The organism is Streptomyces sp. NBC_01750, assembly GCF_035918095.1.
In the GTDB taxonomy this organism is placed as follows: domain Bacteria; phylum Actinomycetota; class Actinomycetes; order Streptomycetales; family Streptomycetaceae; genus Streptomyces.
In genome coordinates this window covers 5,710,953-5,767,507 of the sequence record NZ_CP109137.1, presented here as the reverse complement: position 1 = coordinate 5,767,507, position 56,555 = coordinate 5,710,953, and the positions used below count along the sequence as shown (strand labels likewise).

Annotated in this window: 51 protein-coding genes and 2 pseudogenes (1 of these 53 only partly in view); 26 read left to right on the top strand and 27 right to left on the bottom strand. The window is 69.4% G+C overall.

What is annotated here, in order from left to right; all coding sequences use genetic code 11:
- Nucleotides 1-726: the 5' portion of a GntR family transcriptional regulator gene (locus OG966_RS26325; protein ID WP_326652340.1), read on the bottom strand. Its footprint begins 27 nt before the window's first position; only the first 726 of its 753 coding nucleotides appear in the window; its start codon is at nt 724-726; its stop codon lies off the left edge, out of view.
- Nucleotides 727-911: 185 nt separating this feature from the next.
- Here OG966_RS26325 and OG966_RS26320 point away from each other — a divergent pair, with 185 nt between their 5' ends.
- A complete protein-coding gene (locus OG966_RS26320) occupies nt 912-2,300 on the top strand; it encodes a glycoside hydrolase family 18 protein (RefSeq protein ID WP_326655379.1) in 1,389 nt (462 codons plus the stop codon).
- A gap of 59 nt (nt 2,301-2,359) precedes the next feature.
- Here the strand turns inward: OG966_RS26320 and OG966_RS26315 are convergent, their stop codons facing one another.
- Nucleotides 2,360-3,046: a DUF4190 domain-containing protein gene (locus OG966_RS26315; RefSeq protein WP_326652339.1), complete on the bottom strand. Its 687-nt coding sequence runs from the start codon at nt 3,044-3,046 to the stop codon at nt 2,360-2,362.
- A gap of 260 nt (nt 3,047-3,306) precedes the next feature.
- Nucleotides 3,307-4,881, bottom strand: coding sequence for a S8 family peptidase (locus OG966_RS26310; protein ID WP_326652338.1), 1,575 nt, complete (start codon nt 4,879-4,881; stop codon nt 3,307-3,309).
- Between the two features lie 191 nt (nt 4,882-5,072).
- Here OG966_RS26310 and OG966_RS26305 point away from each other — a divergent pair, with 191 nt between their 5' ends.
- Complete coding sequence (locus OG966_RS26305) at nt 5,073-6,182, top strand: threonine synthase (RefSeq protein WP_326652337.1); 1,110 nt, start codon at nt 5,073-5,075, stop codon at nt 6,180-6,182.
- Here OG966_RS26305 and OG966_RS26300 read toward each other — a convergent pair.
- The 4 genes from OG966_RS26300 to OG966_RS26285 all read right to left on the bottom strand — a co-directional run bounded on the left by OG966_RS26300 (nt 6,167) and on the right by OG966_RS26285 (nt 9,558).
- A complete protein-coding gene (locus tag OG966_RS26300; RefSeq protein WP_326652336.1) occupies nt 6,167-6,652 on the bottom strand; it encodes a cupin domain-containing protein in 486 nt (161 codons plus the stop codon). The genes OG966_RS26305 and OG966_RS26300 overlap by 16 nt on opposite strands.
- Nucleotides 6,653-6,771: 119 nt before the next feature.
- Nucleotides 6,772-7,221, bottom strand: a complete 450-nt coding sequence (locus OG966_RS26295) for a winged helix-turn-helix transcriptional regulator (RefSeq protein WP_326652335.1) — start codon at nt 7,219-7,221, stop codon at nt 6,772-6,774.
- A 74-nt stretch (nt 7,222-7,295) separates the two neighbouring features.
- The gene (locus OG966_RS26290; RefSeq protein ID WP_326655378.1) at nt 7,296-8,459 is read right to left on the bottom strand and encodes a thiolase family protein; all 1,164 of its coding nucleotides are present in this window, start codon (nt 8,457-8,459) and stop codon (nt 7,296-7,298) included.
- Between the two features lie 139 nt (nt 8,460-8,598).
- Nucleotides 8,599-9,558 (bottom strand): GlxA family transcriptional regulator, encoded by a 960-nt coding sequence (locus tag OG966_RS26285; protein ID WP_326652334.1) that lies wholly within the window; start codon nt 9,556-9,558, stop codon nt 8,599-8,601.
- A 117-nt stretch (nt 9,559-9,675) separates the two neighbouring features.
- Here OG966_RS26285 and OG966_RS26280 point away from each other — a divergent pair, with 117 nt between their 5' ends.
- The 3 genes from OG966_RS26280 (at nt 9,676) to OG966_RS26270 (ending at nt 10,912) form a co-directional block, all read left to right on the top strand.
- Complete coding sequence (locus OG966_RS26280; protein ID WP_326652333.1) at nt 9,676-9,972, top strand: putative quinol monooxygenase; 297 nt, start codon at nt 9,676-9,678, stop codon at nt 9,970-9,972.
- Nucleotides 9,973-10,042: 70 nt separating this feature from the next.
- Nucleotides 10,043-10,582, top strand: a complete 540-nt coding sequence (locus tag OG966_RS26275; protein ID WP_326652332.1) for a PaaI family thioesterase — start codon at nt 10,043-10,045, stop codon at nt 10,580-10,582.
- 18 nt (nt 10,583-10,600) lie between these two features.
- Nucleotides 10,601-10,912, top strand: coding sequence for a DUF4326 domain-containing protein (locus OG966_RS26270; protein WP_326652331.1), 312 nt, complete (start codon nt 10,601-10,603; stop codon nt 10,910-10,912).
- 38 nt (nt 10,913-10,950) lie between these two features.
- Here OG966_RS26270 and ychF read toward each other — a convergent pair whose 3' ends face one another.
- Complete coding sequence (ychF, locus tag OG966_RS26265; protein WP_326652330.1) at nt 10,951-12,039, bottom strand: redox-regulated ATPase YchF; 1,089 nt, start codon at nt 12,037-12,039, stop codon at nt 10,951-10,953.
- A 185-nt stretch (nt 12,040-12,224) separates the two neighbouring features.
- On the opposite strand from ychF, the gene OG966_RS26260 reads away from it, so the two are divergent.
- Nucleotides 12,225-12,809 (top strand): DUF6542 domain-containing protein, encoded by a 585-nt coding sequence (locus tag OG966_RS26260; RefSeq protein WP_326652329.1) that lies wholly within the window; start codon nt 12,225-12,227, stop codon nt 12,807-12,809.
- 161 nt (nt 12,810-12,970) lie between these two features.
- Here OG966_RS26260 and ppgK read toward each other — a convergent pair whose 3' ends face one another.
- Nucleotides 12,971-13,711 carry a polyphosphate--glucose phosphotransferase gene (ppgK, locus tag OG966_RS26255; protein ID WP_326652328.1) on the bottom strand — a complete coding sequence of 247 codons (741 nt, stop codon included), beginning with the start codon at nt 13,709-13,711 and terminating at the stop codon, nt 12,971-12,973.
- Nucleotides 13,712-13,777: 66 nt separating this feature from the next.
- Nucleotides 13,778-14,770: a 4-hydroxy-3-methylbut-2-enyl diphosphate reductase gene (locus tag OG966_RS26250; RefSeq protein WP_326652327.1), complete on the bottom strand. Its 993-nt coding sequence runs from the start codon at nt 14,768-14,770 to the stop codon at nt 13,778-13,780.
- A gap of 77 nt (nt 14,771-14,847) precedes the next feature.
- On the opposite strand from OG966_RS26250, the gene OG966_RS26245 reads away from it, so the two are divergent.
- The 4 genes from OG966_RS26245 (at nt 14,848) to OG966_RS26230 (ending at nt 18,550) form a co-directional block, all read left to right on the top strand.
- Nucleotides 14,848-16,209 carry an APC family permease gene (locus OG966_RS26245; RefSeq protein WP_326652326.1) on the top strand — a complete coding sequence of 454 codons (1,362 nt, stop codon included), beginning with the start codon at nt 14,848-14,850 and terminating at the stop codon, nt 16,207-16,209.
- Between the two features lie 85 nt (nt 16,210-16,294).
- Nucleotides 16,295-17,503 (top strand): exodeoxyribonuclease VII large subunit, encoded by a 1,209-nt coding sequence (gene xseA / locus OG966_RS26240; RefSeq protein ID WP_326652325.1) that lies wholly within the window; start codon nt 16,295-16,297, stop codon nt 17,501-17,503.
- A gap of 65 nt (nt 17,504-17,568) precedes the next feature.
- Nucleotides 17,569-17,835: an exodeoxyribonuclease VII small subunit gene (locus tag OG966_RS26235; RefSeq protein ID WP_326652324.1), complete on the top strand. Its 267-nt coding sequence runs from the start codon at nt 17,569-17,571 to the stop codon at nt 17,833-17,835.
- A gap of 124 nt (nt 17,836-17,959) precedes the next feature.
- A complete protein-coding gene (locus OG966_RS26230) occupies nt 17,960-18,550 on the top strand; it encodes a malonic semialdehyde reductase (protein ID WP_326652323.1) in 591 nt (196 codons plus the stop codon).
- An 81-nt stretch (nt 18,551-18,631) separates the two neighbouring features.
- Here OG966_RS26230 and OG966_RS26225 read toward each other — a convergent pair whose 3' ends face one another.
- Nucleotides 18,632-19,147 carry a DUF4245 domain-containing protein gene (locus OG966_RS26225; RefSeq protein ID WP_406733763.1) on the bottom strand — a complete coding sequence of 172 codons (516 nt, stop codon included), beginning with the start codon at nt 19,145-19,147 and terminating at the stop codon, nt 18,632-18,634.
- 132 nt (nt 19,148-19,279) lie between these two features.
- Between OG966_RS26225 and glpX the strand changes: the two genes are divergently transcribed.
- The gene (glpX, locus tag OG966_RS26220; RefSeq protein ID WP_326652321.1) at nt 19,280-20,311 is read left to right on the top strand and encodes a class II fructose-bisphosphatase; all 1,032 of its coding nucleotides are present in this window, start codon (nt 19,280-19,282) and stop codon (nt 20,309-20,311) included.
- A 94-nt stretch (nt 20,312-20,405) separates the two neighbouring features.
- Here the strand turns inward: glpX and OG966_RS26215 are convergent, their stop codons facing one another.
- Both OG966_RS26215 and OG966_RS26210 read right to left on the bottom strand, forming a co-directional pair.
- Entirely contained in the window at nt 20,406-20,756 is a 351-nt protein-coding gene (locus tag OG966_RS26215; RefSeq protein WP_326652320.1) for a WhiB family transcriptional regulator, read from the bottom strand.
- A 151-nt stretch (nt 20,757-20,907) separates the two neighbouring features.
- Nucleotides 20,908-21,573 carry a DUF1707 SHOCT-like domain-containing protein gene (locus OG966_RS26210; protein WP_326652317.1) on the bottom strand — a complete coding sequence of 222 codons (666 nt, stop codon included), beginning with the start codon at nt 21,571-21,573 and terminating at the stop codon, nt 20,908-20,910.
- 270 nt (nt 21,574-21,843) lie between these two features.
- Here OG966_RS26210 and OG966_RS26205 point away from each other — a divergent pair, with 270 nt between their 5' ends.
- Entirely contained in the window at nt 21,844-23,520 is a 1,677-nt protein-coding gene (locus OG966_RS26205) for a fumarate hydratase (RefSeq protein WP_326652315.1), read from the top strand.
- Nucleotides 23,521-23,661: 141 nt separating this feature from the next.
- Here the strand turns inward: OG966_RS26205 and OG966_RS26200 are convergent, their stop codons facing one another.
- Nucleotides 23,662-25,194: a ricin-type beta-trefoil lectin domain protein gene (locus OG966_RS26200; RefSeq protein ID WP_326652314.1), complete on the bottom strand. Its 1,533-nt coding sequence runs from the start codon at nt 25,192-25,194 to the stop codon at nt 23,662-23,664.
- Between the two features lie 107 nt (nt 25,195-25,301).
- Between OG966_RS26200 and OG966_RS26195 the strand changes: the two genes are divergently transcribed.
- From OG966_RS26195 to OG966_RS26180, 4 genes are all read left to right on the top strand, one after another.
- Nucleotides 25,302-26,705: a class II fumarate hydratase gene (locus OG966_RS26195; RefSeq protein ID WP_406731097.1), complete on the top strand. Its 1,404-nt coding sequence runs from the start codon at nt 25,302-25,304 to the stop codon at nt 26,703-26,705.
- A 58-nt stretch (nt 26,706-26,763) separates the two neighbouring features.
- On the top strand, nt 26,764-27,441 hold the full coding sequence (gene fomD / locus OG966_RS26190; protein ID WP_326652313.1) for a cytidylyl-2-hydroxypropylphosphonate hydrolase: 678 nt from the start codon (nt 26,764-26,766) through the stop codon (nt 27,439-27,441).
- Nucleotides 27,442-27,761: 320 nt separating this feature from the next.
- Complete coding sequence (locus OG966_RS26185) at nt 27,762-29,609, top strand: SpoIIE family protein phosphatase (RefSeq protein ID WP_326652312.1); 1,848 nt, start codon at nt 27,762-27,764, stop codon at nt 29,607-29,609.
- A 126-nt stretch (nt 29,610-29,735) separates the two neighbouring features.
- Nucleotides 29,736-31,199 (top strand): catalase, encoded by a 1,464-nt coding sequence (locus OG966_RS26180; protein WP_326652311.1) that lies wholly within the window; start codon nt 29,736-29,738, stop codon nt 31,197-31,199.
- A gap of 113 nt (nt 31,200-31,312) precedes the next feature.
- On the opposite strand, the gene OG966_RS26175 is transcribed toward OG966_RS26180, so the two are convergent.
- Nucleotides 31,313-33,535 carry a transglycosylase domain-containing protein gene (locus tag OG966_RS26175; RefSeq protein WP_326652309.1) on the bottom strand — a complete coding sequence of 741 codons (2,223 nt, stop codon included), beginning with the start codon at nt 33,533-33,535 and terminating at the stop codon, nt 31,313-31,315.
- Between the two features lie 267 nt (nt 33,536-33,802).
- On the opposite strand from OG966_RS26175, the gene OG966_RS26170 reads away from it, so the two are divergent.
- The 5 genes and pseudogenes from OG966_RS26170 to OG966_RS26150 all read left to right on the top strand — a co-directional run bounded on the left by OG966_RS26170 (nt 33,803) and on the right by OG966_RS26150 (nt 38,714).
- Nucleotides 33,803-34,738: an SPFH domain-containing protein gene (locus tag OG966_RS26170; protein ID WP_326652307.1), complete on the top strand. Its 936-nt coding sequence runs from the start codon at nt 33,803-33,805 to the stop codon at nt 34,736-34,738.
- A complete protein-coding gene (locus OG966_RS26165; RefSeq protein ID WP_326652305.1) occupies nt 34,735-34,974 on the top strand; it encodes a hypothetical protein in 240 nt (79 codons plus the stop codon). The genes OG966_RS26170 and OG966_RS26165 overlap by 4 nt, the downstream gene beginning before the upstream one ends.
- A 170-nt stretch (nt 34,975-35,144) precedes the next feature.
- The gene (locus OG966_RS26160; RefSeq protein WP_326652304.1) at nt 35,145-35,669 is read left to right on the top strand and encodes a PadR family transcriptional regulator; all 525 of its coding nucleotides are present in this window, start codon (nt 35,145-35,147) and stop codon (nt 35,667-35,669) included.
- On the top strand, nt 35,666-36,352 hold the full coding sequence (locus OG966_RS26155; protein WP_326652303.1) for an ABC transporter ATP-binding protein: 687 nt from the start codon (nt 35,666-35,668) through the stop codon (nt 36,350-36,352). Before OG966_RS26160 ends, OG966_RS26155 begins: the two co-directional genes overlap by 4 nt.
- A pseudogene (locus tag OG966_RS26150) lies at nt 36,349-38,714 on the top strand (FtsX-like permease family protein). The gene OG966_RS26155 and the pseudogene OG966_RS26150 overlap by 4 nt, the downstream one beginning before the upstream one ends.
- Nucleotides 38,715-38,769: 55 nt before the next feature.
- On the opposite strand, the gene OG966_RS26140 reads toward OG966_RS26150, so the two are convergent.
- Nucleotides 38,770-39,738 carry a hydrogen peroxide-inducible genes activator gene (locus tag OG966_RS26140; protein ID WP_326655376.1) on the bottom strand — a complete coding sequence of 323 codons (969 nt, stop codon included), beginning with the start codon at nt 39,736-39,738 and terminating at the stop codon, nt 38,770-38,772.
- 136 nt (nt 39,739-39,874) lie between these two features.
- Between OG966_RS26140 and OG966_RS26135 the strand changes: the two genes are divergently transcribed.
- On the top strand, nt 39,875-40,429 hold the full coding sequence (locus tag OG966_RS26135; RefSeq protein WP_326652300.1) for a peroxiredoxin: 555 nt from the start codon (nt 39,875-39,877) through the stop codon (nt 40,427-40,429).
- Between the two features lie 5 nt (nt 40,430-40,434).
- Nucleotides 40,435-40,986 carry an alkyl hydroperoxide reductase gene (locus tag OG966_RS26130; RefSeq protein WP_326652299.1) on the top strand — a complete coding sequence of 184 codons (552 nt, stop codon included), beginning with the start codon at nt 40,435-40,437 and terminating at the stop codon, nt 40,984-40,986.
- Nucleotides 40,987-41,138: 152 nt separating this feature from the next.
- Here OG966_RS26130 and OG966_RS26125 read toward each other — a convergent pair whose 3' ends face one another.
- The 4 genes from OG966_RS26125 to OG966_RS26110 form a co-directional block, all read right to left on the bottom strand.
- Entirely contained in the window at nt 41,139-42,497 is a 1,359-nt protein-coding gene (locus tag OG966_RS26125) for an AI-2E family transporter (protein WP_326652298.1), read from the bottom strand.
- A gap of 116 nt (nt 42,498-42,613) precedes the next feature.
- The gene (locus tag OG966_RS26120) at nt 42,614-43,306 is read right to left on the bottom strand and encodes a transglycosylase SLT domain-containing protein (RefSeq protein ID WP_326652297.1); all 693 of its coding nucleotides are present in this window, start codon (nt 43,304-43,306) and stop codon (nt 42,614-42,616) included.
- Nucleotides 43,307-43,696: 390 nt separating this feature from the next.
- Nucleotides 43,697-45,019: a PhoH family protein gene (locus OG966_RS26115; RefSeq protein ID WP_326655375.1), complete on the bottom strand. Its 1,323-nt coding sequence runs from the start codon at nt 45,017-45,019 to the stop codon at nt 43,697-43,699.
- A gap of 332 nt (nt 45,020-45,351) precedes the next feature.
- Nucleotides 45,352-46,113, bottom strand: a complete 762-nt coding sequence (locus tag OG966_RS26110; RefSeq protein ID WP_326652296.1) for an isoprenyl transferase — start codon at nt 46,111-46,113, stop codon at nt 45,352-45,354.
- 105 nt (nt 46,114-46,218) lie between these two features.
- Here OG966_RS26110 and mgrA point away from each other — a divergent pair, with 105 nt between their 5' ends.
- Both mgrA and OG966_RS26100 read left to right on the top strand, forming a co-directional pair.
- Entirely contained in the window at nt 46,219-47,256 is a 1,038-nt protein-coding gene (mgrA, locus tag OG966_RS26105) for an L-glyceraldehyde 3-phosphate reductase (RefSeq protein ID WP_326652295.1), read from the top strand.
- A 484-nt stretch (nt 47,257-47,740) separates the two neighbouring features.
- Nucleotides 47,741-48,892 carry a winged helix DNA-binding domain-containing protein gene (locus OG966_RS26100; protein ID WP_326652294.1) on the top strand — a complete coding sequence of 384 codons (1,152 nt, stop codon included), beginning with the start codon at nt 47,741-47,743 and terminating at the stop codon, nt 48,890-48,892.
- Here the strand turns inward: OG966_RS26100 and OG966_RS26095 are convergent.
- The 3 genes from OG966_RS26095 to OG966_RS26085 form a co-directional block, all read right to left on the bottom strand.
- Nucleotides 48,870-50,423 (bottom strand): DUF2079 domain-containing protein, encoded by a 1,554-nt coding sequence (locus OG966_RS26095; protein ID WP_326652293.1) that lies wholly within the window; start codon nt 50,421-50,423, stop codon nt 48,870-48,872. The two genes, OG966_RS26100 and OG966_RS26095, sit on opposite strands and share 23 nt — an antisense overlap.
- Before the next feature lie 92 nt (nt 50,424-50,515).
- Nucleotides 50,516-50,920 (bottom strand): cupin domain-containing protein, encoded by a 405-nt coding sequence (locus OG966_RS26090; protein WP_406731099.1) that lies wholly within the window; start codon nt 50,918-50,920, stop codon nt 50,516-50,518.
- 71 nt (nt 50,921-50,991) lie between these two features.
- Complete coding sequence (locus OG966_RS26085; protein ID WP_326652292.1) at nt 50,992-51,735, bottom strand: A24 family peptidase; 744 nt, start codon at nt 51,733-51,735, stop codon at nt 50,992-50,994.
- Between the two features lie 104 nt (nt 51,736-51,839).
- Here OG966_RS26085 and OG966_RS26080 point away from each other — a divergent pair, with 104 nt between their 5' ends.
- Nucleotides 51,840-52,247 (top strand): DUF192 domain-containing protein, encoded by a 408-nt coding sequence (locus OG966_RS26080; protein WP_326652291.1) that lies wholly within the window; start codon nt 51,840-51,842, stop codon nt 52,245-52,247.
- A gap of 73 nt (nt 52,248-52,320) precedes the next feature.
- On the opposite strand, the gene OG966_RS40915 is transcribed toward OG966_RS26080, so the two are convergent.
- The 4 genes and pseudogenes from OG966_RS40915 to OG966_RS26065 all read right to left on the bottom strand — a co-directional run bounded on the left by OG966_RS40915 (nt 52,321) and on the right by OG966_RS26065 (nt 56,332).
- Complete coding sequence (locus tag OG966_RS40915) at nt 52,321-53,076, bottom strand: hypothetical protein (RefSeq protein WP_406731100.1); 756 nt, start codon at nt 53,074-53,076, stop codon at nt 52,321-52,323.
- 98 nt (nt 53,077-53,174) lie between these two features.
- Nucleotides 53,175-54,237: pseudogene (locus OG966_RS40910) on the bottom strand (phosphotransferase family protein).
- A 15-nt stretch (nt 54,238-54,252) separates the two neighbouring features.
- A complete protein-coding gene (locus OG966_RS26070) occupies nt 54,253-54,621 on the bottom strand; it encodes a hypothetical protein (protein WP_326652289.1) in 369 nt (122 codons plus the stop codon).
- A gap of 28 nt (nt 54,622-54,649) precedes the next feature.
- Complete coding sequence (locus OG966_RS26065) at nt 54,650-56,332, bottom strand: restriction endonuclease fold toxin-2 domain-containing protein (protein WP_326652288.1); 1,683 nt, start codon at nt 56,330-56,332, stop codon at nt 54,650-54,652.
- Between the last annotated feature and the right edge of the window lie 223 nt (nt 56,333-56,555).

The window sequence follows — 56,555 nt, the reverse complement described above, 5'->3', positions numbered from 1 at the left end:
CCGGTAGCGGTCCGCCGGGACGACCACATCCGCCGTCTCGACCGCCCGCCCCGAGGCGTAGTACGTCCGCTCGACGACCATCACCACATGGCCCGGTACGCCACCGAGCGCCAGGAGCTCCTCCGCCAGCCCCGGCCGCGCGCCGACCTCCTCCGCCACGTTGTCCACGACGATGTCGATGGCGGCCATCCGCTCGACCACACCGCAGCCGCCCAGCGGACCCTCCTCCGGCAGCATCACCGGTGTACGCCCGGTGACTTCGAGGGGCTCCCAGGAGGTGGAGAGCATCATCGCCTCGCCCGCGTCCCGGAACACATAGCGCGTACGCATCACCCGGTCGCCGAGCTGGATGCCGAGCCGGGCCGCGATCTCGGGGCTCGCCCCCTCCTGTTCACTGCTGGACTCCCAGGTGCCCCGGGCCCCCTCCTCCGCCTGCTCCTGCCGAAAGGGGTTGGCGCCGGACGGCGGCCGGTAGCCGGAGCGGGAGACAGGGCGCGGGACGGGCCGTTCACGGACATACGTACCGGAGCCGGAGCGGCCCTCGACCAGGCCCTCCGCCATGAGGACCTTGCGCGCCTCGAGGGCGACGGTGTCCGAGACGCCGTACTCCGCGCGGATCCGCGCCTGCGAGGGGAGACGGGTATGCGGCGGCAGCGAGCCGTTGACGATCTTCTCGCGGAGATCGCTCGCAACGCGCAGATAGGCGGGCTGCTCACCGAACGTCACTGGCCACTCCCAACAGGTTGACAGACAGCAACAGCGTGGCAACCCTGGGTTGCTGACCGCAAGCATGGGCCAAAGTTTCACTCGAAGTGATGACTTGCCTATACGCAGGGGTTTGCCGCGGGTATGCCCATCATTCGGCGCTCGCACCCTTGACCCTAATGGTCCAGACCAATACGTTCCTGGCCATGCGCCGAAACTGCCGAAGATCCCTTGCCAGAGCGGCCGTTGCCGCCTGCTCCCTCTCGCTCCTCGCCGCCCTCGCGCCCGGCGCCTCCGCCTCTTCCGGCGCCGGCGCCTTCGACTCCGCGGCTGCCTCCGCCGCTACCTCCGCGCCTGGCGGGCAGCACCCCGCGCCCTCGTACAAACGCGTCGGCTACTTCACCCAATGGGGCGTCTACGGCCGGGACTTCCAGGTCAAGGACATGGACACCAGCGGCCAGGCGGCCAAGCTCACCCACATCAACTACGCCTTCGGCAACGTCAGTTCCGACGGCACCTGCTTCACCGGCAATGTCCCCGGCGAGGCCGACGCCTGGGCCGACTACGCCCGTCCGCTGGACGCCGCCGACTCCGTGGACGGCGTCGCCGACACCGCCCAGCAGCCGCTCGCCGGCAACTTCAACCAGCTGCGCGAGCTCAAGGCCAAGCACCCCGCCCTCAAGGTGCTCATCTCCCTGGGCGGCTGGAGCTGGTCCACCCACTTCTCGGAGGCGGCCCGCACCCCCGCCTCCCGCAAGGCCTTCGTCTCCTCCTGCATCGACCTCTACATCAGGGGCAATCTGCCGGTCGACGGAGCGCGCGGCGGCGCGGGCGCCGCTGCCGGGCTCTTCGACGGCGTCGACATCGACTGGGAGTGGCCGGGCTCGGCGGGCGACACGGACACCGTCTTCCGCCCCGAGGACAAAAAGAACTTCACCGCTCTGGTACGGGAGTTCAGGACCCAGCTGGACGCCTACGGCAAGTCCCTCAAGAAGCGCAAGCACTACGAGCTGACCGCCTTCGTCCCGACCGCTCCCGCCAAGATCGACGCAGGCTTCGAGGTCTGCAGGATCATGCGCGATCTGGACTTCGTCAACCTCCAGGGCTACGACTTCCACGGCTCCTGGGAGTCGACCACGGCCCAGCAGTCCGCGCTCTACGCACACAATGACTTCAGCGTGGACCAGACCGTCGACGCCTGGCGCGACCGCGGCGCCCCCGCCCGCAAGCTGGTGATGGGCATGCCGTTCTACGGCCAGGGCTGGACGGGCGTGACCGGTGGCGGCGACGGCCTGAAGCAGCCGGCCGCGGCGCCCGCACCCGCGACCTGGGCGGCCGGCTACGAGGACTACAAGGCCCTGAAGAAGCTCGCCGACTCGGGGACGTACACGCTCCATCGCGACCGGCGGAACGGCCACGCCTGGCTCTTCGACGGCACCACCCTGTGGACGTACGACGACCCTCAGGTGCTGCGCACCAAGACCTCGTACATCCGTGACCGGGGCCTGGGCGGCGCGATGTTCTGGTCCCTGGACGGAGACACCGCCGACGGTGAGCTGATCACCGCCGTCGACCGGGGGCTCGCCCGCCGCTAGCGCTCAGCGGGATTCGGATGGGACCGGCGCCCGGACGGTCGGTGGCTCAGGGGCCGGTCTCATCCACCGGACGGGATGCCTCCGGACCGTACGGAGCCCTTCAGCTTCCCTTCCGTGACGGCGAAGGTGCAGGTCACCGTCCGGTCACCCAGGCGCCAACTGCGCCGGCTCGGCATGTAGTAGTACGTCTCCGCACTGTCCGGCACGGCCGGCGCGTTCGCCGCGTAGGCGTTGTTGATCTCCGTGCAGCGCTTCTCGGCCACCGGTTCGACAGCCGCCTCGCCGGGCCAGGCGTCGGACTTCCCGAGCTTGAAGGCCCCGGTGACCTCGGCGTCGTGCTCCTTGGCGCAGTCGACGACCCTGACGGATGCGGTCTCCCGCTCCAACTCGTCGCCGGGGACGTTGAAGCAGTCGCCCTTGTGCAGGTCGAGCGTGCTGCGCGAGCGCGACGCCTCGTCCATGCCCTTCCGGAAGCCGTCCCAGGCATCGCCGATCCCGCCGGTGGCGAATGCGACGAGCACCAGAAGCGTGCTGATCGAGGAGAGCACGATGCCCGCGACCGCCATGCCCTTGCCGCGCTGGCCCTTCCTCTTGATCTGCGAGAGGGCTATCAGTCCGAGCACCAGGCCGAGCGGCGGCAGACAGCACACGATGCCGAGCACGAGAGAGGCGACGGACAGGCCGTTCACGGACGGTCTGCGGGCGTACTGCGGATACGGCTGCCAGCTCTGGGCGGATGGGTCCACGGGTACGGTGCTCCTCGTCGAAATCATACGAACAGGCGCGCGGATCATACGCGTAGCGCGACGGGGGACGGAACGCAGCCGGCAGCAGCAGCGGTGCGGGCAGTGAACCGCGCGTGATGTGTGCCGGGCCGGGGCCCCGGGCCGCCCGCCGACTGAGCTCATGTGTGGGCTGCTCCGCCGACGGCGCGAGAACGGTGAAGGGGGCGGCCGCCGCGGCGACCGCCCCCTCCCGTTCACTCAGAGATCGGACCTGAGAGTGTTCAGAACTGCAGTGCCCAGGAGTCGATCTTGCCGACGTCCTGCGCCGCGTTGTCGCTGACCCGCAGCTTCCAGGTGCCGTTCGCGACCTCCGACGACGCGTTCACCGTGTACGTGGTGATCACGTTGTCCGCGCTGCCGCCGGTCCCGTACGCCTTCAGGTTGTAGACCGTCCCGTCCGGGGCGACCAGGTCGATCTTCAGGTCACCGATGTACGTGTGCTTGATGTCGACCGGCACGCTCAGGCTCGCCGGCGCGTTCCCGGTGACCCCGCTGACGGTGACCGGCGACTCGGTGGTGGCGTTGTCGCTGATCGGGTAGTCCGCGGTGTTCTCGAACTTCTTGCCGGGCGGCGGGGTGTCGCCGGTGCCGACGTACAGCAGGCGGTTCGGCGAACCGGTGCCCGGGCTGCCGACGACGCCGCTCGTGGCGGCGGAGGTCAGGGCCGCGGAGACCTGGGCCGGGGTCGCCGTCCTGTTGGCCGCCAGGTAGAGCGCTGCCGCGCCCGTGACGTGCGGCGTCGCCATCGACGTACCGGAGATGGTGTTCGTCGCGGAGTCGCTCGTGTTCCAGGCCGAGGTGATCGACGAGCCCGGCGCGAAGATGTCCAGCGCGGTGCCGTAGTTGGAGAAGCTGGAGCGGGCGTCGGTGCTGGTCGTGGAGCCTACGGTGATGGCCTCGGCCACGCGCGCGGGCGAGTAGTCGGAGGCGTTCGCTCCGTCGTTGCCCGCCGCGACCGCGTAGGTGACGCCGGAGGCGATGGAGTTGCGCACCGCGGTGTCGAGCGCGGTGTCGATGCCGCCGCCCAGGCTCATATTGGCGACGGCCGGCTTGACGGCGTTCTGCGTCACCCAGTCGATGCCGGCGACGACCTGCGCGGTCGTGCCCGAGCCTGCGTTGTCGAGCACACGGACGCCCACGACCTTGGCCTTCTTGGCCACGCCGTAGGAGGACCCGGCGACGTTGGCGGCGACATGCGTGCCGTGGCCGTTGCCGTCCTGCGCGGTGTTGTCGTTGTCGATGGCGTCATAGCCGTACGACGCCCGGCCGCCGAAGTCGCTGTGGGTGATCCGTACACCGGTGTCGATGATGTACGCCGTCACGCCCTCGCCCGCGGTGTCCGGATAGGTGTAACTCTGGTTCAGCGGCAGGGCCTTCTGATCGATCCGGTCCAGGCCCCAGGACGGCGGGTTCGGCTGGGTGCCCGTCGCCTTGAAGATGCGGTCCTGCACAACGGACTCGACAGCCGGGTCCGCGGCGAACTTCTTGGCCTGCGTCTCGGAGAGCTCGACGGCGTAGCCGTTCAGCGCGGCGTCGTACGTCTTCTTGATCTTCGCGCCGTATTCCTGCGCAAGGGCCTTGCCCGCCTTTGAGCCCGCGTCGGGGGCGGACTCGTCGAGCGTCACGATGTAGCTGCCCGCGATGGCTCCGGGTGCGCCGGCGTTCTGGATCACGCCTTCCGGAGCCGCCTCGACCGCGATGGCCGGGAGAGCGGACGCCGTGCCGAGCGCGAGCGCGGCGACGGCTATGGCGCTTGCCGCGGCGAGTCTTCGCCGCGATTTACGCATCACAGACATGTGAGGGGTCCTCCTCATTGGTGGTGCGCTGCTGTGGGGGTTGCGACAGGGGCATGACAACGAATCGCAGCTGAATCCGCGGTGTCCTCGTCTCGCCTGCCGAGCGAAAGATTGGCGGATCCATAGGAATCCCACAAGAGTTCGGAGCGCGACGTAACACATGCGCCACACAACTGCCATGCTGGCGCACCATGACCTCGTATCACTGCCCCGACTGCGGCACCGGCTCCCCCGTCGAGACGGCGCTCTGGTGCTGCCCCGCCTGCCGCGGCCCATGGGACCTGGATTTCACCGCCGCGCCGGTGGACCTCAACTCTCTCCCGGGCCGGGTCAATTCACTGTGGCGGTACGAGGAGGCGCTGCCGCTCTCCGCGCCCGCCGTCACCTCGCTCGGCGAGGGCCGCACCCCGCTCGTCCCGCTCACCGCCACCGTCTCCGCCAAACTCGACTTCCTCATGCCGACGCTCTCCTTCAAGGACCGAGGCGCGGTGATGCTGGCGGAGCTCGCCCGCGGGCTCTCTCCCCGGCGGGTGATCGCCGACAGCAGCGGTAACGCGGGCACGGCGGTCGCCGCGTACTGCGCACGGGCCGGTCTCGACTGCACGGTGTACGTCCCCGAGGCCACCTCCGCCAAGAAGGTGGAACAGATCCGGGCGCACGGCGCGCACCTCGAACTCGTCCCCGGCGACCGCGAGGCCACCGCCATGGCCGCCCGCGCCGCCGCGGACATGCCCGGCACCTTCTATGCGAGCCATGTCTACAACCCGTACTTCCTGCACGGCACGAAGACCTACGTGTACGAGCTGTGGGAGGAGCTGGGCGGCCGGCTGCCCGAGGCAGTCGTCGTCCCCGTCGGCAACGGCACACTCCTCCTCGGCGCGTCCATCGCCCTCTCCGAACTCCACGCTCACGGCCTGATCACCGAACGCCCCGCCCTGATCGCGGTCCAGGCCGAAGCCGTCTCCCCGCTGGCCGCGGCCTTCCACGCCGGCGCCGAGGAACTCCTCGACGAGAGCGTGGAGTCCGGGCCCACGGTCGCCGAGGGCATCGCCATCCCGCGTCCGCCGCGCGCCCGCCAGATCCTGCGGGCCGTACGCGATTCCGGCGGCACCTTCCTCACGGTGACGGAGGATCAGATCCGGGCCGCACAGCTGGATCTGGCCGGGCGCGGTCTCTTCGTCGAATCGACCGGGGTGGCCTGCTGGGCCGCCGTGGGCGACTGGAGGGACCGCACCGCCGTGGTCCCGCTCTGCGGCGCGGGCCTCAAGACCGGACTCGCGCCGGGTCAGTCCGTCCAGTAGGTGTCGTGCTTGACGAAGAACTCCGTCCGGTCCTGTGGCGACCACTCGGTGGCGACCTCGGCGACCTTCTCGAAGTACTCCTCGCGCGGCGCGCCCGGCGTGAACAGCAGCAGCATCGACGCGAGCGCGTCCGAGTCGTTGCGGAAGGCGTGCAGCCCGCCCTGCGGAACGTAGAGGAAGTCGCCCGCCGTTCCGTCGATCCAGCTGTCACCGTTGTAGAGCCGGACCGTCCCCTCGATGATGAAGAACGACTCCGAGATCGACTTGTGGAAGTGCGTCTTCGGGCCGCCGGCCTTCGGGGCCATGTCCATCCGGTAGAGCCCGAACTCCCCGCCGGTCGACCGGGTCGTGGCCAGATAGTGCGTACGGCTCCCGCTCGCCGACTGCAGATTCGCGGGCGTGTCCGCCGGCCGGAACTCCGCGGTGATCTCGCCCTTGCCGTCCAGGTATTTCGGGTCCGGATACGACATGCCGCTCTCCACTCTCCTCGCTGTCAGCCGTTCACCCGGGCGTCCGAGCGCGTCCTGCGTGTCCCGCGCCGCTCGGCCTGCGACGAGCCTCGGGCGCGGACCTCTTCCCGCGCCGCCGTTCAGTCGGCGGTGAGGGCTCCGCGGCCGGCCGGGGAGTGCGCGCCCTTTCGTGCCGACTCGCCGCAGTGCGCGCAGATGACCACCGGATCGAGGGTCTCGCCGCACGAGTGCTGCCAGGTCACCGGCGGATCCTCGGGGTTGAGGTGCCGGTCGCCCCACTTCATGAGCGCGAGGAGGACGTCGCCGAGCTCCTGGCCGGCGGGGGTCAGGTGGTACTCGTACCGCGGCGGGTGTGCGTTGTACTGCTCGCGCCGGACGGCGCCCGCCGCCTCCAGCTTGCGCAGCCGGGCCGTGAGGATGTCACGGGACGCCCCGGTGTTGCGGACGATCTGGTCGAAGCGGCGGACGCCATGGCTGAGTTCGCGTACGGCGAGCAGCGTCCAGCGCTCGCCGACCAGGTCGAGGGCGTCGGCAATGGAGCACTCTCGGGGATGGATGCTCTTCGACATGCGGCTCATCCTAAAACGCTAAGTTGCGTATTCAAACGTTCCGGACGAGAGCGCGGCCTGCGCCGCCATCGCCGTCAGAGACGCTCGATGATCGTGGCGTTGGCCAGCCCTCCCGCCTCGCACATCGTCTGCAGCCCGTACCGCCCGCCGCGGTCTTCCAGGTTGTGCAGCAGGGTCGTCATGATGCGCGCCCCGCTGCCGCCCAGCGGATGCCCGATGGAGATCGCTCCGCCGCGCACATTGAGCCTGTCTGCCTCGACGCCGGTCTCCCGCTGCCAGGCGAGCACCACCGACGCGAACGCCTCGTTCACCTCGTAGAGATCGATGTCGTCCGTGGTCAGGCCGGCCCTGGCCAGTACCTTCTCGGTGGCCGGCATGATCGCCGTGAGCATCAGCAGCGGATCGTCCCCGGCAACGGCGAACGAGTGGAACCGCGCGCGTGGCCGCAGCCCGAGCCGCTCCGCGACATCGGCACCCATGATCAGCAGTGCCGCCGCACCGTCGTTGACCGGCGAGCTGTTGCCCGCGGTGACGCGCCAGCCGATCTCCGGGAACCGCTCTTCCACGGCCGGGTCGTAGTACGCGGCCCTGAGCCCCGCGAGCGCCTCTGCCGACGTGCCCGGCCGTACGTTCTCGTCGCGCTGCCCGGTCCAGGCGACCTCCCGGTCGAACTCCCCGCGCTCCCAGGCACCCGCGGCACGCCGGTGCGACTCCAGCGCGAAGGCGTCCAGCTCCTCCCGCGAGATCTTCCAGCGCGCCGCGATCAGCTCCGCGCTGATCCCCTGGCCGACCAGCCCCTGCGGATACCGCTCGCCGAGCCGCAGCCCGAACGGGTCGCTGCCAGGCAGCACATTGGACCCCATCGGCACCCGTGACATCGACTCGACACCGCAGGCGATCGCGATGTCGTAGGCCCCGCTGATCACACCCTGCGCCGCGATATGCGCGGCCTGCTGGGACGAGCCGCACTGCCGGTCCACGGTCATGCCCGGCACGCTCTCGGGGAAGCCGGCGGCCAGCACCGCGTGGCGGGTGATGTTGAGCGACTGGTCCCCGACCTGGGTCACGCAGCCGCCGATGACGTCGTCGACGAGCACCGGATCGATTCCGGCCCGCTCGACCAGCGACGCGAGTGTGCGGGCCAGCAGGTCCACGGGGCGCTCGTCGTGCAGCGCCCCTCCTGGCTTGCCCTTGCCGATCGGTGTACGAACCGCCTCGACGATCACCGCATCCCGCACCACAGCAGCCTCCCCAGCTCTCGTACTCGGTTTGACGTTCCAGTTGGTATGAAATTCAAACCCACTGCACTCAACCCTGCCGCGCGGGGAGAGGGTTGTCAATTCCAACTAATGATTCTCTTCGTCACCGTACGGCTGTTCAACGGTTGCGCAGGACCCCCGCCGTACTGCCCGTCCGCTCACGCAGCAGGACCCGCAGGGTGTTCGCGTGCTCGTAGCCGACCTTGCGGGCAATGGAGTCCAGGGACATGTCCGTCGTCCGCAGCAGGTGCGAGGCCTGTTCGACCCGCAGGTCCTGGACGAAGCGCACGGGGGACGTGCCGAGTACGCGGCGTACGGTCCGCTGAAGCGTGCGTTCGCTCACCCCCACCGCACGCGCCGCCGCGCTGACGCTGATCGGCTCCTCGAGATGAAGCCTGGCCCAGCGCTCGAAGGCGGCGACGACCGGATCGCTCTGGGCGAGCGCGCTCGGGATGGTGTACGCCGACTGGGACGGCCGCTCGTCGACGACCAGATAGCGGGCGACAAGATCGGCCAGGGCCGGGCTGCTCATCCGGACGACCGCCAGCGCGAGGTCGACGTGCCCGAAGGCCGCGCCCGCCGTCGTCACGCCGTCCGACGCGGTGACCATCCGGGTCTCGTCGACGGTGACCGCCGGATAGCGCTTGCGGAAGACCGGCGCCAGCCACCAACTGGTGGTCGCCCTCCGCCCGTCGAGCACCCCCGCCTCGGCCAGCAGAAAAGTGCCCGTACAGGCCGAGGCGACGGGTGTGCCGACCCCGCGCGCCTCGGCCACGAGGCCCCGTACCGCTGCCGAGGCGGGTCCCGAGACATGAGCGAGAAGCGCGTCGGGCCGCCGCTCGGCGAGGGCAGGCACGATCAGCAGATCCGCACGCTCGGCCCCGGCCGCCGGCTCGGTGGTGACGAGGTGGCCCGCACCGGTGCGGACCCGGCGGCGGAAGCCGATGGTCCGCACCCGCCAGGCGGGCGGCGGCTGCGGAAGCTCGTCCCGCATCGCGTTGGCCCCTTCGAGTACATCGAGGATCGCCGAGAGCCCTGAGTCGAAGACGCCGTCGTACGCCAGCACTGCCACATCCATGGCGGAAACGGTATCGGACTAGTCGTTTGCGCCACTGGGAGAGCACTGGTCGCGGCCATAGGTTTGCGGACGTCCCGCTGATCGGGACGCCGACGACGACGTACGGAGTGACACACGATGAACATCGGACTGCTGGCCAGGATCGAATCCAAGCCGGAATACGCCGACAAGGTCGAGGCCCTGTTGCGCAAGGCGCTGCAGCTCGCCCGCGAGGAGGAGCACACCGTCACCTGGTTCGCGTTCCGGGAGAGCGCCACGGTCTTCGGTGTCTTCGACACATTCGAGAACGAGGAGGGCCGGACCGGTCATCTCCAGGGCCGGATCGCCGCGGCACTGATGGAGGCGGCGGAGACAATGCTGAGCTCGGCCCCGGACATCCGCCCGGTGGACCTGCTGGCGGTCAAGCTCCCCTGACCGTGACCTGCCGCGGGCCGCGCACCGCGGCCCGCGGCTCCGCTCTCTCAACCTCGCCGAGGAGACCGCCATGACCGAGCTCACCAGCCCGCCGTCCGCAGGCGCCACCACCGCGCTCCGCTCTCGCACCCACACCTGGGCCCGCCCGACAAGCTACGCCGACGCCGGCAGCCACTCCGGCCTCGAAGTGCTCCTCCGCAGCCTCGAAGGCGACTACCCGCAAGCGCCGATCTGCGGGACTCTCGGATTCCGCCTCGTGGAGGCCGACGAGGGCCGCGCCGTCTTCGAGGGCGAGCCCGGGGAGCACCTGCTCAACCCGATGGGAAGCGTCCACGGAGGGTTTCTGGCCACACTGCTGGACTCGGCTCTCGGCAGCGCGGTCATGACGACGCTGCCGCCCGGCCGCGCGTACACCACCATCCAGCTCGGGGTGAATCTCGTTCGCCCGGTGTTCGCCGACACGCAGACCCTGCGCTGTGAAGGCACCGTCATCCACGCCGGCCGTACGACGGCGACCGCCGAGGCACGGGTGGTCGGCGCCACCGACGGCAAGCTGTACGCGCACGCCACCACGACCTGCGCCGTCTTCACCTGGCGGGACACGGCCTGAGGCCGGAGGATCCAGGACATGAAGCGGACAACCGTCGTCAATCTCAAGGGCCGTCGCGACGACCCCGACTATGCGGACGTCGTATACGTCGGCCGCGCCATGCACCGCGGCGGCTGGCACCTCGACGGCTCCCCCCTGGCGAGCCCCTTCCGCCCCGGCCCCGACGGCACCCGCCAGGAGGTCGTCGACAAGTACCGCATCCACCTGCTGTCCCGCCCGGACCTCCTGGCGCTGCTCCCCGCCCTGCGCGGCCGCAGACTCGGCTGCTGGTGCGCACCGGAGCGCTGCCACGCCGAGGTCATCGCGGAACTGGCGGACGAGGCCCGCTGACCACTCAGGCACCGGTCAGCGGGCCTTCCCCGAACCGGTCACACGTTGAAGCGGAACTCCACCACGTCGCCGTCCTGCATCACGTAGTCCTTGCCCTCCATACGCGCTTTGCCCTTCGCGCGGGCCTCCGCCACCGAGCCCGTCTCGACCAGGTCCCCGAACGAGATGACCTCGGCCTTGATGAAGCCCTTCTGGAAGTCGGTGTGGATCACGCCGGCCGCCTCGGGAGCCGTCGCGCCCTTCTTGATCGTCCAGGCGCGGGTCTCCTTGGGCCCCGCCGTCAGATACGTCTGCAGACCGAGCGTGTCGAAGCCGACGCGGCCCAGCACCGCCAGACCCGGCTCCTCCTGCCCCATCGACTGGAGGAGCTCCAGCGCCTCGTCGTCGTCGAGCTCGATCAGCTCGGACTCGATCTTGGCGTTGAGGAAGATCGCTTCGGCCGGGGCGACCAGCGCGCGCTGCTCGTTCTTGAAGTCCTCGTCGACCAGCTCGTCCTCGTCCACGTTGAAGACGTAGAGGAACGGCTTGCTGGTGAGGAGGTGCAGCTCGTGCAGGAGGCGGCCCTTCTCCGTGCCCGCCGTGATGCCCGCGGCGAAGAGCGTCGTGCCCGCCTCGAGGAGCTTCTGCGCCTCCTCGACCGCCGCCAGGACCGCGACCTTCTCCTTCTGGAGGCGGGACTCCTTCGTCAGACGCGGCAGCGCCTTCTCGACGGACTGCAGGTCGGCGAGGATCAGCTCGGTGTTGATCGTCTCGATGTCGTCCTTCGGCGAGACCTTGCCGTCGACGTGCACGACGTTCTCGTCCTTGAAGGCGCGGATGACCTGGCAGATCGCGTCGGACTCACGGATGTTCGCCAGGAACTTGTTGCCCAGGCCCTCGCCCTCACTCGCACCGCGCACGATGCCGGCGATGTCGACGAAGTCGACCGTGGCCGGGAGGATCCGCTGCGAGCCGAAAATCTCGGCCAGCTTGGCGAGGCGGGTGTCGGGGACACCGACGACGCCGACGTTCGGCTCGATCGTGGCGAACGGGTAGTTGGCCGCCAGCACGTCGTTCTTGGTCAGGGCGTTGAACAGGGTCGATTTGCCGACATTCGGCAGACCGACGATTCCGATCGTGAGCGACACGTTGGCGACTTCCTGGAGTAAGGACTGGCAGATGGCCGTACGGCCCGGAGGTGGGCCGATCCCCCAGTTTACGGGCGGGTCAAGCCGGGCAGCGACGGCAGCCGGGAGTCGAACTCAACGCCAAGGTCGGCCAAAGGGCGTGTCCCGTGCCTGATTCCTCCCACCTCGCGACCTACGTTGTTCGGGTGGAGCAGCACAGGACAGGTCACTCTCAGCGCCGACAGCGCCCGCAGGCCCCTCTTACCCCGCAAGCCCCTCTCTCCCCTCAGGGCGCTCTCGCCGAGGGCGCCCCCGCCGTGTACCGGGTGCCGGCCAGGCCCGTACGGTCCGTGCCTCCCGTGGTGCTCGCGCTGCGCAGACTGCCCAATCCCCGGCTGACCGGCCTCGGCGGCGGGCTGTTCGGCGCCGCGACGATGTTCGCGCTCGGCTGTCTGGACTGGCTGCTCTTCGACGGCTCCGCCGTGGTGTTCGGGCTGCTGTTCCTGCCCGTCAGCGCGCTGACCGCGCTCTGGGTGCGGGAGGCCGACCTGGTCACCGCGCCGATCAGCGTGCCGATCGCCTTCGCGGTCGGGGTCGTGCCGATCTCCGGCGGGCCCGCGGGCTTCGGCGGGCAGACGATGGCCCTGGTCACCGCGCTCGCGGTGCACGCCGGCTGGCTCTACGGCGGCACGCTGGTCGCCGGGCTCATCACCTGCGTACGGAAGGTACGGATGATGGGACGCCGTCAGCGGCGCGCGCGGCCCGGCGGCGGCCCGGTCCGGCGCGGCTGAGTCGCGAGCACCGGGGCGCGTGCGGCGCGGCTGGAGCACGGGGCGGCTGAGCACGGGGAGCGTGCGGCGACCTCGCCCGTACACCGGCCGGGGCCCCTGTGCGAGGTGCGCGCGACCCCGGCCCGTACCGGCCGAGGACCTCCCGCCGCGCTCACAAGCCCCTACCTGTCCGCCGCCGCCATCGCCGCGCCCACGATCCCCGCGTTGTTCTGCAGTTCCGCCGGGACGATCTCCGCCCTGATGCCCTCGATCAGCGGCACGAACTTGTCCGCCTTACGGCTCACGCCGCCGCCGATGATGTACAGCTCCGGCGAGAACAGCATCTCCACATGGGCGAGATACTTCTGCACCCGGTGCGCCCAGTGCTGCCAGCTCAGGCCCGCGTCCTCCTTGACCTTCGTGGAGGCGTGCTTCTCGGCCTCGTGGCCGTGCAGCTCGAGGTGGCCCAGTTCGGTGTTCGGGACCAGCCGGCCGTCGATGAAGACCGCGCTGCCGATGCCCGTACCGAAGGTCAGCAGTATCACCGTGCCCTTGCGGCCGCGGCCCGCCCCGAACGTCATCTCCGCGACGCCCGCCGCGTCCGCGTCGTTCAGGATCGTCACCGGCAGGCCACCGAGGCGCTCGCCGAGCAGCTTCGACGCGTCCACGTCGACCCAGCCCTTGTCCACATTGGCGGCGGTACGGGTGACGCCGCTCGTGACGACGCCGGGGAAGGTGATGCCCACCGGGCCAGACCAGCCGAAATTCCCGACCACCTCGGCTACGCCGTCCGCCACGGCCTCGGGCGTAGACGGGTGTGGGGTCAGGACTTTGTGGCGCTCCTGCGCCAGGTCTCCGCGCTCAAGGTCCACGGGTGCGCCCTTGATGCCGGAACCGCCGATGTCCACTCCGAACACGTTCATGGACGCAACGTTACGGGCAGCCGCTGACAGCCACTTCCCGGACTGCCGGGCGAGCCGCGGCCCGGACTACTTTCCCGACAGCTCTGCCGCCTCCGCGCGCAGATCGCGGCGGAGCTCCTTCGGCAGCGAGAAGGTGATGGACTCCTCGGCCGCCTTGACGATCTCGACATCCTCGAAACCGCGCTGCGACAGCCACTCCAGTACTCCCTCGACCAGGACCTCGGGCACCGAAGCACCGGAGGTGACGCCGACCGTCGAGACGCCGTCCAGCCAGGCCTCTTCGATCTCCGAGGCGAAGTCCACCAGATGGGCGTCGCGCGCACCCGCGCCCAGGGCCACCTCGACCAGCCGGACGGAGTTCGAGGAGTTCTTGGAGCCGACGACGATGACCAGGTCCGCCTCGGCGCCCATCTGCTTGACCGCGATCTGGCGGTTCTGCGTGGCGTAGCAGATGTCGTCGCTCGGCGGGGAGATCAGCTGCGGGAACTTCGTCTTGAGCGCGTCTACCGTCTCCATCGTCTCGTCGACCGAGAGCGTGGTCTGGGAGAGCCAGACGACCTTCGACTCGTCCCGTACGGAGACGTTCGCGACGTCCTCGGGGCCGTCCACGAGCGTGATGTGTTCGGGGGCCTCGCCGGACGTACCGATGACTTCCTCGTGACCGTCGTGGCCGATCAGCAGGATGTCGTAGTCCTCGTCGGCGAACCGGACGGCTTCCTTGTGGACCTTGGTCACCAGCGGGCAGGTCGCGTCGATGGTCGCGAGCTTGCGCTCGGCGGCCTCCTCGTGGACGACCGGGGCCACGCCGTGCGCCGAGAACATGACGATCGATCCCTCGGGGACCTCCGCCGTCTCGTCGACGAAGATCGCGCCCTTCTTCTCCAGGGTCTGTACGACGTACTTGTTGTGGACGATCTCGTGGCGGACGTAGATCGGCGACCCGTACTGCTCCAGGGCCTTCTCCACGGCGATCACGGCACGGTCCACGCCCGCGCAGTAGCCACGGGGAGCGGCGAGCAGGACGCGTCGGGCAGGAGTCGTAGCAGTCATGCCCCCCATCGTAAGGCCGCGTCATGGAGCCAGGAGATCACCCTCAGGGGGAAGACTGGGGCGGGACGTGAGCGACGGAGGACGCGATGGCGGCAGCTGGAGAGTCCGGGACGGGGGGCGGCACCGACGGTGAGCTTCGGCGGACGCTCGGATTCCGGGATCTCGTCGTCTACGGTCTGCTCTTCATCGCGCCCATGGCGCCGGTAGGTGTGTTCGGAACGCTCGACGCGAAGTCGCACGGGGCCGTGGCGCTCGTCTATGTCGTCGCGACGATCGCCATGGCGTTCACCGCCTTCAGTTACGCGCAGATGGTGCGGGTCGCGCCGCAGGCGGGCTCGGTCTACACGTACGCGCGCAAGGGGCTGGGCGACGCGCCGGGGTTCATCGCCGGGTGGATGGCGATGCTCGACTATCTGCTGATCCCGGCCGTCGCCTATCTCTTCTCCGGGATCGCGATGGAGGCGCTGATTCCGGAAGTGGACCGGTGGATCTGGACCGGGATCGCCGTGGTGCTCACCACGCTGCTCAATCTGTGGGGCGTACGGGCGGCGGCCCGGGTCGGCTTCGCGGTGCTGGCGATGGAGATCGTGGTGCTGCTGGTGTTCATGGTGTCGGCCGTCGTGGTGCTCGGGCAGGACGGGGCGCAGCGCGGCTGGCTGTCGCCGCTGACCGGTGACGCGGGCTTCTCGTTGACGGCGGTGTTCAGCGCGGTGTCGGTGGCGGTGCTGTCGTATCTCGGCTTCGACGCGATCGCCTCGTTCGCGGAGGAGGTCACGGGCGGCTCGCGGAAGGTGGCCAGGGCGGTGCTCTTCTGTCTGGCGCTGGCAGGTGTGCTGTTCGTGACGCAGACGTATCTGGTGGCGCTGCTCGAGCCGCTGTCGTCGGCGGAGCTGGCGGCCGAACCGGACAGGCAGGGGCCGGCCTTCTACGACGCGGTGGACGCTTCCGTCGGGGGCTGGCTGCACGACCTGGTCGCGGTGAGCAAGGCGATCGGGGCGGCGTTCGCGGCGCTGGCCGGGCAGGCGGCGGCGGGCCGGCTGCTCTTCGCGATGGCGCGGGACCGTCGGCTGCCGCGCGCGCTCGCCCGTACGGATTCGGGTGTGCCACGGCTTGCGCTGCTGCTGGCCGCGGCCGTGACGATGGTGGCCGCGCTGTGGGCGGCGCGGCGTGCCGACGGTCTGGATCATCTGGTGTCGGTGGTCGACATCGGCGCCTTGACCGCCTTCACGCTGCTGCACGCTTCGGTGGTCGGCTGGTTCGTGGTGAAGCGGAGCGAGGGCACCCCCGACTGGCTGCGGCATCTGGTGATGCCGACGCTGGGCGCGGCGGTGACGATCGCCGTGATCGAGGAGGCGGCCGGGACGGCGCAGGTGGTGGGTGTGCTGTGGCTGGGGGTGGGGCTGATCGTGCTCGTGGTGCAGTGGGAGCGGCACGGTTCGTCGGCGTAGCCCGCGGTGCGGTGGGAGCGGCACGGTTCGTCGGCGCGGCCCGCGCTCAGCGGCGTTGTCGTACGCGGCCGATACGCTCGCCCGTATGGCTCTCAACACGTCCGCGGAAGCGCCGCTGCCGGTCGGCGAGGTGTCACGGCTCATCGGAGGGTGGATCGACCGGCTCGGGACGGTCTGGGTGGAGGGACAGATCACCCAGCTGTCGCGGCGGCCGGGCGCCGGCGTCGTCTTCATGACGCTGCGCGACCCGTCGTACGACATCTCGGTGGGTGTCACATGCTTCCGGCAGGTCTTCGACGCGGTCGCGGATGTGGTGGCGGAGGGCGCGCGGGTCGTGGTGCTCGCCAAGCCGGAGTGGTACGCGCCACGGGGGCAGCTGTCGCTGCGGGCCCTGGAGATAAGGCCCGTGGGCATCGGTGAACTGCTCGCCCGGCTCGAGCAGTTGAAGCGGACGCTGGGCGCGGAGGGGCTGTTCGCCGCCGAGCGCAAGAAGGCACTGCCGTTCCTGCCGCACCGGGTGGGGCTGGTGTGCGGGCGGGCGTCCGCCGCCGAACGGGACGTCCTGGAGAACGCCCGGCGGCGGTGGCCCGCCGTCCGCTTCGAGGTGCGCAATGTCGCGGTGCAGGGCGTGCACGCGGTGGCCCAGGTCGTCCAGGCGGTCAAGGAGTTGGACACGCTCCCGGACGTGGACGTGATCATCGTGGCGCGCGGCGGCGGCAGCGTGGAGGATCTGCTGCCGTTCTCGGACGAGCAGCTGGTGCGTGCGGTGTTCGAGTGCCGTACGCCGGTGGTGTCGGCGATCGGGCACGAGCCGGACGCACCGCTGCTCGACCTGGTGGCGGATCTGCGGGCTTCGACGCCGACCGACGCGGCGAAGAAGGTCGTCCCTGACGTCGGCGAGGAGCTGGACCGGGTGCGGCAGCTGCGGGACCGTGCGCTGCGCACCGTCCGCGGGCTGCTGGACCGGGAGGAGCGGGGTCTGGCCCATGCGCTGGCCCGGCCGTCGATGGAGCACCCGCACCGGATGGTGGACGAGCGCGAGGCGGAGGCCGACGCACTGATCGCCCGCAGCCGGCGGGTGCTGGGGCATCTGCTGGACCGGGCGGACTCGGAGCTGGCGCACACCCGGGCGCGGGTGGTCTCGCTGTCGCCGGCGGCGACGCTGGAGCGGGGGTACGCGGTGCTGCAGCGGGCGGACGGATCGGTGGTCCGCTCGCCGGAGGAGGTCGCGGCGGGTGACGAGCTGCGGGCGCGGGTCTCGGAGGGCGAGTTCGCGGTGCGGGTCGCCGAGTGAGCGCGGCCGGAGCCTCGTGAGCAGGGTGAAGGTCGTTGTCTTACCTCACACATAGGGTGGAACGCATGGCTGCCAAGACGGACGAGGCCGTGCTCGGTTACGAGCAGGCGCGGGACGAGCTGATCGAGGTCGTACGCCGCCTGGAGGCGGGCGGCACGACGCTCGAGGAGTCGCTGGCTCTCTGGGAGCGCGGGGAGGAGCTGGCGAAGGTCTGTCGCCACTGGCTGGAGGGCGCCCGCGCGCGGCTCGACGCGGCGCTCTCCGAGGGCAAGGGCGAGGACGGGAGTACGGGCGAGGGCAAGGACACGGCTGCCGGGGCCGACGAAGACTGAGCGGGCGGGGGCGCTCCCGGGTGTGAGTCGGGTCACCCTGGGCGTGTAGTTGAAATTTAATCCACCTGGGTGCGGTTGGCGCCGTCGTAAAGATCCTCTGCACGCCCCCGGAAGGTACGTCAGAATGACCCTCGCCCTTGACTCCGCCGCCCAGGACCTCCTCTTCCGCGAGGCCCGTACCGCCAACACGTTCACCGACGAGCCGGTGACCGAGGAGCAGGTGCAGGCGATCTACGACCTGGTCAAGTTCGGCCCGACCGCCTTCAACCAGAGCCCGCTGCGCGTCGTCCTGGTCCGCTCCGACGAGGCCCGTGAGCGCCTGGTCGAGCACATGGCCGAGGGCAACCGGCCGAAGACCGCCGCCGCCCCGCTGGTCGCGATCCTCGCCGCCGACAACGAGTTCCACGAGGAGCTCCCGGCCCTCTTCCCGCACTTCCCGCAGGCCAAGGACATGTTCTTCACCGAGCGCCCGGTCCGTGAGCAGGCCGCCGCCTTCAACGCCGCCCTGCAGGCCGCCTACTTCATCGTCGGCGTCCGCGCCGCCGGCCTGGCGGCGGGCCCGATGACCGGCTTCGACTTCGCCGGCGTCCAGAAGGAGTTCCTGGACGGCGACCACACCCCGCTGATGATCGTCAACATCGGCAAGCCCGGCGACGACGCCTCGTTCCCGCGCTCGCCGCGGCTGTCCTACGACGAGGTCGTCACCACCGTCTGATCCCGCAAGCAGAAGGCCGCCGCACCCGCTCCGGGTGCGGCGGCCTTTTCGTTCAACGAGAGGGGACGGGATGCGACGGGATCAGGACTTCTTCGTCTCCAGCGCGGCGGCCAGCTCCGCCAGCCGCTCCGGTGACGCCGTGCCCGTGATCACCGTTGTCGAGCCCTTGTCCTCGCGCACCAGCGCGTCGTACTTCGGACCCTCCCAGAGCCGCCAGGCCACGCCGCCCACCTGCTGCGTCTTCCCGGTCTCCCGAGCCTGCTGGCTGACCTTCGCGATGTACTTGCCGGCCGGCGCGGTGGACTGCTCGACCGCGATGTACTCGCCGTCCGGGTCCAGGAAGCCGAGGTGCCAGGCGTCCGCTCCGGCGCGCTCGTACGAGACCGACGTCGGCTTCCACTCCTTCGCCAGACCCTCCGGTGCCGCCACCGGGTACGGCGCCGCGCGCCGTGCCGTCAGCAGCTCCACCCGGTAGTCGACCGCCTTGACCGGGTCCGCCTTGTCGTCGTGCGGAATGAACATGTAGATCACTGCGACGACGGCGCCGATCACCGCCATCGACAGCACCATGTCCCGCACCGTCTGTCTGCCTCGCATACCTGCCACGCCCCCATGGTCGCATTATGGAGGTGTGCTCAAACGTGGCCCCCTCTGCTCAATTTGTCGACGTACCGATAGAGTCGCATCACCCTCTTTTCCGGCCGTCGTCGTACAGAAAGGTGCGCTCCGATGACCGAGCATCATCTGCCGTCCCCGCTCGAGGTCTCTCCCGAAGCTCCCGACCGCAACCTGGCCCTGGAGCTCGTCCGGGTCACCGAAGCCGCCGCCATGGCCGCGGGCCGGTGGGTCGGCCGCGGCGACAAGATCGGCGCGGACGGAGCGGCCGTCAAGGCCATGCGGACCCTTGTCTCCACCGTCTCGATGAACGGCGTCGTCGTCATCGGCGAGGGCGAGAAGGACGAAGCCCCGATGCTGTTCAACGGCGAGCGGGTCGGCGACGGAACCGGCGCCGAGGTCGACATCGCCGTGGACCCGATCGACGGCACCACGCTCAACGCCAAGGGCATGCCGAACGCCATCGCCGTGCTCGCCGCCGCCGACCGCGGCACCATGTTCGACCCGTCCGCGGTCTTCTACATGGACAAGCTGGTCACCGGCCCCGAGGCCGCGGACTTCGTGGACATCAACGCCCCTGTCTCGGTCAACATCCGCCGGGTCGCCAAGGCCAAGCACTCCTCGCCCGAGGACGTCACGGTCGTCATCCTGGACCGCCCGCGCCACGAGGGCATCGTCAAGGAGATCCGCGAGACCGGCGCACGGATCAAGTTCATCTCGGACGGCGATGTCGCGGGCTCGGTCATGGCCGTACGCGAAGGCACCGGCGTCGACATGCTCATGGGCATCGGCGGCACGCCCGAGGGCATCATCTCCGCCTGCGCGATCAAGTGCCTCGGCGGCACGATCCAGGGCAAGCTCTGGCCGAAGGACGACGCCGAGCGGCAGCGCGCGCTCGACGCAGGGCACGACCTGGACCGGGTGCTGCACACGAACGACCTGGTCAGCGGCGACAACGTGTTCTTCGTCGCCACCGGCATCACGGACGGCGAACTGCTGCGTGGAGTGCGCTACCGCGCGGAGACCGCGACCACCCAGTCGCTGGTGATGCGTTCCAAGTCCGGCACGATCCGCCAGATCGACTCGACCCACCGGCTGTCGAAGCTGCGCGCGTACAGCGCCATCGACTTCGACCGCGCCAAGTAGGACGGGCCGAGCCGGACAAGCAGGAGCAGCGGGTACTGGAAGGGGCGCCCCCCGGATGTGGTGGGGGGCGCCCCTTCCCGTCCCTGCCCGGCGCTCAGGCAGCCGCCGACTTCTTGAGCTCCACCTCGCGCCGCCTGCGCCGGGCCAGCACCACGCGGCGCTCGGCCGCGGTCAGCCCGCCCCACACGCCGTACGGCTCGGGCTGGAGCAGCGCGTGCTCCCGGCATTCGACCATCACAGGACAGCGGGCGCAGACCCGCTTCGCGGCCTCCTCGCGCGACAGCCGCGCGGCCGTCGGTTCCTTGGACGGGGCGAAGAACAGTCCGGCCTCGTCCCGGCGGCACACCGCCTCCGCGTGCCAGGGTCCGGCCTGATCTTCCCGAGCGGGAATTCGCTGGGGCGGAACGGCGGCGACCTGCAAGGACTGATGCGGCAGTTGCAGCACGGTCTACTCCTGACGACGGCTTCGCGAGCGAGAGACGATGCAGCACTCCCTACCCGCTGTGCGCACTCCTATTCACTGAGTGGCACTGAGTTCCGGGGCGCGGAATTGCGGGCGGGCGCTCGCGGCCGGAAAGTGCTCCGGAGCGGAGCCGTCAGCCGAGGTGTTTGCGCAGGCGGTCATGGAGATCGGCGATGAGCCGGCCCCGTTTGGGCTTGGCCTCGACATTGCCGAAAACCGCGTACCCGTTCACGACGACCACCGGGGCCTCGGGATCCGCGGCCTCCAGGGTGCGGACCTCGAAGTTGCCGAAGAACCCGGTGCCGCTGCCGCGCAGTGAGATGTTCTCCGGGACCCGCACTTCGACACTGCCGAAGATGGAGGTGGCGTTGATGACGGTCAGCCGCTGCTCGAAGAGCGCCTCGGTGAGGTCGATCTCGACACTGCCGAAGAGCGAGAAGGCATTGGTGCGTCGTCCGACGCGCCAGCGGCCCTTGCGGGTGGAGCTGGAGAAGACGGCGATGAGATTCTCGGCGGGGCCGACGGGCTCCTCGGGCCCGTACCCGTACGACATGGTGTCGCTACGGCTGCCGTTGCGAACCACGGGCAAGTCCCGGACCAGTGGCTCCAGTTCACCGACGGTCTTGGCGCGGTAGACGGCGTCGATCCGCTCGGAGTGCTCCTCGGCGTCCAGGCGGCCCTCGGCCAGGGCGTCCCTGAGGATGTCGGCGATCCGGTCGCGGTCGGCATCGGAAGCGCGGATGGCGTCGTTGGGCTCCGCCGGGGCGACCGGCTTCTGGGGGTGCTTTTCGAGGTCCACGGATCCAGCGTAGCGAAACGCGATAGATCGCGACTAGGGGTACGGGGACGGGGCGCGGCGCCGGGCGTTGCGGCTCCGTCCCGGACCCGCTCCCCAGGAGTCGGCCGGTCCGGATGCCGGCCCGTCCGGCTATGGAGGACGCGCCCGGAGGGCGTCCGGGCCGCCGGGGCACGGGTGAGCCCTACCTCACAGACCGCGCCGCCTCGCCGCGTTCTACGCTGAAGGGCGCGCTGCCAATGGACGTCAGCGCCGCTGTCTGCCGAGTGAGGAATGGCCGTAATGCCAGAGTTTCAGTACTCCGATCTGCTCCCGCTGGGAGAGGACACCACGCCGTACCGGCTGGTGACCTCCGAGGGTGTCTCCACCTTCGAGGCCGACGGGCGTACGTTCCTCAAGGTCGAGCCGGAGGCGCTGCGGACCCTCGCCGCAGAGGCCATGCACGACATCTCGCACTACCTGCGGCCCGCGCACCTCGCGCAGCTGCGCCGTATCGTCGACGACCCGGAGGCCTCCTCCAACGACAAGTTCGTCGCGCTGGACCTGCTGAAGAACGCCAACATCGCGGCCGCCGGCGTACTCCCCATGTGCCAGGACACCGGCACGGCGATCGTCATGGGCAAGCGCGGCCAGAACGTCCTGACGCAGGGCGGCGACGAGGAAGCCCTCTCGCACGGCATCTACGACGCCTACACCAAACTCAACCTGCGCTACTCGCAGATGGCTCCGCTCACCATGTGGGAGGAGAAGAACACCGGCTCCAACCTCCCCGCCCAGATCGAGCTGTACGCGACGGACGGCGGCGCGTACAAGTTCCTCTTCATGGCGAAGGGCGGCGGCTCCGCCAACAAGTCCTTCCTCTACCAGGAGACCAAGGCGGTCCTGAACGAGGCCTCCATGATGAAGTTCCTGGAGGAGAAGATCCGCTCGCTCGGTACGGCCGCCTGCCCGCCGTACCACCTCGCCATCGTCGTCGGCGGCACGTCCGCCGAGTTCGCACTGAAGACCGCGAAGTACGCCTCCGCGCACTACCTCGACGAGCTGCCCGCCGAGGGCTCGCCCACCGGCCACGGCTTCCGGGACAAGGAGCTGGAGGAGAAGGTCTTCGAGCTCACCCAGAAGATCGGCATCGGCGCGCAGTTCGGCGGCAAGTACTTCTGCCACGACGTCCGTGTCGTCCGCCTGCCGCGCCACGGCGCCTCGCTCCCCGTGGCGATCGCCGTCTCCTGCTCGGCCGACCGCCAGGCCACCGCGAAGATCACCGCCGGGGGCGTGTTCCTGGAGCAGCTGGAAACGGACCCGGCGCGCTTCCTGCCGGACACCACCGACGAGCACCTCGACGAGGCCGGGGACGTCGTGAAGATCGACCTGAACCGGCCGATGGACGACGTACTCGCGGAGCTCACCAAGTACCCGGTAAAGACCCGGCTGTCCCTCACCGGCCCACTGGTCGTGGCGCGCGACATCGCGCACGCCAAGATCAAGGAGCGCCTGGACGCGGGCGAGGAGATGCCGCAGTACCTGAAGGACCACCCGGTCTACTACGCCGGTCCGGCCAAGACCCCCGAGGGCTATGCCTCCGGCTCGTTCGGCCCGACGACGGCCGGCCGCATGGACAGCTACGTCGAGCAGTTCCAGGCGGCGGGCGGCTCCAGGGTCATGCTCGCCAAGGGCAACCGGAGCAAGCAGGTCACCGACGCGTGCGGTGCGCACGGCGGCTTCTACCTGGGCTCGATCGGCGGCCCCGCGGCCCGGCTCGCCCAGGACTGCATCAAGAAGGTGGAGGTCGTCGAGTACGAGGAGCTCGGCATGGAGGCGGTGTGGCGGATCGAGGTGGAGGACTTCCCGGCGTTCATCGTGGTGGACGACAAGGGCAACGACTTCTTCACGGAGCCGGTGCCCGCGCCGACGTTCACGTCGATTCCGGTCCGGGGTCCGGGGCTGGCGTAACGCCCGCGGCGAGGCTCCCGTCCGGGGCACCGTCCCCGGCCCCGGACGCCTTCGGGCGTGTCCTCGATCGCCGGACGGGCTGATGTTCAGCCCCTCCGGCGACTGAGGAGCGGGGTCCTGGGCGGAGCCCCGGCGGAAGGCCTACGCGAAACGCTGATTCGCCGCGCCGCTGCACGCCTGGAGCCGCACCGCGTCCTTCGCCGACGCCAGTGTCACGCAGAGCCCCGTCGCCGCCGCCGGCCGCACCGTGCCAGCATCACGCACGAACTGCTGGTTCGCCGCACCCGAGCAGTTCCAGAGGATCAGCGCCGCGCCCGCCGCATACCTCCCGCCCGGCACGTCGAGGCAGCGGTCCTGCGTCAGCTCCGTGTGCAGCGACCTGCGCGCCGAGTCGTACCACCACCCCTGGTTACGGCCGCCGTGACAGTCCCAGCCCAGGACCTCTGTGCCATTGCGGCTGACAGCGGCTTTGACGTCCACGCACGAGCCCGTCGCCTCGTTCTTCAGCGGCCGGTACGCCTCGTCCCAGGCGCCCGCGTACAGCTGAGGCTTCCCACTGGAGGCCACATCCGCGCAACTGGCCTCCCGCAAGCCGGAGTTGTACAGCTGGGTGAGGCAGGAGGCGAAGGCCGCATGGCCGCGCACATTGGGGTGGAAGGACTGACGGACCGAATTGGAGTCCGGCGGGAAGGGGTTGGAGAGATCGATGTACAGCCCGCGCGCCCAGGTGTCCTCCATACAGACCTCATGGCCGTGGAATAGCCGGGAATTGTCGAGATAGACCGCCCCTGTGGACTGCGCGACCCTGCGCATACCGCGCTCGAAGGCGGGGACTGCGGTGTTCCGGCCCCAGACGGTGTCGGAGTCGTAGCCCATACCGCCGCAGATCAGCTTGCCGGGGAAGCCCGGATTGTCGCGGAAGTCCGGGCCGATGGGGCTCGGGTAGCCCATCACGACCAGCTTGTAGTCGGCGTCGGCGTATCCGGCGTCGCTCATCACGGTGCGCAGGTCCCGTACGGTCTGCTCGACCTTGGGGACCAGACCGTCGACGCGGCCCTGCCAGCCCGCCGCGTGCTTCGGCTCGCACGGCCCCTGGAACAGCACATAGCGCGTGACACAGTCGGTCATCACCGGGCCGAAGTGCAGATCGTCATTGGCGCCGGCCACCAACAGCACCATCTTGATCCGGGTGTTGCGTGCCTTGATGGCGAGATTGTCGCTCTGGAGAAGTTCGTCGGTGTGCTGCTTCGAGCCACCGATCCGGATGTTCCCGGTGTCCGCGCCGGAGCAGGCGACGTTGTACGTGACGTCCGCGGCGATGCCCGTGCGGTGGATGGCGGCATCGGGCGAGCGGTGGCACCAGTTGTCGGGGCCGTTCGTTCCTGGTTCGTAGGTGCCGACGCCCTCACCGGAGATCTCGCTGTCACCGAGCGAGATCAGGCCGGTCCTGCGGTCGGCGAGCGGGCGTTCGGCGGGGCTGCCGTAGAGCTTGACGGCCTCGGCCGCGCGGATGGACTCCAGTTCGGGCGGGAGCGGTACGGATGCTGCGGTACGGATCGCGTCGGGCCGAGCGGCCCGGGCAGTGGTGGCCGTGGCGGCCATTGCGCCAAGTGCTGCCGCCAGTGCGGTGGCGGTCGCGACCGTACGGCGAAGTCTGTGCCTGGTGCGCCTCATTGCGCCTCCCCGGTTTGCTGTTGGTCCGGGTATTTACTTGCGGGTAGCGCAGTTGGGAATAGCCAGAACAAGACAAGTGCTCATCTTTTCGAGAGTTCCGAGGAGGCATGGCAGTGATGGACGACGCGAGCGAGTACCGGATCGAGCACGACTCCATGGGTGAGGTGCGGGTACCGGCGCACGCCAAGTGGCGCGCCCAGACCCAGCGGGCCGTGGAGAACTTCCCCGTGTCCGGACAGCGGCTGGAACGGGCCCATATCGAGGCCCTGGCCCGGATCAAGGCGGCCGCGGCCCGTGTGAACGCCGAACTGGGCGTGCTCGACAAGGACATCGCGGAGGCCGTCGCCGACGCGGCCGCGGAGGTCGCCGATGGCCGCTGGGACGAGCACTTCCCGGTGGACGTCTTCCAGACCGGATCCGGCACCTCATCGAACATGAACATCAACGAGGTCCTCGCCACGCTCGCCACCGAACGCCTCGGACGCGACGTACACCCCAACGACCATGTGAACGCGTCCCAGTCGTCCAACGACGTCTTCCCCTCCTCCATCCACATCGCGGCGACGGCGGCCGTGACGGGCGATCTGCTCCCGGCGCTGGAGCATCTGGCGGCCTCGCTGGAGCGCAAGGCGGCCGAGTTCTCACTGGTCGTCAAGTCCGGCCGTACGCATCTGATGGACGCCACCCCCGTCACGCTGGGCCAGGAGTTCAGCGGCTACGCGGCGCAGATCCGGTACGGCGTGGAACGGCTCACCGCCTCCCTGCCCCGCCTCGCCGAACTTCCGCTCGGCGGTACGGCGGTGGGCACCGGCATCAACACCCCGCCCGGCTTCTCCGCCGCGGTCATCGCCGAGGTCGCCCGCGCGACCGGGCTGCCGCTGACCGAGGCCCGCAACCACTTCGAGGCGCAGGGCGCGCGCGACGGGCTGGTCGAGACGAGCGGCCAGCTGCGTACGATCGCGGTCTCACTCACCAAGATCTCCAACGACCTGCGCTGGATGGCGTCGGGCCCGCGCACCGGCCTCGCCGAGATCAGCCTCCCCGACCTCCAGCCCGGCTCCTCGATCATGCCCGGCAAGGTCAACCCGGTGATCGCGGAGGCCGTGCTGATGGTGGCGGCCCAGGTGACCGGCAACGACGCCACGGTAGCGGCGGCCGGCGCCGCCGGGAACTTCGAACTGAACGTCATGATGCCCGTGATGGCCAGGAATCTGCTGGAGTCGATCAGGCTCCTCGCCCATGCCTCGCGGCTGCTGGCCGACCGTACCGTCGAGGGCATCACAGCGAACGTCGAGCGGGCCCGTGAGTACGCGGAGTCCTCGCCGGCCATCGTCACCCCACTGAACAAGTACATCGGGTACGAGGAGGCGGCGAAGGTCGCCAAGAAGTCGCTGGCGGAGCGGAAGACGATCCGCGAGGTCGTGCTCGAGTCCGGCTATGTGGAGCGTGGAGCGCTGACCCTCGAGCAGCTGGACGAGGCGCTTGACGTGCTCCGTATGACCCGTCCGTGAGCCGGTGGCCGTGACCTGCGTCGCAGCGGAGTCCCGGCCGTACTCCTAGGATCTGCGCATGACAGGTACGGAACGCATCGCACGCTGGACGCCCGGGGACCACATCCTCTGGCGCTACCGCGGCCATGCCCCGGATCCGTCGGGCGGAAGCGTCCATATCTGCCGGCCCGTGACAGTCGTGGAGGACACGGACGAGCTGCTCGCGGTCTGGATGGCGCCGGGCACGGAGTGCGTGAAGCCGGTGCTCGCGGACGGCACGCCGGTGCACCAGGAGCCGCTCGCCACCCGCTACACCGCACCGCGCACCACCGCCCGCGCCCGCTGGTTCGGCACGGGCGTACTGAAGCTGGCGCGACCCGGTGAGCCGTGGTCGGTCTGGCTGTTCTGGGAGCGCGGCTGGCGGTTCAAGAACTGGTATGTGAACCTCGAGGAGCCGCATGCCCGTTGGGCGGGCGGCGTCGACTCCGAGGACCACTTCCTGGACATCGCCGTCCACCCGGACCGCAGCTGGCACTGGCTGGACGAGGACGAGTTCGCCGAGGCCCAGCGGGTCGGCCTGATGAACGCGGAGAAGGCGCAGGGCGTACGGGAGGCGGGGCAGGCGGCCGTCGAGGCGATCAGGGCCTGGAAGGCGCCGTTCTGCGCGGGCTGGGAGGACTGGCGGCCGGACCCGGCGTGGCGAGTGCCGCGGCTTCCGGCGGACTGGGGACGTACGGCAGTGCAGGTGACGTCGTGAGTCCGGCGTCGTGAGTCTGTGCTCGGGCGTCGGCGAAGTGACTGATTCCGGTACGGGAACACCCACCGGCTCATACGACCTCGTGAGACTCTTGATGTGCCCCCAGGGGGCAAACGTAGGATCGTCGTCCGCAAGGCTGCGCCGTTTGAGCAACTATTGAGCGCAGCGCACGGCCTGACCGTAAGTCATCACGAGTCATTTCAAGGGGGTGGAGCTGTGCCGGATGCCCGCCATCCTGTCGGCCCCGCCCGTAGAGCGGGTATACCGCCTCACGAGGCGATTGCATCGCACAACCGGCCCGGACGGACGGAATACCACGCGTGACGGAGCAGCCCACCTCCCATGAAGGCCGGCAGCCCCTGGCTGCCCGGCCGCAGGAACGCACCCGGCCGCGGTCCGAGGCGACCGGCAGCTCGAGCGTGCCGCCGCCTGCCGGTCCGCCGCAGGACCTGGCGGGGACCGCACGCCGCGAGGGCGACCGGCTGCGTTTCGTGGGGGCCGCCACCCGCAGGATCGCGCGCGGCATAGACCTCGACGAGATCGTGCTCGGGCTGTGCCGGGCGACCGTGCCGACCTTCTCCGACGCGATTCTCGTCTATCTCCGCAGCCCGCTGCCGGTGGGCGACGAGCGGCCGGTCTCGCCGTTCGTGCTGCGGCTGCGCCGCACCGACCGGCTGCGTTTAGCCGGTGAGGACGCCGATCCCGGCACCGTCCCCCTCCCGGTCGTCGACCCGCAGACCGACCTCATGCCGGCCGCCGAGCTGTGCGAGGTGCGGTCCGGTGGTGCGCTCTCCGAGGTGCTGCGCGGCGTACGGCCCGTCTTCGGCGACTCCGCGGCCGCCCGGGCCGCCCTGCCCGAGCTCCTCGGCGCCGACCGCACCGTACCGAGCGGACATCGCGCGATACTCGCCCCGCTCCGCGGCAGGCGGCGGGTGATCGGCGCGGCCGTCTTCCTCCGCCGGCCGGACCGGCCCGCCTTCGAGCCCAACGACCTTCTGGTGGCGGCACAATTGGCCACGCACACGGCGCTCGGCATCGACAAGGCCGTGCTGTACGGACGTGAGGCCTACATCGCCGACGAGCTGCAGCGCACCATGCTGCCCGACTCGCTCCCGCAGCCGACCGGCGTCCGTCTCGCGTCCCGCTATCTGCCGGCCGCCGAGACGGCCCGGGTCGGCGGCGACTGGTACGACGCGATCCCGCTGCCGGGCAGCCGGGTGGCGCTGGTGGTCGGCGATGTCATGGGGCACTCCATGACCTCCGCCGCGATCATGGGCCAGCTGCGCACCACCGCGCAGACCCTGGCCGGTCTCGATCTGCCCCCGCAGGAGGTTCTGCACCACCTGGACGAGCAGGCCCAGCGGCTCGGCACGGACCGCATGGCCACCTGCCTGTACGCCGTGTACGACCCCGTCTCGCACCGCATCACCATCGCCAACGCAGGCCACCCGCCGCCCATTCTGCTGCACCTGGGCGGGCGGGCCGAGGTGCTGCGCGTACCGCCCGGCGCACCCATCGGCGTGGGGGGCGTGGACTTCGAGGCCGTGGAGCTGGACGCCCCGGCCGGCGCGACCCTTCTGCTGTACACCGACGGTCTGGTCGAGTCCCGGCTGCGGGATGTGTGGACGGGGATCGAGCAGCTGCGGGAGCGGCTCGCCGCCACCGCCCAGCTGACCGGTCCCGACCATTCGCCGCCGCTGGAGGCGCTCTGCGACGACGTGCTGGACGTGCTCGGCCCTGGCGACCGGGACGACGACATCGCGCTGCTCGCGGCCCGCTTCGACGGGATCGCGCCGAGCGATGTCGCGTACTGGTTCCTGGAGCCCGAGGACGCGGCTCCGGGCCGGGCCCGGAGACTGGCCCGCAGGGCGCTGACCCGCTGGGGCCTGGAGGAGCTGAGCGACTCGGTGGAGCTGCTGGTCAGCGAAGTGGTGACCAATGCCGTGCGGTACGCCGAGCGGCCGGTGACGCTGCGGCTGCTGCGTACGGACGTGCTGCGCTGCGAAGTGGGCGACGACTCTCCGCAGCTGCCGAGGCAGCGCCGGGCCCGCGACACGGACGAGGGCGGACGAGGGCTGTTCCTGGTGAACCGGCTGGCCAGACGGTGGGGGGCGACCCGCCTGTCGACCGGCAAGGTGGTGTGGTTCGAGCTGCCCACTCCCGCGTAGAACGGCACAGCCCGTACTTGGGCCAGATCTGGACCTTGTCCAAATGTTGCCGACGGGGTGTCGTAGAGGTTGACTGGGGCACGCGGCCGATGCGACCTCAATCCCTCTATCGACGGGAGGACGCTCGTGACCGAGTCATCCCCGAAGGCCCCGTACACGACCAACAATGCCGGCATCCCGGTGGAGAGCGACGAGCATTCGCTCACCGTGGGACCCGACGGCCCGATCCTGCTCCAGGACCACTACCTCATCGAGAAGATGGCCCAGTTCAACCGGGAGCGGGTCCCCGAGCGGGTGGTGCATGCGAAGGGTGCGGGGGCGTACGGCACCTTCGAAGTCACCAATGACGTCAGCCAGTTCACCAGGGCGGACCTCTTCCAGCCGGGCAGGCGCACCGAGATGCTGGCCCGCTTCTCCACGGTCGCGGGTGAGCAGGGCTCCCCCGACACCTGGCGCGACCCGCGCGGCTTCGCGCTGAAGTTCTACACCGAACACGGCAACTACGACATGGTCGGCAACAACACGCCGGTCTTCTTCGTACGCGACACGATCAAGTTCCAGGACTTCATCAGGTCCCAGAAGCGCCACCCGGCCACCGGGCTGCGCAACAACGACATGCAGTGGGACTTCTGGACACTGTCCCCCGAGTCCGCGCACCAGGTGACGTGGCTGATGGGCGACCGCGGCATCCCGAAGACCTACCGCCATATGAACGGCTACAGCTCCCACACCTATATGTGGATCAACGGCGGTGGCGAGCGGTTCTGGGTGAAGTACCACTTCAAGACCGACCAGGGCGTCGACTTCCTCACGCAGGCCGAGGCCGACGAGCTGGCCGGCTCGGACGCGGACAAGCACCGGCGCGATCTGTACGAGTCGATCGAGTCCGGCGACGCGCCGACCTGGAGCCTCAAGGTCCAGATCATGCCGTTCGAGGACGCGGCCGGCTATCGCTTCAACCCCTTCGACCTGACCAAGGTGTGGCCGCACGGCGACTACCCCCTGATCGACGTCGGCCGGATGACGCTCAACAGGAATCCGGAGGACTACTTCATCCACATCGAGCAGGCCGCCTTCGAACCGTCGAACATGGTGCCGGGCATCGGTCCGTCGCCGGACAAGATGCTGCTGGGCCGGCTCTTCTCCTATCCGGACACCCACCGGTACCGGATCGGCCCGAACTACGCCCAGCTGCCGCCCAACCGGTCGCACGCGCCGGTGAACTCGTACGCAAAGGACGGCCCGATGCGGTACATGCCGTCGAACGCGGCGAGGCCGTACGCGCCCAACTCCTACGGCGGTCCCGCAGCCGACTACCAGCGCTACGGCGAACCGGCGAGCTGGGAGGCCGCGGGAGAGCTGGTGCGCGAGGCGTACAAGCCGCACCGCGAGGACGACGACTGGGGCCAGCCGGGCACCATGGTCCGTCAGGTGCTGGACGACGAGGCCCGTGACCGGCTGGTGTCGAACGTCAGCGGGCATCTGAGCGACGGCGTGACCCGGCCGGTCGTGGACCGGGCGCTGCAGTACTGGCGCAATATCGACAAGAAGATCGGCGACCGTATCGCCAACAAGGTGAACGGCGGCTGACAGCGAGTACGACAGTGCCCGCGGACCCGGAAACGGGTACCGCGGGCACTGTCGTACGTGTCGCCTGAGGTTGCGTCAGGGCCTGAGACTGCGGTCGGCGCCCGAGGTTGCCGTCACGGCTTGACTCTGCCGTCGGCACCCTGTGTCCCGCCGGGGTCACCGCCCGGGTCGGTCGGCGGGGTGAAGCTCGGCGGATCCGACGGTGTCAGTGTCGGATCGTCCGAAGGCGTCCTGGTCGGCGTCTGCGTCGGTGTCCTGGTCGGCGTCTGCGTCGGATCGTCCGTCGGCGTCTCCGAAGGGGTCTGCGAGGGCGTCTCGGACGGGGTCTCCGTCGGCGTCGGATCCGGTTCCACCGTCGCGCCCTCTTCGATCTCCAGGTCGAACTCGGCGGCGGCGGCCTCGTCGTCGAGGGCGCCCGTCGTGTACTGCTTCCAGATCTTCGCCGGGACTCCACCACCGTTGGCGCGGCCCTCGTTGACGGTGTTGCTCAGCGTGACCTGCCCGCCCTTGGGGTCCTCGCCGAACAGGGCGACGGCGGTGACCAGTTCGGGGGTGTAGCCCACGAACCAGGCCGAGCGGTTGTTCTCCGAGGTGCCGGTCTTGCCCGCCGCCTCGTAGTCGCCGGCAGCGTTGATGCCCGAGCCGGACTTCACGACGCCCGTCATGGCCGCCGTCGTGGTGTCAGCCGCCTCACGACTGATCACCTGGCCGCCGGCGGTCTGGTCCTTGAGATCGGCCTCACGGACCTGGTGCTCTGCGGACTTCACGATGGTCGGCGTGACCTTCTTGCCATGGTTGTCGAAGGTCGCGTACACCCCGGCCATGTCCCAGGTGGAGGCCCCCATCGTGCCGAGCGACATCGCGGGCTGCTCCGGCCAGCCCTTGCCGTCCTTCATACCGAGGTCGAGCGCGGTCTTCTTCGCCTTCGCCGGGGTGACATCCACGATCATCTGCGCGAAGACGGAGTTGATCGAGCTGTTCGTCGCCCGCTGGACGCTGACCGGGCCGTAGTCCTTGTCGTCCTCGTTCTCCGGGGCGAAGGGGACGTCGCTGCCCACGACGGGCCGCTTGCTGGTGCCGTCGTACTTGGTGTTGAGGCCGATCTTCGCGCCGTCCTGGGTCTCGGCCCCGTTCTCGAGTGCCGAGGCGAGAACGACCGGCTTGAAGCTCGATGCGGGCTGGTAGTCGCGGCGGGTGGCGTTGGACAGCCAGTGCTCGGTGGCGCCGGCGCCGCCGTAGAGCGCGACGACATGGCCGGTCTTCGGGTCGACCGAGGTCGCGCCCGCCTGGACGGTCGCCTGGGCCTTGTCCTTCACGCGGTCCAGCTTCTTCTCGAGCTGCTTGTTGACCGCCTCGACCAGTGCCTTCTGGCGCTTCTCGTCGATGTTGAGGGTGATCGTCCAGCCGCCGGCCTTGATCTCCTCCTCGCTGACGTTGTGGCGCTCGAGCTCGGCGTTGGCCGCGTCGACGAGATAGCCGGTCTGGCCCCCCATGCCGGGGGCGGGCCGCGGATCCTTCGGCACGGGGAACTTCAGACCGGTGCGCTTGCCCGAGTCCAGCCAGCCCTCTTCGACCATGTTGTCGAGTACGTAGTTCCAGCGCTCCCTGACCAGATTCTTGCCGGTGTCCGAGGCGACCGCCCAGTCGTACTGGCTCGGGGCCTGGAGGAGGGCGGCGAGGTACGCGCCCTCGGCGACGTTCAGGTCCTTGGCGTCCTTGCGGTAGTACGCCTGGGCCGCGGCCTGGATGCCGTACGCGCTGCGCCCGTAGTAGCTGGTGTTGATGTACCCGGCGAGGATCTCGCGCTTTTCCTTCTTCTGGTCCACCTTGAGCGAGATCACCAGCTCTTTGAGCTTGCGGGTGACTGTCTGGTCCTGGTTCAGGTAGTAGTTCTTGACGTACTGCTGGGTGATGGTCGAGCCGCCCTGCTTGCCCTTGCCCGTGAGGGTGTTCATCAGGCCGCGGGCGGTGCCCTTGAAGTCGACTCCGGAGTCCTTGAAGAACGTCTTGTTCTCGGCGGCGACGAAGGTGTTCTGGACTTCCTTGGGGATCTTCTCGAGCCCGACGATCTCGCGGTTGATCTTGCCGGTGCGGGCGAGGATCTTGCCGTCGCTGTACTTGTAGACGTTGCTCTGCATCTCGGCCTGGGCGTTGGCCTCGGGCACCGGAACGAGCAGATAGATCACGAAGAAGGCGCCCATCACCAGCAGGCAGAGGCCGAAGAAAGTACCGAGCAGCTTCCTCCAGGTGAAGAAGCGCCGTATGCCAGTGGGCTTTGCTCTCTTCGCCCGGCGCGCCCCGCGCTGCCGGGCCTGTCGCGCTTCCGCTCGGCCCATCGCTTCGCTGCTCCGCTCGTAGTCACTGTCGTCGCTGGTCGTGCTTGCCGTGGTCGGCCCGGCATCGGGCCGGAATCAGCTCAGAAAGCTAACACCGCTCACTCAGACAAAGGGCCATCGATCCGGTCTTTTCCGGACGTGAGAATCAGCACCCCGTCTCATGGAACCGACTCATGAGACGTGCACAGGGTTGCGATGCAAGTTAAAGTGATATCACTTTGCTAGAAGGTCGGCGGCTGTCGCCGACCCGGGAAACGGGGAGCGATCATGCCTGCCACCAGCACAGCAACCGCGGAAAACGTGCCAGAGATGCCGGCGCCACAGGTTCGCGAAATTCCGGCGCACAGCATCGGCGGGGGCGCCGCCCTGCTGCTCGGTCTGCTCGGAATAGCCGCCGGGGTCGTGCTGATCGTCGCCGGTTCGGCGGTCGGCCCGACCGGCGCGAAGGTGGCGCTGATCCTGACCGGCGTCCTGGTCGCGGTCGCCGCGTTCATCGCGATGTGCGGGCTGAACACGGTCGCGCCGGGCGAGGCGCGGGTGGTCCAGCTCTTCGGGCGCTACCGGGGCACGATCCGTACGGACGGCCTGCGCTGGGTCAACCCGTTCACCTCGCGGGTCAAGATCTCGACGCGGGTACGGAACCACGAGACCGCGGTTCTGAAGGTGAACGACGCGTACGGCAACCCGATCGAGCTGGCCGCGGTGGTCGTATGGAAGGTCGAGGACACGGCGCAGGCGATGTTCGAGGTGGACGACTTCCTGGAGTTCGTCTCCACCCAGACGGAGGCGGCAGTGCGGCACATCGCGATCGAGTACCCCTACGACGCGCACGACGAGGACGGCCTGTCGCTGCGCGGCAACGCGGAGGAGATCACCGAGAAGCTGGCCGTCGAGCTGCACGCGCGCGTGGAGGCGGCGGGCGTGCACATCATCGAGTCGCGCTTCACACATCTCGCGTACGCCCCGGAGATCGCCTCGGCGATGCTGCAGCGCCAGCAGGCGGGCGCGGTGGTGGCGGCGCGGCGGCAGATCGTGGACGGAGCGGTGGGCATGGTCGAGGCGGCGCTGGCCAGGATCGCGGAACAGGACATCGTCGAGCTCGACACGGAGCGCAAGGCGGCCATGGTGTCGAACCTGATGGTGGTGCTGTGCGGAGACCGCGCGCCGCAACCTGTCCTCAACACAGGCTCGCTCTACCAGTGACGCCACCCGAGCGGAAGCAGGTGCCCGAGCGGAAGCAGGTGCTGCTGCGGCTGGATCCGGCGGTGTACGACGCGGTGGCGCGGTGGGCGTCGGACGAGCTGCGCAGCGCGAACGCGCAGATCGAGTTCATCCTCCGCCGCGCCCTGGCGGACGCCGGCCGACTGCCGGGCGGCGCCGGCCCGATTCCCCGGCGGGGCCGGCCGCCGGGGCGGGCGCCTGACGGGGACGCGGAGTAGGACGCCGGTACCCCTGTCGTCACCATCCCGGACGGGCTGAATCTCAGCCCGTCCGGGGATCGCGGAGCGGGTCCGCCGCCGAGCCCCCGTTTGCCTCCGCCACACCCGCACCGGCGTCCGTCCGCCCCAGGTATACACACGACGTATACACCGCGTGTAGAGTGCGCCCCATGTCCATCGGTCACACACTCCTCGGGCTCCTCGAGTCCGGCCCGCGTCACGGCTACGACCTCAAGCGCGCCTTCGACGAGAGGTTCGGCCACGACCGGCCCCTCCACTACGGGCAGGTCTACTCGACCATGTCCCGCCTCCTCAAGAACGGCCTGGTCGAGGTCGACGGCATCGAGGCCGGCGGCGGCCCCGAGCGCAAGCGCTACGCCATCACCGACGCCGGGATCACCGATGTCAGCCAGTGGCTCACACAGCCCGAGAAGCCGGAGCCGTACCTCCAGTCGACCCTCTACATCAAGGTCGTCCTCGCGCTGCTCACCGGCCGCAGCGCCGCCGATCTGCTCGATTCACAGCGGGCCGAGCATCTACGGCTGATGCGTATCCTCACCGACCGCAAGCGCCGCGGCGACCTCGCCGACCAGCTCATCTGCGACCACGCCCTCTTCCACCTCGAAGCCGATCTGCGCTGGCTGGAACTGACCGGCGCCCGGCTCGACCAACTCGCCAAAGAGGTGCGCGGATGACGCCCGCAGGTTCCCTCCTCGTCGCCGCCGACCTGCACAAGGCGTACGGCCCCACTCCCGCCCTCGACGGCGCGTCCTTCTCCATCCACGCCGGTGAGGTCGTCGCCGTCATGGGGCCCTCCGGCTCCGGCAAGTCGACGCTGCTGCACTGCCTCGCGGGGATCGTCAGGCCCGACTCCGGGTCGATCAGCTACAGCGGGCGCGACCTCACCACGATGCCGGACGCCGGACGAAGCGCGCTGCGCCGCAGCGACTACGGCTTCGTCTTCCAGTTCGGCCAGCTCGTTCCCGAGCTGACCTGCACCGAGAATGTCGCGCTGCCACTTCGGCTGAACGGCACCCGGCGCAAGGAGGCCGAACGCACCGCACTGGAGTGGATGGAGCGCCTCGAGGTCGCCGATGTCGGCCACAAGCGGCCCGGCGAGGTCTCCGGCGGCCAGGGCCAGCGGGTCGCTGTAGCCCGAGCGCTGGTCACCTCGCCGCGGGTGCTCTTCGCCGACGAGCCGACCGGCGCCCTCGACTCACTCAACGGCGAGCGGGTGATGGAGCTGCTCACCGACGCTGCCCGGGACACCAACGCCGCGGTCGTCCTGGTGACGCACGAGGCCCGGGTGGCCGCGTACTCCGACCGCGAGGTCATCGTCCGCGACGGCAGGGTGCGCGACATGGCGGGCGTGGCATGAGCGGCGGCGCCACCTGGATACGGGATCTCACCCTGGGCGCCCGGTTCGCCGTCACCGGCGGACGGCGCGGCTGGACCCGTACGATCCTCACCGCCATCGGCGTCGGCCTGGGCGTCTCCCTGCTGCTGGTCGCCGCGTCCGTGCCACATCTCATCGAGAGCCGCGACACCCGCGAGGCGGACCGCACGGTCACCTTCAACGACGAGGTGAAGCGTTCCGAGCGCTCGTTCCTCTTCGCCCAGACCAGCACCCTCTACCGCGGCGACACCGTCAACGGCGCCGTGTTCCGGCCCGATGGCGGCAACCCCCCGGCGCCGCCCGGCCTGGCGAAGCTGCCGGGCCCCGGCGAGATGGCCGTCTCCCCCGCCCTCGCCGACCTGCTCGGCTCCCCCGAGGGGGCGCTGCTGAAGGACCGGCTGCCGTACCGGGTCACCGCCACCATCGGGGACCGCGGCCTGATCGGCCCCGGTGAGTTCTTCTACTACGCGGGCAGTGCCACCCTCTCCCCGGCGGCGGCCGACTGGCGCGCGGACAGCTACGGCGGCAACCAGGGCAAGGGCGACCCGATGAGCGCGGTGCTCCTGCTCATCATCGTGATGGCCTGCGTGGCCCTGCTCCTGCCGGTGGCCGTGTTCATCGCCACCGCCGTGCGGTTCGGCGGCGAGCAGTGCGACCGGCGGCTCGCCGCGCTCCGGCTGGTCGGCTCCGATCAGGCGATGACACGGCGGATCGCGGCCGGTGAATCACTGTGCGGCGCGCTGCTCGGGCTGGTCGCGGGCGCCGGATTCCTCGCGCTGATACGGCAGTTCATCGGCTCGGTGACCATCTGGAACGTCAACGCCTTCCCCTCCGACATCGTGCCGAGCCCGGTGCTGACCGCGCTGATCGCCGTCGCCGTACCGGCATCCGCGATCGGAGTCATCCTCTTCACGCTGCGTGGTGTGACGATCGAGCCGCTCGGCGTTGTACGGAACACCGCTCCGCGGCGCCGGCGGCTGTGGTGGCGACTGCTGCTGCCGGCCGCCGGTCTCGCCCTGCTGCTGCCCCAGTCGGGCCGGGTCGGCCTGGGGGACACCGAGATCGCCACCTATCAGATCGCCGGCGGCGCGCTCTTGGTGCTGACCGGGGTCACCGCGCTGCTGCCTTGGCTGGTCGAGGCGGTGGTCGGCCGACTGCGCGGCGGGCCCGTGCCCTGGCAACTGGCGGTACGACGGCTCCAGTTGAGCAGCGGAACGGCGGCCCGTGCGGTGAGCGGCATCGTTGTCGCGGCGGCCGGCGCCATCGCGTTGCAGATGCTCTTCGGCTCCGTGCAGAGCGACTTCATGAAGCCGACCGGCATGGACGCGGCGCGCGCCCAGCTCGAGACGAGCGCGAAGGCCACGGACGGCTCCGTGGCGCGCAAGATGATCGAGAAGTACTCATCGACCAAGGGCGTCTCCAGCGTGATCGGGATGATCCAGGCGTCCGTCGACCGGCCGGGACCGATACGGGCCGGCGAGGGATCATCCCCACCACCCAGATCACCGTCGCCGACTGCCCGTCGCTGCGGGAGTTGGCAAAGCTGCCCTCCTGCAAGGACGGCGACGTCTTCATTGCCCGTACGCACGGCAATCAGGGACCGCCGGACGAATTTCTCGCCAGGACGGCCCGGCCCGGCGCCCAGGTCAACCTCAGCTCGGAGCAGTACGGCCCGGGGGGCGAGGCGAAGACGGCCAAGCCGGTGCTGTGGCGTATCCCCGCCTCCGCCAGGACGGTGGACTCCCGTACCGATCCGGTGGGGCAGGTCTCCTTCGGCATCATGGCGACGCCATCCACCATCGATGTGTCGCAGCTGGTCAGCCCGGTGGCCAGGGCGATGATCCGGCTCGACCCCGAGGTTCCCCGGGCGGCGGAGTACGCCCGTAACACCGCGGCCGCCATCGACCCGCTGACCAGTGTCTCCACGCTGCAGAACTTCGAGCGTGACAGCCAGTTCTCCAGCGTGCGCACCGGTCTGTTCGTCGGTGCGACCGCGACGATGCTGCTGATCGCCGCGTCGATGCTCGTCTCCACCCTGGAGCAGCTCCGCGACCGTAAGCGGCTGCTGTCGGTGCTGGTGGCCTTCGGCACCCGGCGCGCCACGCTGAGCTGGTCGGTGCTGTGGCAGACGGCCGTGCCGATCGCGCTGGGTCTCGCTCTCGCGGCCACCGGCGGCATCGGGCTCGGTCTTGTCCTGCTCGAGCTGGTCGACAAGCAGGTCGCCGACTGGTGGGCCTTCCTGCCGATCACCGGGGTGGGGGCCGCGCTGATCCTGCTGGTGACGGCGCTCAGCCTGCCGCCGCTGTGGCGCATGATGCGCCCGGACGGACTGCGTACGGAGTAGCGGGAGGGACTGCGCGCGGTCCGGGGAGTCACGCAGTCCGGGGAGTACGGAGCGGTCAGCCGAGCACCCGCACCGGCAGCGCGCGCATCGCGTCCCGCAGTGCCTGTGCGAACTCCTCGAATTCGCCCTGGCGTGCCGCGCCCGCGCGCATCGCCAGGGCGATACGGCGTGCGGGGGCGGGCTCGGCGAAATACGCCGTCTGCAGCCGGCCGGCCCGGCCCGTCTCCACCTCGACCGCCGTGCGCGGCAGCAGCGTCACTCCGAGCCCGCCGGCGACCAGCTGCACCAGCGTGGACAGGCCGGCGGCCGTCGTCGACACCGGAGCGCCGTCGGTACGGCCGGCCTCCCGGCAGATGTCGAGTGCCTGGTCGCGCAGGCAGTGGCCCTCGTCGAGCAGCAGCAGATGCAGTTCACGCAGCGCCTCGCGGGGGATGTCCTGGCGACCGCCCAGCCAGTGGTCCTCGGGCGTGACCAGCACAAAGTCCTCGTCGAACAGCGGCAGCTCGGTCACACCCGGGACCCCGAGCGGCACAGCGAGCAGCAGCAGATCGAGCCGTCCTGCCGCGAGTCCCTCCCGCAGCGAGGAGGTCTGTTCCTCGTGGACCTGGAGGTCGAGATCCGGGTACTTCTCGTGCACCAGGCGCAGCACGGTCGGCAGCAGATACGGGGCCACGGTCGGAATCACGCCGAGCCGGAGCACCCCGGTGAAGGGAGCGCGTACCGCATCGGCCTCCTCCAGCAGGTCACCGACCGCGTCCAGCACGGCCTTGGTCCGCACCGCGAGCCGCTCTCCGGCCGACGAGAGCAGCACCTTGCGGGTCGTACGCTCCAGAAGCTGGACACCGAGTGCCTCCTCCAGCGCCGATACGGCACCGGACAGAGCGGGCTGGCTCATCCCGATTGCTGCCGCGGCGTCCCGGAAGTGCAGATGCTCGGCCACGGCCGCGAACGCGCGCAGCTGCGCCAGGCTGGGCTGCTTACCTCTGAGATTCGCCTTATTTACTGCATTGCCGACATTACCCATGGCCACTGATAGGCACCTCCGATCGCGATGACCCAGTCTAGCTATTTCCGTGATCAATGCACTCTGTGCCACTATCAAGATCCGTCCAACCCCCCGGAAGACCCCACAGGGGAATTCCATTCTGCAAGGAGAGCGTGTGCTCACTGTTGGTGACCAGTTCCCCACGTTCGAACTGACTGCCTGTGTCTCGCTGGAGACCGGCAAGGAGTTCGAGGAGATCAACCACAAGTCCTACGAGGGCAAGTGGAAGGTCGTTTTCGCGTGGCCCAAGGACTTCACCTTCGTCTGTCCGACCGAGATCGCCGCGTTCGGCAAGCTGAACGACGAGTTCGCCGACCGTGACGCCCAGATCCTCGGGTTCTCCGGCGACTCCGAGTTCGTCCACCACGCCTGGCGCAAGGATCACGCGGACCTGCGTGACCTGCCCTTCCCGATGCTGGCCGACTCCAAGCACGAGCTGATGCGCGACCTCGGCATAGAGGGCGAGGACGGCTACGCGCAGCGCGCCGTCTTCATCGTCGACCCGAACAACGAGATCCAGTTCACCATGGTGACCGCCGGCTCGGTCGGCCGTAACCCCAAGGAGGTCCTGCGGGTGCTCGACGCCCTGCAGACCGATGAGCTGTGCCCGTGCAACTGGACCAAGGGCGAGAACACCCTCGACCCGGTCGCGCTGCTGTCGGGCGAGTGATCCGAGTGTCTCTCGATGAACTCAAGGCTTCGGTACCGGACTACGCCAAGGACCTGAAGCTGAACCTCGGTTCGGTGATCGGCAACAGCGAGCTGCCGCAACAGCAGCTCTGGGGCACCGTACTGGCCTGCGCGATCGCCTCGCGCTCGCCGAAGGTGCTGCGCGAGCTCGAGCCCGAGGCCAGGACCAACCTCTCCCCCGAGGCGTACACCGCCGCCAAGTCCGCAGCCGCGGTCATGGCGATGAACAACGTCTTCTACCGGACCCGGCACCTGCTGTCGGACCCGGAGTACGGGACGCTGCGCGCCGGTCTGCGGATGAACGTCATCGGCAACCCGGGCGTGGAGAAGGTCGACTTCGAGCTGTGGTCGCTCGCCGTCTCCGCCATCAACGGCTGCGGCCAGTGTCTCGACTCCCACGAGCAGGTGCTCCGCAAGGCCGGCGTGGACCGCGAGACGATCCAGGAGGCCGTCAAGATCGCCGCGGTGATCCAGGCCGTGGGCACGACGCTGGACGCGGAAGCCGCGCTGACCGCGGAAGCCGCGTCGGCCGAGTAGTCCGCGGAGGTACGCGTACGAAGGGTCCCCGCCGACTCCGGTCGGCGGGGACCCTTTTGTCTGCCGCTGCCATCAGCTCTTGAGCTTGGTCATGAGCGTCCGCATGAGGACCGGGGACTCGTGCCCTCCACCGGTTCGTTCCGGCCCGGACGTCACTCCGGTACCTCCCCGGCCACGGCGGGCGCCGGCGAAGGGGTCGGCGTGGGGGGCGCCGGTGCCGGGGCCGGCGTCGGCTCGGCCCCGACCGCCGTAGCGCCGTGCGGCGGCGGTGAGGCCCGCAGAGTCTGCTCCTTGCCGTAGGCGCGCAGATAGCCGACCACGGTATTGGTCACCGCCACCAGTGGCACCGCCACCACCGCGCCGCCGATCCCGGCGGTCAGTCCGCCGGCCGCGACCGCGAGCACGACGGCGAGCGGGTGCACACGGACCGCCCGGCCCAGGATGAAGGGCTGCAGCACATGGCCCTCGAGCTGCTGCACCGCGAGGACGACGATCAGCACCATCAGCGCGGTGAACACGCCCTGGGTGACCAGCGCGACGACCACCGCGAGTGCGCCGGAGACGACCGCGCCGACGAGCGGGATGAAGGCGAACAGGAAGATGAACACGGCCAGCGGTACGGCCATCGGGACATCGAGGAAGTAGATGCCGAGGCCGATGAAGATCGCGTCGATCAGCGCCACTATCACCGTGCCGCGCACATACGCGGTCAGCGTCCGCCAGGCGCGTGGCCCCGCTCCGGCGACTCCCTCGCGGGCCTGCGCCGGGACCAGCTTGAGCACCCAGTGCCAGATGCGCTTCCCGTCGTACAGCAGGAAGAGCGTGGAGAACATCGCCAGCAGGATGCCGGTCAGTATCTCGACCATCACCGTCACGCCCTGCAGACCGGCCGAAGTGATCTCCTCGGTGTTGGTCCCGATGGTGTCGCTGAGGTTCTTCGCTATGTCGTTGATCTGCTGCTCGGTGACATGGAACGGGCTGTCGAGCAGCCAGCGCTTGAGTTCCTCGATTCCGTCCCTGACCCGGTCGGAGAGATTGTCGAGGTTGTCCATGACCTGCCAGACCACGAACCAGCCGACCAGGCCCATGATGATGAAGCCCGCGATCGCGGTGACCGCGGTGGCAAGTCCGCGCGGCAGGCCCAGCTTCTTCAGCCGGGCCACCGTGGGCTGGAGCATCGCTGTGACGAGCAGCGCGGCCACAAAGGCGAGGACCACCAGCTGTACGGCGCTGATGATGCGCATCAACACCCAGAGCGTGCCTGCCAGTACGAGCAGCCGCCAGCCGGCCTCGGCCGCGACGCGCATGCCCCAGGGGATCGCGGCGACCGGATCGGGCCTGGCCGCGACGGCGGGGGCGTAGGCGGGCGGCGGCGGGACACTTTCCGGAGCGGGCAGGACGACGACGGGCACATCGTCGTCCGCGTCCTCGCTGCGGTGCTCGTCCAGGCGCTCGCCCATCCGGGTCAGCCCGGCGCCCAGGCCGGCGAGCCATCCCGGCAGTCTCGACATGATCTTTCCTCTTCCCCCCACCACTCCCCCGGAAGCCTTTGCGACCGACCGTACACGCACGGAGCCCCCCACCGTAGGACGGTGGGGGGCTCCGAAAAGTTGAGCGCCGGCAGATCCTAGTACCAGTGGTTGGCCTGCCAGAACGACCACGCGCCACAGGGGCTGTCGTAGCGGCTGTTCATGTAGTTCAGGCCCCACTTGATCTGGGTCGCCGGGTTGGTCTGCCAGTCGGCGCCGGCCGAGGACATCTTCGAGCCCGGCAGTGCCTGGACCAGACCGTATGCACCGGAGGAGGCGTTCTGCGCCTGGTAGTTCCAGCTGGACTCGTGGTCCACGATGTTGCTGAAGCACTGGAACTGGTCGGCAGGGATCATCTGCCGGGCGATTGCCTGGACCTCGGCGACGGAGTAGGAGCTCTTCGCGGAGAAGGTGGAGGCGTCGCGCACCGAATCACGGCTGGCGCGCGCCGCCTTGGCCTCGCGCTCCTGCTCGGCCTTCTCCTCGGCGGCTTCCTTCTTCGCCTTGGCGACCTTGGCGGCCGAGATACGGGCCGCTTCCTCGGCGGACTTCTTCGCGGCAGCGTCTGCCGCAGCGGCCTGTGCGTCGGCCTGCTGTGTCAGGGACGAGACCTGTACCTGGGCCTGCTGGCCCATGGGGATGTCTGCGAGGAGCGTCGTGTCGGCTGCGGTCGCCTCGAGGTTGTCGTTCGAGGGCTGGGTGCTGCCCGACGCAACGCCCACGACGGCGCCAACGGTGGTGACCGCAGTAGCTGACGCCACTGCGAACCCCCGGACCGAGATCCGGCTCACACGGTTTCCTTCCAGCAACTCCCGCATGGGTGACCTCGCGGGCGCAATCGTGCCCCTGACGCTGGCCTCCCCACTACTGGGTCACGGGAGGCGCGGGCCCGGTGGGCAACTCCTTTGACGGGAGTGCCGCATGATGCTCGCGGGCGGCATACGACGGCAAGTGTTGAGTTGTGTGGTGCTGTGCACCTGTGGAGGTGCGGGTGTGCCGTATGCGGGGCCTGACGGAAGCAAGACTCTGCCGGAAGCAGACGCCGCAAGGCAATTCTTCGTTGCGTGTGAAAGCTCACACCCCGTTTGCGCCAGGTGTTTTACGGAAACAGGCGGACAGCACGGCGCCGCCCGGTTAGGCTCTTGCGCTCCGCCGGGCGGCGCCAACTGCCTCATTCCGTATTAGATCTGACCTTCCTCCAGCATTTCGGTCACGAGTGCGGCGATCTGCGAGCGCTCGGAGCGAGTGAGGGTGACGTGCGCGAAGAGCGGATGCCCCTTCAGCTTCTCGACCACGGCGACGACTCCGTCATACCGGCCGACGCGCAGATTGTCCCGTTGTGCCACGTCATGAGTCAGGACGACCCGCGAATTAGCCCCGATACGGGACAGAACGGTCAACAGGACATTCCGTTCCAGGGACTGGGCCTCGTCGACGATGACGAACGCGTCATGCAGCGAACGGCCTCGGATATGAGTGAGCGGCAGGACCTCGAGCATGCCGCGTCCGAGCACCTCCTCGATCACTTCACGGCCCGCCACGGCCGAGAGCGTGTCGAAGACCGCCTGGGCCCAGGGACTCATCTTCTCGGCCTCGGTGCCCGGCAGATAGCCGAGCTCCTGCCCGCCGACCGCGTACAGCGGCCGGAAGACCATCACCTTCTGGTGCTGCCGGCGCTCCAGGACCGCCTCGAGGCCCGCGCAGAGCGCGAGCGCCGACTTGCCGGTGCCGGCCCGGCCGCCCAGCGAGACGATGCCGACGTCCTGGTCGAGGAGCAGATCCAGGGCGATGCGCTGCTCCGCGCTGCGGCCGTGGATGCCGAAGGCCTCCCGGTCGCCCCGTACCAGCCTCACATTGCCCTCGGCCGAGATCCGGCCCAGCGCCTTACCGCGCTCGGACTGCAGAACGAGACCGGTGTGGACGGGCAGTTCCGCCGCTTCGGGGACGTACAGCGTCTCCTCTCCGTACAGCAGATCCACCTGTTCGGCGGAAAGGGGCAGTTCGGCCATTCCGGTCCAGCCGGAGTCGGTGATGGCCAGCTCTGCCCGGTACTCCTCCGCCAGCAAACCGACGGACGAGGCCTTGATACGGAGAGGCAGGTCCTTGGACACGACCGTGACGTCGTACCCCTCGGCCTGCAGATTGCGCGCTACTGCCAGAATCCGTGAGTCGTTGTCCCCCAATCGGAAGCCGGCCGGAAGGACGCCGGGATCGGAGTGATTGAGCTCGACGCGGAGCGTGCCGCCGAGGTCGCCCATCGGGATGGGAGCGTCGAGGCGGCCGTACCGGATTCGGAAATCATCCAGAAGGCGCAGCGCCTGCCGGGCGAAGTAGCCGAGCTCCGGATGGTGCCTCTTTGCTTCCAGCTCCGTGATCACCACGATCGGGAGCACGACTTCGTGCTCCTCGAAGCGGGTCAGGGCGTTCGGATCGGCCAGCAGGACGCTGGTGTCGAGAACGTAGGTGCGCCTGTCGGGCATGCGGCGCTTTGTGCTGTTCACCACGGAAGGACGTACCCCCTCGGATGAGGTCGGCAGTGCGACGGCGTCGCGGGCCATGGGGTCTCCCCGCCGAAGGCAGGGGACGGGCCGGGCTCTGGCCACGATGCACGGGCCGAGCTCCGGCCCTCCGCGGTGTCCGCACAAGGAGTGCGGTCCTTCGTGTGCAAAGGACCTCCCGGGCGAGCGGTTTCGGCCGCTCACTGAGATACGACGTTCGTGGATCGGACGTCGACCTGGAAGGGGTATTCCCTCGAACATGCGCCGCCATGCCATGGCATATGACGACGCGTGGATGAACAGAGGGTGATCAGTGCTACAGGGAGCCCCTGGGGGCCTCAGCTGCCGTAGCGGCGGTGGCGCGCGGCATAGTCGCGCAGCGCACGCAGGAAGTCGACCTTGCGGAAGGCCGGCCAGAAGACTTCACAGAAGTAGTACTCCGAATGGGCACTCTGCCAGAGCATGAATCCGGACAGCCGCTGCTCGCCGCTGGTACGGATGACCAAGTCGGGATCGGGCTGGCCGCGCGTGTAGAGGTGCTCGGAGATGTGCTCGACATCGACGATCTCGGCGAGCTCCTCGAAGCTCGTGCCCTTGTCGGCGTGCTCCAGAAGAAGGGAGCGGACGGCGTCGGCGATCTCCTGTCGGCCGCCGTAGCCCACGGCGACGTTCACGAGTATTCCGTCGATGCCGACCGTGGCCTGCTCCGCTTCCTTCAGTACGGACTGGGTGCGGGCGGGCAGCAGGTCCAGCGTGCCGACGTGGTGCACACGCCAGCGGCCGTCCGCCGCGAGGTCGCGGACCGCGTTCTCGATGATGCCGAGGAGCGGGATGAGCTCGTTCTCGGGGCGGTCCAGGTTGTCCGTGGACAGCAGCCAGAGGGTGACGACCTCGACATCGGTCTCGGCACACCAGCCCAGCAGCTCCTGGATCTTGCTGGCGCCTGCCTTGTGGCCCTGCTCGGCCGTGCCGCCCGAAGCCTTGGCCCAGCGTCGGTTGCCGTCGAGGATGACACCGATGTGTTTGGGCACCTGGGCGTGGTCGAGGCGGCCTTCCACCCGGCGTGCGTAGAGCCCGTACACCAGGTCGCGCAGGTTCACTTTTCCAACCCCTCCATGCGGCAGTCCCCGAGGCCGCCACACTACTGCGGACGGGCCACAGCGGCCCAACCCGGTCTGTCACAAGTCCGTGATAGGGAGGGTTGCGTGACTGATACCTCTTCCTACCGAGCTGCCGCCGACCGCTACGAGTCGATGGAGTACCGCCGTACCGGCCGTTCCGGGCTGAAGCTTCCCGCACTCTCCCTCGGCCTCTGGCACAACTTCGGCGACGACCGCGCCCTCGACTCACAGCGCGCGATCCTGCAGCGCGCCTTCGACCTGGGTGTGACGCACTTCGACCTGGCGAACAACTACGGGCCGCCGCCCGGGTCGGCCGAGCTCAACTTCGGCAAGATCTTTGCACAGGATTTCGCACCATACCGTGATGAAATGGTTATTTCGACCAAGGCGGGCTATCTGATGCACCCGGGGCCCTACGGCGAGTGGGGTTCACGGAAGTACCTGCTGTCCTCGCTCGACGCGTCCCTGAACCGGATGGGGCTGGATTACGTCGACATCTTCTACTCCCACCGCTTCGACCCGCACACCCCGCTCGAGGAGACGATGGGCGCGCTGGCCTCCGCGGTGCAGCAGGGCAAGGCCCTGTACGTGGGCGTGTCGTCGTACAACGCGGAGCAGACCGCGGAGGCGGCCCAGCTGCTGAAGGAGATGGGCGTACCGGCCCTCATCCACCAGCCCTCCTACTCGATGATCAACCGTTGGATCGAGGACGACGGACTGCTCGACACCCTGGAGAGCGCCGGCATGGGCTGCATCTCCTTCGTTCCGCTCGCCCAGGGACTGCTCACCGACAAATACCTCAAGGGCATCCCGGAGGGCTCGCGGGCCACGCAGGGCAAGTCCCTGGACCCGAATCTGCTCTCCGACGAGGTCGTGCGGCGGCTGAAGGGGCTGAACGACATCGCTGTCAGGCGCGGTCAGTCCCTGGCGCAGCTGGCGATCGCCTGGGTGCTGCGGGACGAGCGGATGACTTCCGCGCTGATCGGCGCCTCCAGCGTGAAGCAGCTGGAGGAGAACGTCGCGGCGCTGGCCGGACCGGCCCTGAGCGCCGACGAGTTGAAGGAGATCGACACCTTCGCCGTGGACACCGAGGGCACCAACATCTGGGCCGGGCGGAGCTGAGCCGCCCCCGGAGAAACAACCGGCGAAACTACCGGGGAAAAAAACGGGCCGGTCCGTGGGGGGGATACGGACCGGCCCGAGGGGGGGTTTCCACCATAACCCTTCGTAGCGGTGTGGAGTGCCACGCCATGCCGTAACTACGCTCCGAATGCGGCGTACGGCTGGGAAGCCGTCCCGCGGGCCGGGAAAATGGCTGGTTCCGGGCCAAGGCGAATGCTCTGGGGCCGTCCCTCCCACGAGGGACCCCCGGTCACAGGCGTGACATTGACGGTGCGCCGGCCCAACGGCCCGACAGACCGCGGGCCCCCTCGGCTAATTGGCGAGAATCCGCCCATGAAGGTGTGTCCACGCTCGCCGAGCGGCAAAGAGGCGGCGTCGCGCGCATGGCCCATCCAGTACGTCACCGCAGGGGGCTGACGACTGCCTCGGGGGACCGGCTTCGTGCGGACAGTTACTGTCCTATATGGACCCTAGAGTCATCCGTATGACGACGCGACGCGTGACATGGACCCAGGCCAACGCCCGCCGGCTCGCACGGCAGGGACTGGCCGCCCCGGCCAAGACCTCCCCCGCCGGGATAGCCGCCGCGATGCTCGGAGCGCACGCGCAGGTGTTGTCCGCGGCCGAACTGTCCGTCGCGCTGCGGCTGGACGGCGGTGCGACGCGTGCCGACGTGCGCGAGGCGCTGTGGACGGACGGCAGCCTGGTGAAGACCTACGGGCCACGCGGCACCGTCCATCTGCTGGCGGCGACCGACCTGCCGCTGTGGACCGGCGCGCTGTCCGCCATCCCGGCCGGCGCGAGCCCGATGCCCACCGCTGTACGGATGACGGCGGAGCAGACCGAGCAGGTCGTCGCGGCCGTCGGTGACGCTCTCACCGGCGCGGAGCTGACGATCGACGAGCTGACCGAGGCGGTCGTCGAGCGCACCGGGCCCTGGGCCGCCGACCCGGTGATGGAAGCCTTCCAGGGCAAGTGGCCGCGCTGGCGGCAGGCGATGCACACGGCCGCGCATCGCGGTGCGCTCCGTTTCGCGCCCAACCGAGGCCGCAAGGCCACCTACACCAGCCCCGGCGTCACCCCGATGGACGGCCCGGCCGCGACGGCGGAACTCATGCACCGCTATCTGTACGCCTACGGGCCCGCCACCCCGGCGCACTTCGCCAAGTGGCTCGCCGCGCCCAGGGGTTGGGCCACAGAGCAGTTCGCCGCCTCGGCGGGTGAGGGGCGGATCGAGGCGGTGGCGTTCGAGGGCGGCCGGGCGTGGGTCGCGGCGGGCGACACCGAGTTTCCCGAAGAGCCGCCGCGGGGTGTACGACTGCTGCCGTATTTCGACGCGTACGCCATCGCCTCGCAACCGCGCGAGCTGCTCTTCCCCGGCCCCGCGTACGAGCGCGCGCTGGCGGGCAGCCAGGCGGGGAACTTCCCGGTGGTGCTCGTCGACGGGATTGTGGCCGGGGTATGGCACCAGCGGCGGTCCGGGCGGAGGATCGCGGTCACGGTGGAGCCGATCGGCGACGCACTGGGCGCGGCCCGGCGCCGCGAGCTGGCGCAGCAGGTGGAGCAACTCGGTGAAATGCTGCAAGGTCAGGCCGAGTTGACGGTGGGGACGGTCACGGTCGGGCCGCACGCCTGAGTCGTAGCAGGGTGACGCCGTCGCGCTGGGCGACGCGCTCATAGCCGTACTTGCGCTGCGCGGCGTCGAGTTCGGCCTCCTGCTGCTCGATCGGGTAGGGCCAGTGGCCCGAAGGGTACGGCCAGGCCTCCGGCGCTCTGCTGTCATGGATGATCCACTCGGCGGTGGGACGCGGCAGCCGCGTCTTGTCGTACTCGTACAGCTTCGCGTCGACCGGGAACGTCGGGAAGAGAACGACCTCGCAGCGTGAAGTGAGCTGCGGAACCAGACGGTTGGAGGCTGCGACGCTCGCCCCGTCCGGGATCTTTGCGAGCAGCGAGCGCGCCGCCTCGACATGGGGCGTCGAGTGCCATGTGGCCCGCTGGGCCAGTTGGGCGAGCGGGAACGACGGCAGCATGACGACCGTCACGGCGAGCACGGTGACGAGCGAGGCGCGGACATGGCGGGCGGAGAGCGGATGGTGCGCGCCGCGCCACTGCCGCAGTGCGTCGATGAGGCCGGCGAAGACGATGGGCATCAGGACGGCGCTGTAGTGGAAGGACGTGCCCCAGTGGAAGCCGATCTGCGACAGCATTCGCCAGGTCAGTGTGGGCACGGCGAGGATCGCGAGTGCTGAGCGCAGCGCGAGCAGCGCGGACGGGGCGAAGACCAGGATCACTGTCATGGCCTTGATGTCCGGGCGCAGTGCGTCGAGCGGGGCGAAGGCGATGGTGGAGAGCAGCGAGCTGTGCGCGCCCTCGGTGAGATTGGCACCGTGCGCGTATTCACCCCCCGGATTGAAGGCGGGCAGCAGCAGCTTGATCTCGACGGCCGAGGCGAGCAGACCGGCCACGGCGGTGGCGATGCCGAGACGGCGCGGGCCCTTCCAGGCGACGTAACAGCCGAGAGCGGCGAGCGTGAGGCCCAGGTCTTCCTTGATCAGGACGAGCGGAGCCGCCCAGGCGACGGCGGGACCCCAGCGGCGGCGGCCCAGTGCCTCCAGGGCGAAGGCGAGCAACGGTACGGCGAGGACGACCTCGTGGAAGTCGAAGGCGGCGGCCGAGGCGATGCCCCAGCTCAGCCCGTAGCCGACGGCGACGACATGTGCCGTGCGACGCCCGAGCTCCCGCAGAGCCCAGCGGGCCAGGGGTACGACGGCGAGGGCGAGCAGCGCCGACTGGGCCAGGAGCAGACAGAGGGGCGACGGCCAGAGCCGGTAGAGAGGGGCGAGGACAGCGAGCGCGGGATGGAAATGGTCGCCGAGCAGATTGAAGTGCTCGCCGCGCAAGGGGACGATCGGCGGCCGCAGTTGGGAGTACGCGCGTACGGCCTGCTCGAAGATGCCGAGGTCGTAGCCGGTCGTGCGGAGCAGCGTATGACGGCGTACGGCGACGGTGGCGTAGAGCAGAAAGAGCGCCGCCGCCCAGCTCCAGGGGAGGAGGGCGGCGGGGAAGCGGGCAGTGGGGCGCGATCGGGTTTCCGGGGAGGGAGTGGGGATGAGGGACCACAGCACGCCGCGCCGAGTTGCCGCATTGTCAGAGAATGTCCGCATACACCCGGATGCTAGACGGGGCATCCGACGCTGGACGGCTTGACGGCCTCGATGAGAATGCGCGTCGTCGTGGGCCCCTCATGTACACGCTGTCATGACAACGTGTGCCCGGTGGTGCTGTCGACGTGGTCCGGGATCTCGCCGTCGTGCCGGTCGCCCGTCGACTTCGTACCGGAAGGCTCGAACATGAGGATCGAGCCGCCGGGCGACGAGGGCTTGTGCTCGACGCCCTTCGGTACAACAAAGGTGTCGCCCTTGTGGAGTTCGACGGTGGACTCGGTCCCGTCGGCGGCGCGCAGCGCGATGTCGAAACGGCCGTCGAGGACGAGGAAGAACTCGTCGGTGTCCTCATGGACGTGCCAGATGTGCTCTCCGGCGGTGTGGGCGATCCGCACGTCGTAGTCGTTCATCCGGGCCACGATGCGGGGACTGTAGACGTCGTCGAAGGTGGCGAGGGCTTCGGTGAGGTTGACCGGCTTCGCGTCGATGGAATCCATGAGAACGATTCTTGCGGGCCGGACGCATCGTGTCCTCAAGGAATGTACGCCCTGGGCCTGCGCCCGGCTGTCTAACCCGCCGCGAGGCCGCCGAGCAGCAGCCCGGCGAGCGCGCCCACGATCATGAAGGGCCCGAACGGGATCGCGGTCTTGCGGTCCGCGCGACGGAGGACCATCAGCCCGACCCCGTACAGCGAGCCCAGCAGAAAGCCGGCGAAGGCTCCGGTGAAGAGGACCGTCCAGCCGTACCAGCCGAGGGCGACACCGAGCGAGAGGGCGAGTTTGACGTCACCGAAGCCCATGCCGTTCGGGTGGATCAGGAAGAGCACGAAGTAGGCGGCGCCGAGGACGAGTCCGCCGAACAGGGCGGTGGGCCAGGAGCCGGCGGCGCCGGGGAACAGCGCGGCGAACCCGAGGAGCACGGCGGCCGCGGCGGCGAGCGGGAGGGTCAGCCCGTCGGGCAGACGGTGGACGTTCCGGTCGACAAGAGCGAGAAGTACCGCGAAGGGTACGAGCAGCAGCCAGGCGGCCAGCTCGGGGCGGGGGCCGGTGGCGGCGGCGAGGGCGGCGCAGGAGAGTGCGGTGACAAGAGGGACGAGCAGGTGGCGTGGTTCCGTGACTGCCGCGGCGGCGCAGGGCGCGCACCGCGCACCACCGAGCCAGCCCTGCGCGGGCCCGGTGAAGGAGTGCCCTGCGGGACAGGTGTCGCGCCACGCCTCATCCGGCTCTACGGAGAGCCGGTACGCGGCGCGCGGGACAAGCAGCCCTGAGGCGGCGCCCCAGAGGGCGGCGACGGTGATCAGCGTGGCGTACACGGCAGTGAGCGTAAGGGGCTCGGCCCGTCCGGTCATGGGCCCTGGGACCCACTCCTGGTGATCCGGGGCGCATCGCCGTACGCCGGGCGCTACGGTCTACGCCCATGGGCCGAAGGCGGCAATGGCGGGATGGCAATGGGTCGTTGAGAATCGCAGAGGCGGACGAGGCGGCGGAGCCGGGGCCGGGGGTTCCTGTGAGGTCGTTGGATCCTCTGGTTCCGGTGGAGATCGCGGCCTCGTACGGGACGCGGCGGCGCGGACTGCTGGGACGGAACGGTATCGAGGGCGCGATCCTGCTGACCCCGTGCAACAGCGTCCACACCTTCCGGATGCGCTTCGCCATCGATGTGGCGTATCTGGACAAGAAGTTGAGGGTCGTGGACGTCCACACGATGAAGCCGGGCAGGCTCGGAAAGCCGCGGCTCAGAGCGCGCCATGTGCTGGAATCGCAGGCGGGGGCGATGGCGGACTGGGGCGTACGTCCGGGCGTACAGCTGACGATCGAGCTCTGAAGCCGGCCGCCTCGCCGCTTCGGCTGCCGTGGTGGCTGTGCGGCAGCTTCGGCAGCTTCGGCCGCTTCGGCAGCTATTTGAGCTTGGCGATCTGGGCGGCGAGAAGAGCCGGCGGAATCGTCGGGGTCTGCGGCCCCTCGAGGTTCGCGGTGTAGAAGGTGGCCAACGTGCCGCCGGAGCGTACGACCTCAAAGACCAGCGGTACGGAGTCGCCCTCGAAGTCGCCCATGACCTGGTAGGCGAACGCATCGTCCCCGACCTTGGCGACAGGCAGCTTCTTTACGCTCTTGTACGTCGACGGCCCTTCGCCGCCGCTCGACATGAAACCCCTCTCACACGCCTCGACGGCGGTCCGCAGCCGACTGAGCACTGTCGCCGCGCCCTGCGCCCCATGGGCGGTGAGGAACTCGGAGACGGCGGGCCGGCCATCCTTGGCACCGGTGAGCTGCCGGTACACGGAGGCTTGGGCGACGGGTTCCGGCTTGCCGTTGATGACGGCGGTGATCGGGATGCACTCAGCCTTGTCGGCCGTCTCACCCTGGAGCGGCGGAGGGTCCATTGGCCCGACGTTGAAGCCGGACAGATCACCCTTGGCGAGGATCACCTTCTCCAAGTCGGTTGTGGAAAGGTCTTTTTGGGGAGTGGCGGGAGCTTCAGGAGAGGGGGTCACGGGGGCAGTGGTCCGCTGGGCCGGCGTGGACGTCGGCTTCGACGCGGGGGCGGCGTTGTCGCCATCGGTTCCGTCCGTTCCGCTCTTTCCGCCGCAGGCGGCCGTAAGCCCCACCATCAGAGCGAGGACCGCTGCCGCCACTGCCGTGCGCTTCCTCATCCGCGTCCCGTCCCGCCGGTGTGAATCGTGCCGTTGCCGCACGCTAACAGCGGTGCTCGCGCCCTCGCATGGGCCCAGGGGCCCAATCCCGGCTGCCCCTACGGCCGCCGCTCCGGAGACGCTTTCAGGGCGGGCCAGCGTTCGAGCATGCGCCGCCGCACATCGGCGCTGAGCCGGCCGAGCCCGTCCAGGGATTCGCTCCCTTCGGCCATCCGCGCCACGACCCCGAGCCGGTGCAGCAACCGCTCCCGCGCGCTCACTGTCCCCCACTCCCAGTCCTCGTCCATAACCCGGGCCAGGTGGTCGACACTCCCCCGGTGCGCGCGCTGGACCCAGCGCGTCGCCCCGGATCAGCCACCCCGCGCAGGCGTCGACGAGCTCACCCTCGACATCCGCGCCGGTCGCCGACCGCCAGGCGGTGCGGTACGCCGCCTCGGCCTCGGCCAGCAGCGGTCCGGGAGCGGCGGTCACACACCAGCAGGTCGGGAAGCCGATGCGGAGATACGCGAGTTCCATGAGCCCGTTGCCGAGGCAGGCCTGCTCGAAGTCGATGAAGCGAATGCCGTCGGAGGTGTGCAGATCGTTGCCGGGGCACGGATCCCCGTGCAGCAGCGCTCGCGGTCCGTCCAACTTGCCGAGTCTTGGCAGCAGTTGGAGAAGCTCGTCCTCGACGCCGTCCCGCACTCCGGCCCCGAGCGCCTCTGCGAAGCCGAGAAACGAGCCGACGTCACCCGCGTCGGGCCCGGCCCAGGCCGGCAACCCCTGGCCGCCCGCGCCCTCACTCTCGCTCCCGCTCGCCGCCGCCGCCGCGTGCAGCCGGGCGAGCCCGCCCGCGTACTCCACCTCCCACCCCTGGCGCGGTCGCCGGTGCTCCACGTACTCCAGCACCACGACCCGCACATCGGCGTCCACCCCGAGCACCCGCGGCACAACGGCCGGCCGCACCCGGGCGGCAAGCCGTAGCGCGGCCACCTCTCGCCCGTACCGCTCCCCGGCCTCCGCGCCGTCCAGCAAGTGCTTCACGACGGCAGGCGTACCGTCGCCCAGCTCAACCTGCCAGACGGCGGAACGCGGACTGCTCTCGAGCAGCCGGGCACTGCGCAGCGCACCCAACTCGGCCCGCAGCCGGTCTCCGAAGGGCACACTGCCCACGCTGAACAGATCACCCGTCACGCCTCACTCCTCTGCCGCAGCCACCAGCTCTTCCCTCGTCGAGGTCTCGTCGACGGCAACATCGAAGCTGTAGCCGTCGTCGCAGAAGACAACCTCGATCTCCTTCGGAACGAGCTTGCGGTACCAGAGGGCGAAGTCTGCGACGAGACCGATGTTCCCGTCGAGGTAGATGCACCGGCCGTCGACGTGGGTGTAACCCTCCACCTCTTCGTCACCGCGCTGCACCTCCCATTCGACATCGCGGACTTCGGCGCCCTCGTCGAGTTCCCTGCGCCGCACTGCGGCCGCCGGCCACTCGGTCGTCAGAGACGACACGAGGGCGTCCTGACCCACACTCCACTTCTCGCTGTCGAACACCACCAGGTACGCCATCCCGTCCACTCCTCCACGCTTCACGAGCTCACGGCTTCACGACAACCTGGCCAGGGATTCCGTACTGGCGCAGCTTGTCCTGGAAATACTGCACGGCGCGAGGATCATTCGTGACGATACGCAGCTTGTTCACCGGTGTGCCCTTGTCCTTGAGGACGGCGGCGTACCTCCGGAACTCGTCGTTGATCTCCGCGTCCACCTTCTCCCGGATGAAGTCGGGCGCCTTGGAATCCTTGATGAACGGGCTCCTGTCGGGCTTGTCGACGAACTTGGCGTCAATCAGTTCCCCGGTGTTGGAGTCGAAGCCGTCCGCCCAGACCTTCTCGCCGCCGCCCTCGGCCTGGTACTCGGTGTCGCCGGCGTGACGGCGCTGGTACGCGCGCTGCCTGGGGTTGCCGTAGTTGGCGGGACGCGTCTTCAGCTTGAGCTTGTACTTCGTCAGGCAGTCGTTGTTGTGGACGAGCGCCGAGCTGTCGCCCACCGCCACGTAGTACGTGTGGATACCGCTGACGGTGAGGTCGTGCGTGGTCTGTCGCTTGACGAAGCTCCGGACGGCGCCGATCTGGATCGCGGTACCGGCCGAGGTGCGAAGGAACGCTCCGGGGCGGATTTCGCCCGCATGGACCCAGCGACGGAGATCCACCACCCAGAATGGGTGGGTGTCGGTCGCGGTGATCACGGCGGGACCGGACTGCGTACGCGCGATGAGACGGGTGAAGGCCTTGTCCTCGCGGGTGGTGATGGTGTCCGTGACCTGCCGGGCGACGGTCGCTCCGCTCGCCGGGTCGGTCGCCCTGACACGGTCGCCGACACGTACCGTCTCGATGGGAATACGTCGGCCGCCGGCGAGCAGGACCGGTGTGCCGGGCGGGAAGCTGTGGCTGACCGGACATGCGGTCGGTTTGTCGCCGTCCTTGGGTTTCTTCTTCTCGGCGTCGAGCTTCTTCCTCGCGTCGGCGAGCTTCTTCTCCGCATCCCCGACCCGCTTGCGGTTCTTGATGAGCCCCTTCAGCCCGTCGTACAGCTCTCCGCCGTGCTTCTTGAGCTTCCTGACGAGCTCGACGGCCTTCTTCCATTTCCATGGCGCGCCGTACTTCGCCGCGAGTTTCCCGACCGCACCACCGATGACACTGAGGAGCACATTGATGAGGGTCTCGGTGCAGGCGCCCATGTCCCCCTTGGTGATGCAGTCGAGGGCGTCGGTGATGCCAAGTTCCTCGGCGAGGATCTTCGCGAGTTCCTTCGCGGCCTCGAGCGCCTTGTCCTGGTCGGACTTCTCCGCGGTCCGGGCGTCCTGGAGCTCCTTGAGCGCCTTGTCGTAGTCGAGTTGGGTCTGTGTCTTGTGACCGTCGTCGCCGCCGTTGTCGGAGGCGGGATCGCCGGTGCCGCCGGAGTCGCCGGTGCCGCCCGGATCGTCCTGCCCGCCTTGATCGTCCGGGTCGCCCTGTGCCTGGGGGGCGCCACCTCCGCCACAGTTCTCGCCGCCGGTGATCTTGCACACCTGGGTGCTGAGCCCTTCGGCGATGGTGGGGCCGATACCAGTTGCCAGCAGTGCCCCGACGATCGCCACGACAACGGCGACCAGACCCACGTACTCGATCGCCGACTGGCCCGACTGCGTCTTCCGCAGCCCCAGCAGCCGCACGTCGGTGCGCGGGCATGTCCTACGCGCCCAACGATTGACTCGGCGAACAACCCCCACAAGCGACATGGCTCCGACGCTAGGCAGCCCGCCCCTCGAAGGCATGGGCCCGCGGGCCCAAACCCGGGCTCAAGTCTCTTTGGGACCACGGCCGTTCGCCTTGGCGTGGTCGGCGTTCCCACTGCAGGGGCGTCGACCCTTCCGGACGCCCGCTGCGCCGACCTCACCGGCTTTGCGCACCGCTCTGCATTCCTCCGGCCCACTCGGTCGCGACCCGGCTCACAGCGCGCTG

Bases quoted from the DNA above. Each gene is read 5' to 3' on its own strand.
- OG966_RS26320 (WP_326655379.1), top strand. From the start codon at position 912: ATGCGCCGAAACTGCCGAAGATCCCTTGCCAGAGCGGCCGTTGCCGCC.
- OG966_RS26310 (WP_326652338.1), bottom strand. From the start codon at position 4,881: ATGTCTGTGATGCGTAAATCGCGGCGAAGACTCGCCGCGGCAAGCGCC.
- OG966_RS26305 (WP_326652337.1), top strand. From the start codon at position 5,073: ATGACCTCGTATCACTGCCCCGACTGCGGCACCGGCTCCCCCGTCGAG.
- OG966_RS26300 (WP_326652336.1), bottom strand. From the start codon at position 6,652: ATGTCGTATCCGGACCCGAAATACCTGGACGGCAAGGGCGAGATCACC.
- OG966_RS26295 (WP_326652335.1), bottom strand. From the start codon at position 7,221: ATGTCGAAGAGCATCCATCCCCGAGAGTGCTCCATTGCCGACGCCCTC.
- OG966_RS26285 (WP_326652334.1), bottom strand. From the start codon at position 9,558: ATGGATGTGGCAGTGCTGGCGTACGACGGCGTCTTCGACTCAGGGCTC.
- OG966_RS26280 (WP_326652333.1), top strand. From the start codon at position 9,676: ATGAACATCGGACTGCTGGCCAGGATCGAATCCAAGCCGGAATACGCC.
- OG966_RS26275 (WP_326652332.1), top strand. From the start codon at position 10,043: ATGACCGAGCTCACCAGCCCGCCGTCCGCAGGCGCCACCACCGCGCTC.
- OG966_RS26270 (WP_326652331.1), top strand. From the start codon at position 10,601: ATGAAGCGGACAACCGTCGTCAATCTCAAGGGCCGTCGCGACGACCCC.
- ppgK (WP_326652328.1), bottom strand. From the start codon at position 13,711: ATGAACGTGTTCGGAGTGGACATCGGCGGTTCCGGCATCAAGGGCGCA.
- OG966_RS26250 (WP_326652327.1), bottom strand. From the start codon at position 14,770: ATGGGGGGCATGACTGCTACGACTCCTGCCCGACGCGTCCTGCTCGCC.
- OG966_RS26245 (WP_326652326.1), top strand. From the start codon at position 14,848: ATGGCGGCAGCTGGAGAGTCCGGGACGGGGGGCGGCACCGACGGTGAG.
- xseA (WP_326652325.1), top strand. From the start codon at position 16,295: ATGGCTCTCAACACGTCCGCGGAAGCGCCGCTGCCGGTCGGCGAGGTG.
- OG966_RS26235 (WP_326652324.1), top strand. From the start codon at position 17,569: ATGGCTGCCAAGACGGACGAGGCCGTGCTCGGTTACGAGCAGGCGCGG.
- OG966_RS26230 (WP_326652323.1), top strand. From the start codon at position 17,960: ATGACCCTCGCCCTTGACTCCGCCGCCCAGGACCTCCTCTTCCGCGAG.
- OG966_RS26225 (WP_406733763.1), bottom strand. From the start codon at position 19,147: ATGCGAGGCAGACAGACGGTGCGGGACATGGTGCTGTCGATGGCGGTG.
- glpX (WP_326652321.1), top strand. From the start codon at position 19,280: ATGACCGAGCATCATCTGCCGTCCCCGCTCGAGGTCTCTCCCGAAGCT.
- OG966_RS26205 (WP_326652315.1), top strand. From the start codon at position 21,844: ATGGCCGTAATGCCAGAGTTTCAGTACTCCGATCTGCTCCCGCTGGGA.
- OG966_RS26200 (WP_326652314.1), bottom strand. From the start codon at position 25,194: ATGAGGCGCACCAGGCACAGACTTCGCCGTACGGTCGCGACCGCCACC.
- OG966_RS26195 (WP_406731097.1), top strand. From the start codon at position 25,302: ATGGCAGTGATGGACGACGCGAGCGAGTACCGGATCGAGCACGACTCC.
- fomD (WP_326652313.1), top strand. From the start codon at position 26,764: ATGACAGGTACGGAACGCATCGCACGCTGGACGCCCGGGGACCACATC.
- OG966_RS26175 (WP_326652309.1), bottom strand. From the start codon at position 33,535: ATGGGCCGAGCGGAAGCGCGACAGGCCCGGCAGCGCGGGGCGCGCCGG.
- OG966_RS26170 (WP_326652307.1), top strand. From the start codon at position 33,803: ATGCCTGCCACCAGCACAGCAACCGCGGAAAACGTGCCAGAGATGCCG.
- OG966_RS26160 (WP_326652304.1), top strand. From the start codon at position 35,145: ATGTCCATCGGTCACACACTCCTCGGGCTCCTCGAGTCCGGCCCGCGT.
- OG966_RS26155 (WP_326652303.1), top strand. From the start codon at position 35,666: ATGACGCCCGCAGGTTCCCTCCTCGTCGCCGCCGACCTGCACAAGGCG.
- OG966_RS26140 (WP_326655376.1), bottom strand. From the start codon at position 39,738: ATGGGTAATGTCGGCAATGCAGTAAATAAGGCGAATCTCAGAGGTAAG.
- OG966_RS26125 (WP_326652298.1), bottom strand. From the start codon at position 42,497: ATGTCGAGACTGCCGGGATGGCTCGCCGGCCTGGGCGCCGGGCTGACC.
- OG966_RS26100 (WP_326652294.1), top strand. From the start codon at position 47,741: ATGACGACGCGACGCGTGACATGGACCCAGGCCAACGCCCGCCGGCTC.
- OG966_RS26095 (WP_326652293.1), bottom strand. From the start codon at position 50,423: ATGCGGACATTCTCTGACAATGCGGCAACTCGGCGCGGCGTGCTGTGG.
- OG966_RS26090 (WP_406731099.1), bottom strand. From the start codon at position 50,920: ATGGATTCCATCGACGCGAAGCCGGTCAACCTCACCGAAGCCCTCGCC.
- OG966_RS26080 (WP_326652291.1), top strand. From the start codon at position 51,840: ATGGGCCGAAGGCGGCAATGGCGGGATGGCAATGGGTCGTTGAGAATC.
- OG966_RS40915 (WP_406731100.1), bottom strand. From the start codon at position 53,076: ATGAGGAAGCGCACGGCAGTGGCGGCAGCGGTCCTCGCTCTGATGGTG.
- OG966_RS26070 (WP_326652289.1), bottom strand. From the start codon at position 54,621: ATGGCGTACCTGGTGGTGTTCGACAGCGAGAAGTGGAGTGTGGGTCAG.
- OG966_RS26065 (WP_326652288.1), bottom strand. From the start codon at position 56,332: ATGTCGCTTGTGGGGGTTGTTCGCCGAGTCAATCGTTGGGCGCGTAGG.